This is a genomic window from Acrocarpospora macrocephala (assembly GCF_009687865.1).
In the GTDB taxonomy this organism is placed as follows: Bacteria; Actinomycetota; Actinomycetes; order Streptosporangiales; family Streptosporangiaceae; genus Acrocarpospora; species Acrocarpospora macrocephala.
The window spans coordinates 1-55,464 of record NZ_BLAE01000006.1 but is presented as its reverse complement, the minus strand read 5'-3'; the positions used below and the strand labels follow the sequence as shown (position 1 = coordinate 55,464).

General features: G+C 68.3%; 56 protein-coding genes (1 of these 56 only partly in view). 31 read left to right on the top strand and 25 right to left on the bottom strand.

Annotation, left to right across the window (positions count from 1 at the left end):
- On the bottom strand, positions 1-1,474 hold the 5' portion of the coding sequence (locus Amac_RS04625; protein WP_170322322.1) for a DUF2075 domain-containing protein. Its footprint begins 416 nt before the window's first position; the window shows 1,474 of its 1,890 coding nt (coding positions 1-1,474); it begins with the start codon at positions 1,472-1,474; the stop codon falls past the left edge of the window.
- 781 nt (positions 1,475-2,255) lie between these two features.
- Here Amac_RS04625 and Amac_RS04620 point away from each other — a divergent pair.
- From Amac_RS04620 to Amac_RS54690, 4 genes are all read left to right on the top strand, one after another.
- Positions 2,256-3,722, top strand: a complete 1,467-nt coding sequence (locus Amac_RS04620) for an MDR family MFS transporter (RefSeq protein ID WP_246268075.1) — start codon at positions 2,256-2,258, stop codon at positions 3,720-3,722.
- A gap of 7 nt (positions 3,723-3,729) precedes the next feature.
- Positions 3,730-4,014 carry a TetR-like C-terminal domain-containing protein gene (locus tag Amac_RS04615; protein WP_170322321.1) on the top strand — a complete coding sequence of 95 codons (285 nt, stop codon included), beginning with the start codon at positions 3,730-3,732 and terminating at the stop codon, positions 4,012-4,014.
- A gap of 213 nt (positions 4,015-4,227) precedes the next feature.
- Positions 4,228-5,226 carry an RNA polymerase subunit sigma-70 gene (locus Amac_RS04610; protein WP_155353052.1) on the top strand — a complete coding sequence of 333 codons (999 nt, stop codon included), beginning with the start codon at positions 4,228-4,230 and terminating at the stop codon, positions 5,224-5,226.
- A gap of 5 nt (positions 5,227-5,231) precedes the next feature.
- Complete coding sequence (locus tag Amac_RS54690) at positions 5,232-5,975, top strand: DUF6069 family protein (protein WP_155353051.1); 744 nt, start codon at positions 5,232-5,234, stop codon at positions 5,973-5,975.
- Between the two features lie 98 nt (positions 5,976-6,073).
- Here the strand turns inward: Amac_RS54690 and Amac_RS04600 are convergent, their stop codons facing one another.
- The 3 genes from Amac_RS04600 to Amac_RS04585 all read right to left on the bottom strand — a co-directional run bounded on the left by Amac_RS04600 (position 6,074) and on the right by Amac_RS04585 (position 7,843).
- Positions 6,074-6,535, bottom strand: coding sequence for a PPOX class F420-dependent oxidoreductase (locus tag Amac_RS04600; protein WP_155353050.1), 462 nt, complete (start codon positions 6,533-6,535; stop codon positions 6,074-6,076).
- Positions 6,536-6,623: 88 nt separating this feature from the next.
- Positions 6,624-7,259 carry an SRPBCC family protein gene (locus Amac_RS04595; RefSeq protein ID WP_155353049.1) on the bottom strand — a complete coding sequence of 212 codons (636 nt, stop codon included), beginning with the start codon at positions 7,257-7,259 and terminating at the stop codon, positions 6,624-6,626.
- Positions 7,260-7,453: 194 nt separating this feature from the next.
- Complete coding sequence (locus Amac_RS04585; RefSeq protein ID WP_155353048.1) at positions 7,454-7,843, bottom strand: winged helix-turn-helix transcriptional regulator; 390 nt, start codon at positions 7,841-7,843, stop codon at positions 7,454-7,456.
- A 156-nt stretch (positions 7,844-7,999) separates the two neighbouring features.
- Between Amac_RS04585 and Amac_RS04580 the strand changes: the two genes are divergently transcribed.
- Positions 8,000-8,557 (top strand): NADPH-dependent FMN reductase, encoded by a 558-nt coding sequence (locus tag Amac_RS04580; RefSeq protein ID WP_155353047.1) that lies wholly within the window; start codon positions 8,000-8,002, stop codon positions 8,555-8,557.
- Between the two features lie 155 nt (positions 8,558-8,712).
- Here the strand turns inward: Amac_RS04580 and Amac_RS04575 are convergent, their stop codons facing one another.
- A complete protein-coding gene (locus Amac_RS04575; protein ID WP_155353046.1) occupies positions 8,713-10,623 on the bottom strand; it encodes a calcium-binding protein in 1,911 nt (636 codons plus the stop codon).
- A 239-nt stretch (positions 10,624-10,862) separates the two neighbouring features.
- Here Amac_RS04575 and Amac_RS04570 point away from each other — a divergent pair, with 239 nt between their 5' ends.
- The 3 genes from Amac_RS04570 to Amac_RS04560 all read left to right on the top strand — a co-directional run bounded on the left by Amac_RS04570 (position 10,863) and on the right by Amac_RS04560 (position 13,541).
- A complete protein-coding gene (locus Amac_RS04570; protein ID WP_170322320.1) occupies positions 10,863-11,906 on the top strand; it encodes an ArsR/SmtB family transcription factor in 1,044 nt (347 codons plus the stop codon).
- A gap of 106 nt (positions 11,907-12,012) precedes the next feature.
- Positions 12,013-12,552: a maleylpyruvate isomerase N-terminal domain-containing protein gene (locus Amac_RS04565; protein WP_155353044.1), complete on the top strand. Its 540-nt coding sequence runs from the start codon at positions 12,013-12,015 to the stop codon at positions 12,550-12,552.
- Between the two features lie 20 nt (positions 12,553-12,572).
- The gene (locus Amac_RS04560) at positions 12,573-13,541 is read left to right on the top strand and encodes an alpha/beta hydrolase (RefSeq protein ID WP_155353043.1); all 969 of its coding nucleotides are present in this window, start codon (positions 12,573-12,575) and stop codon (positions 13,539-13,541) included.
- Here the strand turns inward: Amac_RS04560 and Amac_RS04555 are convergent.
- The 8 genes from Amac_RS04555 to Amac_RS04520 are packed head-to-tail and all read right to left on the bottom strand — an operon-like array spanning position 13,492 to position 20,092.
- Complete coding sequence (locus Amac_RS04555; protein WP_155353042.1) at positions 13,492-14,859, bottom strand: LLM class flavin-dependent oxidoreductase; 1,368 nt, start codon at positions 14,857-14,859, stop codon at positions 13,492-13,494. The two genes, Amac_RS04560 and Amac_RS04555, sit on opposite strands and share 50 nt — an antisense overlap.
- 6 nt (positions 14,860-14,865) lie before the next feature.
- Complete coding sequence (locus Amac_RS04550; protein ID WP_155353041.1) at positions 14,866-15,393, bottom strand: nucleoside/nucleotide kinase family protein; 528 nt, start codon at positions 15,391-15,393, stop codon at positions 14,866-14,868.
- Positions 15,390-15,785 carry a PPOX class F420-dependent oxidoreductase gene (locus Amac_RS04545; RefSeq protein WP_155353040.1) on the bottom strand — a complete coding sequence of 132 codons (396 nt, stop codon included), beginning with the start codon at positions 15,783-15,785 and terminating at the stop codon, positions 15,390-15,392. Before Amac_RS04545 ends, Amac_RS04550 begins: the two co-directional genes overlap by 4 nt.
- Complete coding sequence (locus tag Amac_RS04540) at positions 15,782-16,630, bottom strand: sulfurtransferase (RefSeq protein ID WP_155353039.1); 849 nt, start codon at positions 16,628-16,630, stop codon at positions 15,782-15,784. Before Amac_RS04540 ends, Amac_RS04545 begins: the two co-directional genes overlap by 4 nt.
- Complete coding sequence (locus Amac_RS04535) at positions 16,627-17,547, bottom strand: ABC transporter substrate-binding protein (protein WP_155353038.1); 921 nt, start codon at positions 17,545-17,547, stop codon at positions 16,627-16,629. The genes Amac_RS04540 and Amac_RS04535 overlap by 4 nt, the downstream gene beginning before the upstream one ends.
- On the bottom strand, positions 17,544-18,317 hold the full coding sequence (locus Amac_RS04530) for an ABC transporter ATP-binding protein (RefSeq protein WP_155353037.1): 774 nt from the start codon (positions 18,315-18,317) through the stop codon (positions 17,544-17,546). The genes Amac_RS04535 and Amac_RS04530 overlap by 4 nt, the downstream gene beginning before the upstream one ends.
- Positions 18,310-19,080 (bottom strand): ABC transporter permease, encoded by a 771-nt coding sequence (locus Amac_RS04525; RefSeq protein ID WP_155353036.1) that lies wholly within the window; start codon positions 19,078-19,080, stop codon positions 18,310-18,312. The genes Amac_RS04530 and Amac_RS04525 overlap by 8 nt, the downstream gene beginning before the upstream one ends.
- Positions 19,073-20,092, bottom strand: a complete 1,020-nt coding sequence (locus Amac_RS04520) for an ABC transporter substrate-binding protein (RefSeq protein WP_155353035.1) — start codon at positions 20,090-20,092, stop codon at positions 19,073-19,075. Before Amac_RS04520 ends, Amac_RS04525 begins: the two co-directional genes overlap by 8 nt.
- 178 nt (positions 20,093-20,270) lie before the next feature.
- Here Amac_RS04520 and Amac_RS04515 point away from each other — a divergent pair, with 178 nt between their 5' ends.
- Genes Amac_RS04515 through Amac_RS04495 form a run of 5 tightly spaced genes read left to right on the top strand, consistent with a single transcriptional unit; the run spans position 20,271 to position 24,543 of the window.
- Positions 20,271-21,041 carry a hypothetical protein gene (locus tag Amac_RS04515; RefSeq protein WP_155353034.1) on the top strand — a complete coding sequence of 257 codons (771 nt, stop codon included), beginning with the start codon at positions 20,271-20,273 and terminating at the stop codon, positions 21,039-21,041.
- Complete coding sequence (locus Amac_RS04510; RefSeq protein WP_155353033.1) at positions 21,038-21,727, top strand: response regulator transcription factor; 690 nt, start codon at positions 21,038-21,040, stop codon at positions 21,725-21,727. The genes Amac_RS04515 and Amac_RS04510 overlap by 4 nt, the downstream gene beginning before the upstream one ends.
- Before the next feature lie 54 nt (positions 21,728-21,781).
- Positions 21,782-22,546 (top strand): COG4705 family protein, encoded by a 765-nt coding sequence (locus tag Amac_RS04505; protein ID WP_155353032.1) that lies wholly within the window; start codon positions 21,782-21,784, stop codon positions 22,544-22,546.
- Between the two features lie 12 nt (positions 22,547-22,558).
- Complete coding sequence (locus Amac_RS04500; RefSeq protein WP_155353031.1) at positions 22,559-23,224, top strand: response regulator transcription factor; 666 nt, start codon at positions 22,559-22,561, stop codon at positions 23,222-23,224.
- On the top strand, positions 23,221-24,543 hold the full coding sequence (locus tag Amac_RS04495) for a sensor histidine kinase (RefSeq protein WP_155353030.1): 1,323 nt from the start codon (positions 23,221-23,223) through the stop codon (positions 24,541-24,543). The genes Amac_RS04500 and Amac_RS04495 overlap by 4 nt, the downstream gene beginning before the upstream one ends.
- Before the next feature lie 6 nt (positions 24,544-24,549).
- On the opposite strand, the gene Amac_RS04490 is transcribed toward Amac_RS04495, so the two are convergent.
- Positions 24,550-25,869 carry a sensor histidine kinase gene (locus Amac_RS04490; RefSeq protein WP_155353029.1) on the bottom strand — a complete coding sequence of 440 codons (1,320 nt, stop codon included), beginning with the start codon at positions 25,867-25,869 and terminating at the stop codon, positions 24,550-24,552.
- Positions 25,870-25,954: 85 nt separating this feature from the next.
- On the opposite strand from Amac_RS04490, the gene Amac_RS04485 reads away from it, so the two are divergent.
- Genes Amac_RS04485 through Amac_RS04460 form a run of 6 tightly spaced genes read left to right on the top strand, consistent with a single transcriptional unit; the run spans position 25,955 to position 32,465 of the window.
- Entirely contained in the window at positions 25,955-26,506 is a 552-nt protein-coding gene (locus Amac_RS04485; RefSeq protein ID WP_155353028.1) for a hypothetical protein, read from the top strand.
- Positions 26,494-27,156, top strand: a complete 663-nt coding sequence (locus Amac_RS04480; protein WP_155353027.1) for an ABC transporter ATP-binding protein — start codon at positions 26,494-26,496, stop codon at positions 27,154-27,156. The genes Amac_RS04485 and Amac_RS04480 overlap by 13 nt, the downstream gene beginning before the upstream one ends.
- A complete protein-coding gene (locus Amac_RS04475; RefSeq protein WP_155353026.1) occupies positions 27,153-27,815 on the top strand; it encodes an ABC transporter ATP-binding protein in 663 nt (220 codons plus the stop codon). The genes Amac_RS04480 and Amac_RS04475 overlap by 4 nt, the downstream gene beginning before the upstream one ends.
- Positions 27,803-30,349 carry an FtsX-like permease family protein gene (locus tag Amac_RS04470; protein ID WP_155353025.1) on the top strand — a complete coding sequence of 849 codons (2,547 nt, stop codon included), beginning with the start codon at positions 27,803-27,805 and terminating at the stop codon, positions 30,347-30,349. The genes Amac_RS04475 and Amac_RS04470 overlap by 13 nt, the downstream gene beginning before the upstream one ends.
- Before the next feature lie 14 nt (positions 30,350-30,363).
- Entirely contained in the window at positions 30,364-31,812 is a 1,449-nt protein-coding gene (locus tag Amac_RS04465) for a hypothetical protein (RefSeq protein ID WP_155353024.1), read from the top strand.
- A gap of 23 nt (positions 31,813-31,835) precedes the next feature.
- On the top strand, positions 31,836-32,465 hold the full coding sequence (locus Amac_RS04460) for a phosphatase PAP2 family protein (RefSeq protein WP_155353023.1): 630 nt from the start codon (positions 31,836-31,838) through the stop codon (positions 32,463-32,465).
- Here the strand turns inward: Amac_RS04460 and Amac_RS04455 are convergent.
- From Amac_RS04455 to Amac_RS04445, 3 genes are all read right to left on the bottom strand, one after another.
- Positions 32,462-32,767, bottom strand: coding sequence for an antibiotic biosynthesis monooxygenase (locus Amac_RS04455; protein ID WP_155353022.1), 306 nt, complete (start codon positions 32,765-32,767; stop codon positions 32,462-32,464). The two genes, Amac_RS04460 and Amac_RS04455, sit on opposite strands and share 4 nt — an antisense overlap.
- Before the next feature lie 83 nt (positions 32,768-32,850).
- Positions 32,851-33,264 carry a putative type II toxin-antitoxin system PemK/MazF family toxin gene (locus Amac_RS04450; RefSeq protein WP_218040883.1) on the bottom strand — a complete coding sequence of 138 codons (414 nt, stop codon included), beginning with the start codon at positions 33,262-33,264 and terminating at the stop codon, positions 32,851-32,853.
- 22 nt (positions 33,265-33,286) lie between these two features.
- Positions 33,287-33,643, bottom strand: a complete 357-nt coding sequence (locus tag Amac_RS04445) for an MmcQ/YjbR family DNA-binding protein (RefSeq protein WP_155353020.1) — start codon at positions 33,641-33,643, stop codon at positions 33,287-33,289.
- 84 nt (positions 33,644-33,727) lie between these two features.
- Between Amac_RS04445 and Amac_RS04440 the strand changes: the two genes are divergently transcribed.
- Positions 33,728-34,546, top strand: coding sequence for a Stf0 family sulfotransferase (locus Amac_RS04440; RefSeq protein WP_155353019.1), 819 nt, complete (start codon positions 33,728-33,730; stop codon positions 34,544-34,546).
- 416 nt (positions 34,547-34,962) lie between these two features.
- Entirely contained in the window at positions 34,963-35,937 is a 975-nt protein-coding gene (locus tag Amac_RS04435) for an alpha/beta hydrolase (protein WP_155353018.1), read from the top strand.
- Positions 35,938-36,051: 114 nt separating this feature from the next.
- Here Amac_RS04435 and Amac_RS04430 read toward each other — a convergent pair whose 3' ends face one another.
- From Amac_RS04430 to Amac_RS04410, 6 genes are all read right to left on the bottom strand, one after another.
- The gene (locus Amac_RS04430) at positions 36,052-36,849 is read right to left on the bottom strand and encodes a neutral zinc metallopeptidase (RefSeq protein ID WP_155353017.1); all 798 of its coding nucleotides are present in this window, start codon (positions 36,847-36,849) and stop codon (positions 36,052-36,054) included.
- Between the two features lie 74 nt (positions 36,850-36,923).
- Positions 36,924-37,055 (bottom strand): hypothetical protein, encoded by a 132-nt coding sequence (locus tag Amac_RS57165; protein ID WP_281356245.1) that lies wholly within the window; start codon positions 37,053-37,055, stop codon positions 36,924-36,926.
- Between the two features lie 35 nt (positions 37,056-37,090).
- Positions 37,091-39,265: a peptidase domain-containing ABC transporter gene (locus Amac_RS04425; RefSeq protein ID WP_155353016.1), complete on the bottom strand. Its 2,175-nt coding sequence runs from the start codon at positions 39,263-39,265 to the stop codon at positions 37,091-37,093.
- Positions 39,266-39,306: 41 nt separating this feature from the next.
- Positions 39,307-40,746, bottom strand: a complete 1,440-nt coding sequence (gene fumC / locus Amac_RS04420; RefSeq protein ID WP_155353015.1) for a class II fumarate hydratase — start codon at positions 40,744-40,746, stop codon at positions 39,307-39,309.
- Positions 40,743-42,419, bottom strand: a complete 1,677-nt coding sequence (locus tag Amac_RS04415) for an NAD-dependent malic enzyme (RefSeq protein WP_155353014.1) — start codon at positions 42,417-42,419, stop codon at positions 40,743-40,745. The genes fumC and Amac_RS04415 overlap by 4 nt, the downstream gene beginning before the upstream one ends.
- A 179-nt stretch (positions 42,420-42,598) precedes the next feature.
- Positions 42,599-43,198, bottom strand: a complete 600-nt coding sequence (locus tag Amac_RS04410) for a pyridoxamine 5'-phosphate oxidase family protein (RefSeq protein WP_155353283.1) — start codon at positions 43,196-43,198, stop codon at positions 42,599-42,601.
- Between the two features lie 137 nt (positions 43,199-43,335).
- Here Amac_RS04410 and Amac_RS04405 point away from each other — a divergent pair, with 137 nt between their 5' ends.
- Complete coding sequence (locus tag Amac_RS04405) at positions 43,336-44,067, top strand: DUF427 domain-containing protein (RefSeq protein WP_155353013.1); 732 nt, start codon at positions 43,336-43,338, stop codon at positions 44,065-44,067.
- A gap of 42 nt (positions 44,068-44,109) precedes the next feature.
- Positions 44,110-44,754 (top strand): YoaK family protein, encoded by a 645-nt coding sequence (locus tag Amac_RS04400; RefSeq protein ID WP_155353012.1) that lies wholly within the window; start codon positions 44,110-44,112, stop codon positions 44,752-44,754.
- On the opposite strand, the gene Amac_RS04395 is transcribed toward Amac_RS04400, so the two are convergent.
- Entirely contained in the window at positions 44,755-45,735 is a 981-nt protein-coding gene (locus tag Amac_RS04395) for an endonuclease/exonuclease/phosphatase family protein (protein ID WP_155353011.1), read from the bottom strand.
- Positions 45,736-45,965: 230 nt separating this feature from the next.
- Between Amac_RS04395 and Amac_RS04390 the strand changes: the two genes are divergently transcribed.
- The 3 genes from Amac_RS04390 (at position 45,966) to Amac_RS04380 (ending at position 47,906) form a co-directional block, all read left to right on the top strand.
- Positions 45,966-47,045, top strand: a complete 1,080-nt coding sequence (locus Amac_RS04390) for a DUF6745 domain-containing protein (protein ID WP_155353010.1) — start codon at positions 45,966-45,968, stop codon at positions 47,043-47,045.
- Between the two features lie 10 nt (positions 47,046-47,055).
- Positions 47,056-47,493, top strand: a complete 438-nt coding sequence (locus Amac_RS04385) for a DUF8820 family protein (protein WP_155353009.1) — start codon at positions 47,056-47,058, stop codon at positions 47,491-47,493.
- A gap of 164 nt (positions 47,494-47,657) precedes the next feature.
- Complete coding sequence (locus Amac_RS04380; RefSeq protein ID WP_155353008.1) at positions 47,658-47,906, top strand: hypothetical protein; 249 nt, start codon at positions 47,658-47,660, stop codon at positions 47,904-47,906.
- A gap of 1 nt (position 47,907) precedes the next feature.
- Here the strand turns inward: Amac_RS04380 and Amac_RS04375 are convergent, their stop codons facing one another.
- Complete coding sequence (locus Amac_RS04375) at positions 47,908-49,701, bottom strand: sigma-70 family RNA polymerase sigma factor (RefSeq protein ID WP_155353007.1); 1,794 nt, start codon at positions 49,699-49,701, stop codon at positions 47,908-47,910.
- Positions 49,702-49,914: 213 nt separating this feature from the next.
- Here Amac_RS04375 and Amac_RS55855 point away from each other — a divergent pair, with 213 nt between their 5' ends.
- The 5 genes from Amac_RS55855 to Amac_RS04345 all read left to right on the top strand — a co-directional run.
- Positions 49,915-51,318, top strand: coding sequence for a DUF1996 domain-containing protein (locus Amac_RS55855; protein ID WP_246268073.1), 1,404 nt, complete (start codon positions 49,915-49,917; stop codon positions 51,316-51,318).
- A gap of 82 nt (positions 51,319-51,400) precedes the next feature.
- Positions 51,401-51,946 (top strand): DUF305 domain-containing protein, encoded by a 546-nt coding sequence (locus Amac_RS04360; protein WP_155353006.1) that lies wholly within the window; start codon positions 51,401-51,403, stop codon positions 51,944-51,946.
- A complete protein-coding gene (locus Amac_RS04355; protein ID WP_218040880.1) occupies positions 51,943-53,325 on the top strand; it encodes a ferredoxin reductase family protein in 1,383 nt (460 codons plus the stop codon). The genes Amac_RS04360 and Amac_RS04355 overlap by 4 nt, the downstream gene beginning before the upstream one ends.
- Positions 53,326-53,556: 231 nt before the next feature.
- On the top strand, positions 53,557-54,633 hold the full coding sequence (locus tag Amac_RS04350; RefSeq protein ID WP_155353005.1) for a glycoside hydrolase family 19 protein: 1,077 nt from the start codon (positions 53,557-53,559) through the stop codon (positions 54,631-54,633).
- Positions 54,634-54,807: 174 nt separating this feature from the next.
- Positions 54,808-55,464: lytic polysaccharide monooxygenase auxiliary activity family 9 protein (locus Amac_RS04345; protein ID WP_170322319.1), on the top strand; the 657-nt coding region annotated here is incomplete at its 3' end.

Below are 55,464 nucleotides of genomic sequence, written 5' to 3'. Positions count from 1 at the left end.
GGACTAATGTGTTGTCCGCACTGGGCGGGCTCCACGGCCAGCAGAATCCTGCGGTGATCCGTGTCGAGTAATCCAGCCGAAGTTTCTCCCTGAGAAAGGCATCCATCTCTTCCGGCGTCTCCGCGTGCAGAACCTGGAATCGATCGCCGTCGCCTGGCCAGACCCGAGGTATTCCGGTCGAGTCGTTCAGCGGTAGTCCGAGCAGGTCGAGCACCCACTTGTCGTACACTTCGCTACCGCCGCACCGAAATTGCTCGGGGAGGTGGACATGAGTGAATGGCAGACCGTTCTGATTTGCATAGTTGCGGAACTCCGCGACCGTGCCGATCTCATCGGGGCGGACAACCTGGTGTTCGTCCAGCAGGAAGAGTGGCACATAGGCTGCATCTACCAATTCTTCGATTTGTGGACGCCCGGTCTCGCGATGCTTCTGGGATGGGTGGAGCTTTGACGTCCTGCGCAGTCGATGAGCCTCGTCGCAGATTAGCAGGATGTGCTGGGGCCCGTGGTCGTCGACGAAGCTGTTGAAATACTTGAACAGATGTTTCGCTTGGTCGTCGGACTTGGCCACGAAGCGTCGCAGGCTCTCAGTGAACGAGCGGGAGCCGGTGGCTACCACGGCCTCCCGCCCCTGATAGCCGTACTCAGCGAGAAGTTCGAGCGCGATGGCACTCTTGCCGCTCCCAGGACCTCCGGTCACCACGATCACATGGCGTGTTTTGGCGCGACGCGCATTCTCGACAGCGGAGGCCACCAGGTCAAAGGCAACTTGTTGATTGGGGCTCAGCCGGAAATGTTCCCGACCACGAAGAATCTCGGCGCCGTGCACCAGCAGGGGTTTGGTGGGACGTTCTGTGCTGCTCAGGAGACGGTCGGCTGCTTCGTGTCCTGGCTGCGGCGTGAACCTGGTTTGCAGGTATCCGATGAACTTTCCTCGGGTCGATTGGGTGAACAGGCGGGTGTGTTCGTCTTTGACCTGAGCCCGGAGGGTCTGCACCCTTGATTCTTCGGCGTTGTACAAATACGCGACTCCACCGAGCCGCTTTGGATCCCCTCTCAGTGGAGGGGCGACGGCGAGGAGACGGTCGCAATAGCCCTTCAGCTGTACGAGTGGATGTTTTTCTGGATTCCGTAGGCGGGGAACTAGGACGTAGTCCTCGTCGTCGCTCAGTGATGCCCCGGTCCATCGCTTGAGTTCGACAGCCACATACGTGTCCCGACCATGATGGTCCACGCCGGCGAGGATGACGTCGATGCGTTTGCCATCGGCCAAGAAGTATTCGAGAAGCATCTCGACCTGGCCGAGGCCAGCTTCAACCAGAGCCGTGGCCAGGACGGGAAGCCCTTCTCGCCATGAAGACTGTTCCGATTTAGTCGCGCGTGGAACCTGGTCGAGAAGTGGTCTGAGGGTTCCCTCGATCGGCGAATGAAGCAGGAGTTCGGCCGACATGCGTAGCCCGACCTTCACGGACATACCCCCAGCAGCACGAAATGTTCGTGTGGCGGGGGCATATCCTTCGGTCAGAGCGCCGATGGAAGCCCGTCGTAGCCGTGTTTCCCGGGTTCCGAGGTTACCGTCTCCATGCACGAATTTCATCGCCTGCGCGGGTGGCCTTGTCACAGCATGATCGCGATGCGGAGGTTTAGCCCCGTAACGTAGCGAAGCTCCTGCTGATGCCCTATGCCGGATCACAGAAGGGGGACGAGGTCGCGATCGAGGCATGAAGAAGATCGAAGGGCCGGCGGTGAGGGTCAGGTGGACGGTGCAGGCGTTTCCTCGCCCGCAGTGACGAGCCAGTCCGCGCGGACGGACTGGATGGCTGGGAAGGTGAGGGACATTCGAGTGGGCAGGGGCGCGGTCCTGCCGCCGGAGCGAGAGCGCGCTGCCCGCGTGCACGCGATCGATAGCAGCACGGTGATCCTGGCCGAGAGCCCCGAGTTGTACGCGGGCGGGCAACTGCCATGCACAACGCGGTCGTGTCGGGGTGGATCGGCTCAGCTCAGCCGGTGTGGTGTGTGAGGTGTTCACCCAGGCCATGGAGTCGGGTGTTCCCTCGGACGATCTGGAGGTCGTCGTCCGCCGTTGGTGAAAACCGGGTGACATTTCGTGTCGCTTGTCGGAATGCTGGGGGCGGGTGAGGAGTTTTTTGTCGGTGGTGCCGGTCATTCTTTGCATGGCCACAACTTCTTGTGAGACCCAAGGCTGGGACACCAGCGCTGACGACGTCATGTTCGACAACCCCGATTGAGGTGCCGTGCCCAGCCCACAGGTCGACCAGCTCGACTCACCTGCCAAGTCCGCGACCGCTGTTTCAGGTCGCACCCCGGCCGTGATCCGGCTGCTGGTGCTCGCCACGTTCGTGGTCATCCTCAATGAAACGATCATGATCAATGCGATCCCGCGGCTGATGGGCGCGCTGCACATCACCGAGCAGACCGCGCAGTGGCTCTCGACCGCCTTCATGCTGACCATGGCCGCTGTCATCCCGATCACCGGATGGTTCCTGCAGCGGGTGTCCACCCGCAGCGCGTACACCACCGCGATGGGTTTGTTCCTGCTCGGTACGGCGTTAGCCGCTGTCGCGCCGTCGTTCGAGGTGCTGCTGGGCGCCCGCATCATCCAGGCGTCCGGGACGGCGGTGATGATGCCGCTGCTGATGACCACGCTGATGCAGGTGGTGCCCGAGGCGGAGCGGGGCCGGGTGATGGGCAACGTCACCCTGGCCATCTCGGTCGCGCCCGCCATGGGCCCGGCGGTCTCCGGGGTGATCCTCCAATTCGGGTCCTGGCGGTTGCTGTTCGCCGTGGTGTTCCCCATCGCTGCCGTGATCACATGGCGCGGCCTGAAGCAGCTCAAGAACGTCGGAGAGCCTGAGTTCAGCACCATCGACTGGTTGAGCGTGGTGACCGCGGCCGCCGGCTTCGGCGGCTTGGTGTACGGGCTCAGCCGGTTCGAGGGCGGTGACGTCCGCGTCGCCGCCGCGATCGTGGCGGCCGGCCTGGTCGCCATCGCCGTCTTCGTCGTCCGCCAGTTGTCGTTGCAGAAGCGCGGCGTGCCGCTGCTGGACCTGCGTACCCTGCGCTATCGCACCTACACGGTCGCGCTGATCCTGATGGCGATGGCCTTCATGGCGATGCTCGGCTCGATGGTCTTGCTGCCGCTGTACCTGCAGAACATCCGCGAGATCAACGCCCTGGAGACCGGACTCCTCGTGATGCCGGGCGGCCTCGCGATGGGGCTGCTCGGTCCGACCGTCGGCCGCCTGTTCGACCGGTTCGGCGGCCGGGTTCTGGTCATCCCCGGCGCGATCGCGATCACGCTCGCGCTCGCCGGCTTCACCCAGGTCACGATGACCATGCCGTTCTGGCAGATCCTCGGTCTGCACGCGCTGCTGATGGTGGGTCTGGCCGCGACCTTCACCCCGGTGTTCACCCTCGGGCTCGGAGCGGTTCCATCGCCGCTCTACTCTCACGCCAGTTCGATCCTGGGCACGCTGCAACAGGTCGCCGCGGCCATCGGCACCGCGCTCGTGATCACCGTGATGAGCGCGCGAGCCGATGCCCTCAGATCCGCGGGAGTCACGGAGGTGCTCGCCAGCCTCGACGGCATGCGGCTGGCCTTCATCATCGGCGCTGTGCTGTCCGTGGCCGTGATCATCACCGCCCTGCTCCTACCGGCCCGAGCGGACAACGTCGGCGAGTTCAAGGGAGCCGGCCACTGAATCCGGCGTGACGGCGGTGCACCTGTACCGGCTGACCAGTGATCGCCCGCTGGCCCGCGACGCGCTGCCTCCCGGCCTCGAAGCGCGTGCCGTCGCGCCCCTGCTGCGCGCGGTGGGCGGTGATCTCGACGTGGCCCGCGCGGTATGGGCCTTCGCGCACGGCATGGTGTTGCTGGAACTAGACGGCCGATTCCCACCTGGCACCGACCTGACCGGCGCCTGGCTGGCGGGTGCCACCGCCTTCGCAGTCCCCACCGCAAAGTCCGACACCTCGGGCCCGAACCCGCAATAGCGGCTACTGAGCCTTCTCCAACCTGATCTTGCCAGGCGGTCGCGCACCCGCGCTCACTCCGGCGGACCCGCGCCCTCCTCGCCGTACCGCGCGTCGTGCTCCGCCACCGGATCCGTCACTGGATCAGCCATGCCAACCGACCCTAGTGATGAGTTGTCGCGCCCGTACCCGTCACACCTACGACGGGACACGACGAGGCGGAAGGATGACGTGATGAATGCGGACACGCGGCTGGAGGAGCTGGGCGTGAGCGGTCTGGGCGAGGTCGACGAGCCGGCGTTTTCGGGGCTGGCGGAGCGGCACCGGCGGGAGCTGCACGTGCACTGCTACCGGATGCTCGGGTCGTTCGAGGACGCCGAGGACACCGTGCAGGAGACGTTCCTCCGTGCCTGGCGGCGGCGGGAGACCTTCGAGGGGCGGTCGACATTCCGTGCCTGGCTGTACCGGATCGCCACCAACGCCTGCCTGGATCTGCTCGCCAAGTGCCGCCCGGAGCCTGCGACCGGCGGCGAGGTGCTGTGGCTGCAGCCCTACCCGGACCGGCTGCTCGACGAGCTGCCCGCGGGCGACGCGGACGAGCCGGAGACCGTCGCCGTCGCGCGGGAGACGATCGAGCTGGCGTACCTGGTCGCAGTCCAGCACCTCGCGCCGCGCCCGCGGGCCGTGCTGATCCTGCGGGACGTGCTCGGCTGGCCGGCGAAGGACGTCGCGGAGCTCCTCGGGGACTCCGTCAACTCCGTGAACAGCGCGCTGCAGCGGGCCCGCGCCGGCATGCGGGAGCACCTGCCCGCCGAGCGGCAGGACTGGACCGGCGGCGAGGAGGACGCCGGGACGCGCGAGCTGGTGCGCCGCTATACCGACGCCAGCGTGGCCACGGACATCGACGGGCTCGCCGCACTGCTGCGGGACGACGTCCGCTGCTCGATGCCGCCCACGCCGGGCCTGTACGTCGGCCGCGACGCGGTGGTGAACGACTGGGTCGAGAGCGGCTTCGAGGACATGAAGAACCTGCGCGCCGTCCTCACCTCCGTGAACCGGCAGCCCGCCGTCGCCTTCTACCACTGGCGGAAGCGGGAGGGCGCGTACCTGCCGCTGACGATCGACGTCCTGCGCGTCACCGGCGGGGCGATCACCGAGATCGTCACGTTCCACGACGACCAGTTTCCGCGGCTCGGGCTGCCGGAGCGCCTGCCGGCGGACGGCACGGAGTAGTCCCGGTGTGGACGCTCGCGCTGCGCGGTGGCGCGCGTGTCGCGGTGGTCGCGGCGGAGTGGTGCGACGCGTTCGGCGTCGTCACCCGCGGGCGGGTGCAGCTGGAGCTGCGCGACGGCGAGCCCGGGCCGGTCCTCGGACGCGACGCCGGGTTCTGGCTCCGCGGCACCGGCGTCCGCGCCCTGCGGAACCCCGGCCGTCGCACGGCGAGGGTACGCATCGTCACGCCCAGGGCCGTCACATGCCAGTCAACACACTCTGTACGCCAGTTACCGAATGATGGAGCGAACGACATGAACAGCATGAATGACACCGGGGTCGTCGCAGGCCCGGCATCGGGCCAGACCAGCCGCACCCACCGACTCCGCAGGCTCGCCGGCACCGGCTTCATTGCCACGCTCGCAGCGATGGTGGCCACCACCCTCGCCGCTGCGTTTGCCCAGGCCGTTGGCGTCGACTTCGAGATCCCCGATGGTGGCGAGACGATCCCGTTGCCCGGGTTCGCCGTCGTGACCGGCTTCTTCTCGGTCGTGGGCGTCGTCATTGCCGCCGCTCTTCTTCGTTGGAGCGCTCGCCCCGCCGAACGATTCGTGTGGACGGCAGTGTCGCTGACCGCGATCTCGTTGGTCCCGCCTCTCCTCTCCGGGGCAAACACCGCCACCACCACCGCCCTCCTCGGGCTACACCTCGTCCCTGCGGCGGTGATGATCCCCACCCTGGCGCGGAGCCTCCGCACCCGGACCGATTGACGATCCCGCAACGGGACAACGCACGGCGCAAGGGCCGTGCGCGAGCGCACTAACGTGGCGTTCGTACTGCCCAAATCGGATGCGGTGTGGCAGGGAGCTCAGGCGAGGCGGGCCGGGAAGCCGCCGGTGGCGACCGGGCCCCAGCGGGTGGGGGTGACGCGCAGCAGCGACTTGCCCTGGCGGGCCATGGCCGTGCGGTATTCGTCCCAGTCGGGATGCTCGCCCGAGATTGAGCGGTAGTAGTCCACCAGGGGTTCGAGCGCCTCGGGCAGGTCGAGCACTTCCGCGGTGCCGTCCACCTGCACCCAGGGGCCGTCGAAGTCGTCCGACAACACGATGACGCTGACCTGCTCGTCACGCCGGGCGTTGCGGGTCTTGGCCCGCTCGGGATAGGTCGAGATCACGATCCTGCCCTCGTCGTCGACGCCGCAGGTCACCGGCGAGGCCTGCGGCCGTCCGTCACGCCGGGCCGTGATGACGATCGCCCTGTGCCGTACGCGCAGGAAATCGAGCAACTGCTCACGGGTGACGGTGTCCGACGTCGCGATCCTTGGGCTCATGCGGCCAACTCTAGGCCGCCCGCGTGACTCGTACTGGCTTCAGTGGCCCGCCGCTGTGGCAGCGGCGGGCCACCACGACCCGCGAGGGCTAGAGTGCGCCGCTCTCGATGCGCTGCTTCAGGCCCTGCTGGATGCCCTGGTGCGCCAGCACGCCCTGAGACAGCGTGAAGTCGATGAGGTCCTGGGTCGTCTCGAAGGTCAGGTGCTCGGTCACGCGGGTGCGCGACCCGCCGAGGTTCTCAAACACGATCTTCTGGTGGGTCACGATGTTCCCCGTCGACCACGAGTCGACCTCGTAGCAGTAATTGTCGAGGTTGATGCGCTGCTGGGCGTGCGTGTTCAGCGTGATGGGGTCCGGCTCGACAGGGATCACCTCGATCGCGGTGAGGTTCTTGGTCCGTACGCCGTGCTTGGTCTTGTCGGAGTGGGTGACCACCCGCTCGAGGAACGGGTTTGCCCCGATGTGGTTCTCGAAGTTGGAATAGGCCTTGAAGACGCGGGTACGCGGCGCGTTGATGACGATGGAGATGCTCTGGGACTTGCGCGCCCGGCCGTCCGGCAGGGGGTCGGCCACCTGGTAGAACTTGTACGTGTTCCAGGCGTACTGCCACTGTTGGGCGAGCTGGGCGTCAGTGTCGGCCTGCGCCGCCGTGCCCATGACCGAGAGCACGAGGGACAGGGCGAGCAGGGGAGCGCTTAACAGGCGAAGAAGCCTCGTATTCATGGCATGAACATTTATCGCATCCTGCTCACTAGCACCTCTGTCGTGATCACCTCTGGCAGTAATTGCCAACCTTTATCCGGACATCGACCAATAATCCACACCTCGTACGGTCCCCACCACGTTGGGCTCACTGAGCCTGGCCCTCAGGTGGGCGACGTGAACATCGAGCGTGCGGACGGCGCGACATCAGCAGGTCAGCGCGAGGTCCGGTGGGGTTGTGTGCGGTTGGCGAGAATTGTGTGGCCGTGAGCTTCGACCCAGTGGGTGAGGGACTCGATCGGGTCGAGGAGGGTGTGGCCCAGGGGAGTGAGGGAGTATTCGACGCGGGGCGGGACCTCGGCGTGGGCCTGGCGGGTGACCAGGCCGTCGCGTTCGAGGTCGCGGAGGGTTTTGGTGAGCATGCGGTGGGAGATGCCGTCGATGGTGCGCAGGAGGGTGGTGAAGCGCTGTTCGCCCTGGGTGAGGGAGGCGATGACGACGAGGGTCCATTTGTCGCCGATGGTGGTGAGCAGGCCGCGGAGTACTGATTTGAGCTGGTCATCGTCGCAGGCCGAGGCGGTGTTGGCAAGGTCGGGAATTGTCATTATGGCTCCTTTCGCAATATGTACTTTGAGGTGCGTATCGCACTAAATAGTGCATGTTCTCGAGTGGGAATCAACGTCTCCGTAAAGCCGCTCAGCCGGTCGGGACGGTCGTTGGCAGGCCGTCCAAGGACATCACCGACCGTGAGGAGACAAGACGTGACGAGGATCGCCATCATCGTTGGCAGCGTACGGCCCGGGCGTTACAGCCGGGTTGTGGCCGACTGGGTGCTCGCCCAGGCGGAAGGGCGGCAGGACGCCAAGTTCGAGATCGTCGACCTCATCGATCACCCGCTGCCCCATCTCGACGAGCCGGTGCCCGCCTCTGGCGGTCGCTACGACAACGAGCACACGAAGGCATGGTCGGAGGTCATCGGCGGGTTCGACGGGTTCGTGTTCGTCACGCCCGAGTACAACCACTCGACCACGGGCGTGCTGAAGAACGCCATCGACTTCCTGTACGCGGAGTGGAACAACAAGGCGGCCGGGTTCGTCAGCTACGGCGTCGCGGGCGGGGTCCGGGCGGTGGAGCACCTGCGGCTGGTCGCCGCCGAGGTCCAATTGGCGACGACGAGGTCCCAGGTGGCCCTGTCGTTCTACACCGACTTCGAGAACTTCACCACGCTGACCCCGGGCGCGCACCAGGTCGACGCGCTGGCCACGACGTTCGACCAGGTCGTCGCCTGGTCCGACGCGCTGGCGCCCCTTCGTCAGTAGCTCCCGCGCGAGCGGCGGCCCGGCGGAAACCCGGGCCGCCGCGCTGCACGTACCGCCTTACCGCAGGCCGTTGCGGCGGGCGACCCGTGCGAGCAGGTCGACATCGTCGGAGATGATGCCGTCGGCCGGCTGAAGCCTGAGTGACAAGGTCGCAGCTAGGGCTGGCTTCTGTTGATCTCGCAGCCCAAGGTGTTGTTGAAGAAGGTGTAGTAGGAATTCGTCACGAAGGTGTCGGTGCCTGGACCGCCGTCGCAGATGTCCTCGGTGTCGAGGCCTCCGTCGAGACGATCGTCTCCCGCGTCTCCGATCAGGACGTCGGTGCCGAAGCCGCCGTACAGGGTGTCCGCGCCGTCGTATCCGGCCAGGTGGTCGGAGCCCTGGAAGCCGAACAGGATCTCGTCGCGGTCCCGCCCGGCGATCGTGTCGTCGTGCTTCGAGCCGAGGACGACTTCGAAGTCCACACCGACCGTGTCGCCCTCGCCGGGGACTCCGTCGTTCGGGGCGGCTCCGGAGAGGCTGACGTCCACCCCGGCCGGGGCGTCGAGGTAAGAGACCGCGTCGAAGCCCGCGCCGCCGTTCATGACGTCCGCGCCCGGGCCGCCCTCGATCACGTCGTCGTCTTCGATGCCGCGGAGCAGGTCGTCGCCTTCGCCGCCGTACAGCACGTCGCGGCCGGCGCCACCGAGGATGGTGTCGTCACCCCCGAACCCGCACACCACGTCGTCGCCGCCGTAGGCGTTGATCACGTCGGGCCCGGGGGAGCCGTGGATGACGTCGTCGCCAGGGCCTCCGTAGATCGTCCCGGAGCCGGTGATCGTGGCGAGCGCCGGATCGCAGTCCTGGGCCAGGTCGCGCTGGATGATGAAGCTGCCCTCCGGGTGCACGCCGTTCATCCCGGTGATGAGCGCCAGGCGCCCGTTCCTGGAGAACGCGAGGTCCGCCGTTGAGAGGGAGGAGGGATAGGGGTCGGTGCTGGATTCGCTGAGGACCAGGGGGAACCGCCTGAACTGTCCGGTCGTCTGGTCGAGCAGGACGGGCCTGCTCTGGTTCCAGGCGGCGACGAACCGGCCGTTCGGGGACGCCGTCGGCCGCTCCACCGGCCCGGCGATGTCGGTTCCCTCGACCCCTTCGATGATCACTTCGGGTTCCCCGGCGGAGAGCAGGTCCAGCTTGTAGATCTTGTCGTCCTCGCCGTTGAAGTAGAGCTTTTGCTTGTTGTCGACGCTCGCGTGGAAGTTCACACCGTAGTTGACGGCGTAGTCGACGGTGGCGATTTCCCGTACGAGGGTGGTGACCTGGTCGTAGACGTACAGCACGTCGATGACGGTCGGGAAGGCGTTTCTGGCCGCCCGGAACGCGATGAACCGGCCGCCCTCGTCGCCGCCGTAGACGGTGTATTCGCTCGCGTTGTACGGGGGGTTGTCCATGCGGATTCGGATCAGCTCACCTGTCCCCAGGACACGGATCACGACGCCATGGGCGCCGGACGGAAGCAAGTTGGCGGAGACGTTGGCGAAGGCGACGCTGTGGTTGCCCACGAAGCGGAACGAGCCAGGCGAGCGGTCACTCGTCACGCCTTGGGCGTTGACGTCGAGTCGAGTCACCGCCCCGGTCAGCAGGTTGTAGTGGTACAGCCCGCGAACGTTCGCGGATTCCGGCGGGTTGGGGTTGGGCAGCGGTCCCGTGTTCCACGACGCGAAGATCACGGCCGTGCCGTCCGGGCTGATCTGCGGATCGAGAGTCTCGACGACCTCGAACGACGTCGGGGTCAGGTCGTACCGGGTGGTCTGCCCCGTACGCCGATCCCAGGTGTGGAGAGTTTGGGGGTAGTTGGTGCTGGTGAATGCGACGATGCGCCCGTCGGCGCTCATCGTCGCCTTGCTCGTGTTCCGTCCGCTGAAGTCCGCCAGGGCGGAGGGCATGACGCTCTTCAGGGGCGGCCGGCCATGGTACGGCCCCACCCCCAGGTTCTGCTGGCCGGGCACAGGATCCAACGCGTGCGCGGGTGCCTGGACAGGTGCCAGGAACGCGACCATGACGGCTACCGTGAGTAACACACGTTTCATTTGGCTCTCCTTATTGCGCAAACAAATTCACGCCCCACGGAACGCTTCCTCAGGCCATGAAATCCCCGGCCTCATGGAGCCCCAGCGTCGCGATATTCCCAAACAATTCCGCATAACCCCAGGTGAACAGAGTGGCAATTGCGCCGCTCCGCGTGGCACATCCGTAAACCAGGCATGAATCGCATGAGAACGGCACGTGTGCCGCATGGTGGCAGGCGGCGCGTACGAGAATGAATGGTGTGCCGATCATCGTCGCCGGGCTGAAGTCGCTTCCGGTTCAGCGCGTCCACGTCGTCGTGGCGCCCTTGATCGAACTCGGGTCCGCCTTGCACGTACTGGGTCAGCCGAAGCATCACAACCGTGAGGAATGGGCACAGAACGTGCGCGCGGCCATGAGCCCGGCTCTCGCCGAGCAGAGCAGGACGTGGGCATGGGCGACTCAGGCGATCCGCGCGACTCCGTTCGTGCGCGTCACCGGGAGTCCGGACCGGACTGATTTTCCCGGGCAGGTTGAGCGGATGCGGCGGATTCCGGCGCGTGAGCTCGCGGCTCAGCTGCTGCGCCCGGTATCGGGTGCCGGAGATCCGGCTGCGGCCCGCAAGTGGGGAAGGTCTCGGGGACCGGCCGTCACCGCTCTGGTCGACGCGCTGATCGACCAGCCTGAGGAGGCGGTCGGGCGCTTCCTGGACTTTCTCGCGGCCACCTGGCAGGAGTGGTTCCGTGACGAGTGGCGTACCGTCCAGCCGGACCTCGTCGCACGATCGCGGCAGATCGAGGACGTTCTCCAGCGCTTCGGAGTGGCGGCCGCGCTGTCCTCCTTGGACCCTGCCGTGAGCGTTCGCGGTAGCAGCGTCGTCATCGCCAAGGTCCAGAGCAGTCGCCACGACGTGTCCCGCCGCGGCCTGGCGATCGCACCGAGCGCTTTCGTGCGCCCGCACGTGTACGTGGCGAACATCCCAGGTCAGCCGCTCCTGCTGATCCATGACGCCGGTGCCGATCAGGGCTCGGTGCCCTCGGCCCCGGCGATACTCTCCCGGCTCACCGTTCTCGCCCACGCGGGCCGCCTGGAGGTCTGCCGGGCGATCGCCAGCGAGCCGCGAACCGCCGGCGAGATCGCGGCTTTGTGGGGCATGGACCCGAGCCAGGTCACCCGGCATCTTCGCGCGCTGGCGTCCGCTGGTCTGGTCCGCGCCCAACGGCAGGGGCGTTTCGTCCAGTATGCCCTCGAGGTGGAGGCGGTCGAGTCGGTCGGCGTGGACCTCGTGCGGCTCCTTCTCCGCTGACACGTGGCGACGATTGCCGAACATCGTCAGTCCGCTCGCCTTCCCGACCGGCATGCTCTTTCCTCTTGGGGACGACGAGGGACGGATACGAGAGCGGAGCACGATTGTGAGCACAAGCGCATTGCCGATGGAGGAGGCCGCCCGGCGTATCCGCGTGGACCGGGGACTCCTGCTGGAGGAGCTCGCACAACGCTCGGAGGAGGACCTGGTGGCCGGATACAGCGTCGCCGGCGGCCCACTCGGCGACTTCTGCGAGTCGCTGCGCGACCTCGTGGCCCATGTGCTGATGTGGGACGAGATCAACCTGGCGGTGCTCACGGAAGCGCGTCTCGGACGTGCGCACTGGAGCCTGCGATCGGTGTGGGAGACGCGCGAGGCGGGCCAGATGCTCAACAAGTCGGGTGTCGCCGCAGGTCGTGACCTTCCCGTGGGCCTGTTGACGGATCGCTACTCCGCAGTTCAGGAAGCTCTCCTCGCGGAACTGCGGAGCTATGACGAGGACGGATGGCGTGCGCCGACCGGGCTCGGACATTCGCAGGCGCCGAGTGTCGGATCGCTGGCGCAGTACGTCATGTCGGTGCCCAACGTGGCGCCCTACTGGCACGCCGCCGTCCACCTCGGCCGACTGACCGCCGTTGAGGGGTGATCAACATTCGGACTCATGCAGTGCGCGACGCACGATTCGCGCCGGAGACCTCGGCTCTCCTCGATCTCATCGGACCCCAGGCAGGATCGATCACCTATGACGACCTTGTCGCCGACCGGGCGAGCCTGCCCGACCCCGAGGTGGCCGGCCACACGGAACCCGTCCGGGTCCGCACCGACGTGCTGCTGCCCCGCGGCGAGACGCCGATGCGCGTCCGGCTGTACCGGCACGCTGCGGAGACACCGCGGCCCCTGCTCCTCTGGCTCCACGGCGGCGGCTTCGTCGGCGGGTCACTCGCCGACGTGGACGTGGCCTGCTCGGCTCTGGCCCGGCGTACCGGCGTGAATGTGGTCTCGCTCGACTACCGGCTCGCCCCGGAACACCCGTTCCCGGCGGCCCTCCACGACACCTACGACGCCCTCCAATGGCTGGCCGCCAAGGGCGCCGCGATCGGTGGCGACGGGCGTATCGCGGCCGGCGGCCAGAGCGCCGGTGCGAACCTCGTCGCGGCCGCCTGCCTGCTCGCCCGCGATCGCGGCGGAGCTCAGGTGATGCGGCAGATCCTCTGCTACCCGGCGCTCGACTTCGGCCGGGACTGCGAGTCGCGCCGGCTGTTCGACGGCGACCTGCTGAATTCCAGCCTGGAAGAGTGGTACGACGCCCAGTACCTGGCCGACCAGCCCGTCACGCCCTACGCCGCCCCGCTGCGAGCGCAGACGTTCGAGGGGCTCCCGCCGGCCCTCATCCTCGGCGCCGGCCGCGACCCGCTGCGCGACGACGCTCGCGAGTACGCCGGACGGCTGGACAAGGCGGGAGTGGACGTCAGCTACCTGGAGTACGAGGACACGATGCACGCGTTCCTGAACTTCCCGGGGGCGCTGTCCGCCGCGAGGCAGGCGATCCAGGACATCGCCGACGACCTCGACCGGTTCTTCTCGCTCAGCGAAGTCGGTACGCCGATGCGGGATGGTCGGGGCGAGTACGGGTGACGCCGGGGCCGTAGAAGGTCTCGCGGAGGGTCTGGCCTGGGTAGTCGTTCCAGACGCGGCCGCGGCGGCGGAGTTCTGGGACGGCCAGGTCGACGAAATCGCGGAAGGTGACCGGTGGGACCGGGTCGGCGATGTTGAAGCCGTCGAGGTCGCCCTCGTCGAGCCAGCGTTCCAGTTCGTCGGCGACCGTCGCGGGGGAACCGGTGATGACAGGGCCGCCACCGCCCACGCCGACGAACTCGGCGATCGCCCGGGGGGTCCACCGGGTTGACGGGTCGAGGGTGGTGAACAACTCGACCATGCCGCGGATGCCGTCCGTGTCGACGTACTCGAGTGGGGTGTCGTGGTCGAGGCCGGACAGGTCGATGTGCATGAGGGCGCTCCAGCGGGCGAGGCTCCCCTCGATGCTGGCGTACTGCTGGTAGTCGCGGAGCTTGGCGTGTGCTTCCTCGTCGGTCGCTGCCACGATCACGGTGGCGATGGCGAAGAACTTCAGTGATCGGGGGTCGCGCCCGCCTTGCCGGGCCCGCTCCCGGATGTCGTCGACTAGCTTGCGTGCCATGTCGGGGCGGTAGGTGCTGAGAAAGACGCCCTCGGCGTGGCGGGCGGCGAAGGCGCGTCCGGCCGATGAAGTGCCGGCCTGGTAGAGCACCGGAGTCCGCTGGATGGACGGCTCGAACAGGGCGATGTCCGGCACGCGGTAGTGCTTGCCGTGGTGGCGGACGGGGTGGACCTTCGCCGGGTCGACGAAGACGCCGGTCTCGGCGTCGCGCACCACGGCGTCGTCCTCCCAGCTTCCTTCCCAGAGTTTGTACACGACCTCCATGAACTCCTCGGCGACGGCGTACCGCTCGTCGTGGGGGAGCTGGGAGTCCCGGCCGAGGTTGCGCGCGGCGCTGTCCAGGGCCGAGGTCACGATGTTCCAGCCGATGCGCCCGCCGGTCAGGTGGTCCAGGGTCGCCATCTTCCGGGCGAACGCGTACGGCTGTTCGTACGTGGTGGACACCGTGACGGCGAAGCCGAGGTGCCGGGTGGCGGCGGCCATGGCGCTGATGCCCAGCAGCGGATCGTCGGTGGGGGTCTGGATGCCGTCCCGCAGGGCCGCGTCGACGCTGCCCTGGTAGACGTCGAGCGGGCCCAGCGCGTCGGCGATGAACAGGGCGTCGAATCCACCCCGCTCCAGGATCCGCGCGGTCTCCACCCAGTAGTCCAGCTCGCGGTAGCGGTGGGCCTGGCTGTCGGGATGGCGCCAGAGCCCGATCGCCGTGTGGCCGACCGTCGACTGCCGCAGGCCGTGCAGCCTGATCCGCTTCGCCATGGTTCCTCAATCCGTGATGATCGTCAGGTCCGCGCGGGAGCGGACGTCGTCGAGCGCGTAGTAGCGCTCCTCCTGGCTCGCCCAGCGGGTCCAGTGGGGGGTGTAGAGGTCGCCGTCCCGGGCCAGTGCCCGGGACCTGCGGGTCGCGTCGGCGGCCTCCATCCAGATCAGGCCGCTCAGGTACGGCGCGGCCGGGCGCGCGCCGGAGCCGACGCCCTCGACGACGAGCGTGTCGGTGGTCGGCACGTCGTGCCATTCGGCGTACTCGCCCCGGTGCCAGTCGTATCGCCGCCACCGGGCGGGCAGTCCCGCGCCGAGGGGACGGAGCACCCATTCGACCAGCGCGTCGATCCCGGCCGTCAGGCCGTCCCAGCCGGGGTAGAGGTTGTCCATCCGCACCACGGGTGCGCCCAGTTCGTCAGCGAGAGTGGATTTGCCCGATCCGGAGCGTCCTTCCACGGCGAGCACGCGGGTGCGCCCGGCCCGCGCGGGGCGCTCCCGCAGCCACGCCGCTATCTCGTCGGCCTGCTTCATAGCTGGTGGCGGACCCGGTCGGGGGTGATCCGGATGACCACGCGGTCCCGTTCCTCGTCGGGGTCGCCCAGCACGTGGTCCCGGCCGGTGTAGCTCCTGGACAGCCTGTCGATGAGGGCGCGGGCGTCCTCGTCGGTGATCTTCGCGGTGCCCCTGATCTCGACGTACCGGGTGGGCCGGGTCCGGGAGTAGACCAGGACGGTGGCGTTGGGGTCGCGCTGGAGGTTGCGCACCTTGCGGCGGCCGCGCTTGGTCGCCATCACGAGGTCGTCGCCGTCGCGCCCCACCCACATCACCGACAGTTGGGTACGGCCGTCGGGCTCGGCGGTGGCCAGGACGGCGAACTCGGGGGCGTCGAGGAATGCCCGTACCTCGTCGGAGAGCCTGGTCACCGGGGTGCTCCGACGGCCAGGGGAAGCGCCGGATCGGCGGCCCACTCCTCCAGGGAACCGTCGTAGATCGCCACCTCGTCCCGGCCCAGCAGGGTCAGGACCAGCGCGAGACTGGCGGCGGAGATCCCTCCGCCGCAGTAGATCCAGACCGGGCCTTCCCCGAGGTCCGCGGTCGCCGCGCGCAGTTCCCCAGCCGGAAGGTATCTGCCGTCCGGGCCGGTCAGGCCGCGCGCGGGCACGTTGGCGCTGCCGGGGATGTGGCCGCGCCGGGCGTACCTGGACGGCACTTCGCCGCGGAACGTCTCGGGGGACAGCGCGCACACCACCGTCGCCGCCACGGCGCCCTCCGACCAGGAGACCAGATCGTCCTTGCCGACCCAGTATCCGTTTCGCGGGCGTGGCGTCAGCGACCCGGGTGTCGTGGTCGCGAGCCCCGCCGCGGTGGGAAGCCCGGCGTCGCGCCAGGCCCGCAGGCCACCGTCGAGCACGTGGGCGTCGACCCCTATCCAGCGGAGCAGCCACCACAACCGCGCAGCCCACAGCCCCCCGGCCGTGTCGTACGCCACCACCGTGGTCCCGTCGGCGACGCCGAGCCCGCCCAGCCGTTCGGCCAGGACGTCGGGAGCCGGCCGGGCGAAATGCCACGGCGAGCCGGGATCGCTGAGATCGTGCAGCAGGTCGGCGTGGACCGAGCCGGGAATGTGCTCCCGCGCCCACCCGTCCCGCCCCGAGGAGGACCGGTGATCCCCGTCATGGCGGGGAGCCGGAAGCACCACGGTGGCGTCCAGCACGACGAGGCCGTCTCGTTCGGCGAGCCAGGCCGGATCGACGAGAGGCCCGGTCATCGGGAGGCCGCCGAATCCGGCAGGAGATCGGTCCGGACGGCGTCCGCCCAGCCGTCGGCCGTGGCGAGCACGCCGTTGGCGGCCAGCCAGTCGGCGTACGATCGCATGAGCTCGTCCTGGATCTCACCCCATCGGCCGCCGTGCGTCCAGGTGGGCGCGATGAGTTCGAGCGAGCGGGACAGCAGCTTCCGGGGGAAGTACGGGATCACCCGGTCCAGGATCGCCAGAGCCAGGCCCGGGTCCTCGATGGCCGTGCGGTATCCGCGTTCGGTGACCGCCAGGAAGTCCCGGATCAGCTCCGCCTCGTCCCGCAGCGCGAGTCCGACGCCCAGCAGGTAGCTGTGGTACGGCGGCACGCCGATCTCGTCGACCGGCCACAGCACCCTCCGGTCCCGAGGCAGGTCGCCCATGAGAGCGTCCCACGCCCAGTATCCGCCGAACGTGGCGTCGACCTCGCCCGCCGCGATGTCGTCGACGCTGAGCTCGCGGGAACCACTGTTCACCAGGACGAGGGAGTCCGCATCGCCGCCGTCCGCGGTCACGAGGTGGCGGACCATGGCCACGCCGCGGGGGGTCGGGTTGAGCGCGAGCCGCTTCCCGGCCAGGTCGCGCGGGCGCTCGATGCCGAGCCCGGTGACGGTCTGGATGGTCTCCATGCCGCGATGGTTGATCGCCGCGACGGCCGTCAGGTCCTCGCCCGCCGCGTGCCGTACGAGCAGGCGGTTGGTCGGGAAGACGCCGAAGTGCGCCTCGCCGCGCGACAGGTGGGCCAGCGTGTCGCCGCGCAGTGGGTCATGCACGGTGATCTCGACGTCGAAACCGGCCTCGCGGTACCACCCCGCGCTACTGGCGACGTAGAAACCGGCCGCGTTGGTCCATGGATGGAAATACTCCAGCATTACGCGCAGGTGGGTCATCTCGCTTGCCTTGCATCGTGTTTGAGCAGGTGGGTCAGTCGGCGCTTCAGCCGGATGAACTCGGGGTCGTCGAGCACCTCGTCGGAGCGGGGACGGGCGAAGGGCACCTCGACCCGTTCCAGCACGGTGGCCGGTCGCCCGGTGAACACGTACACGGTTGAGGACAGCAGCAGCGCCTCCTCGACGTTGTGCGTGATGAACAGGATGGAGCGGCGGTTCTCCTCCCAGATGTCGAGGAGCCAACGGTGCATGTCGACGCGGAGGATGGCGTCCAGCGCGCTGAACGGCTCGTCCAGCAGGAGCAGTTCGTGGTCGCTGAGCAGCGCGCGCAGGAAGGCGACCCGCTGCTGCATGCCGCCGGAGAGGGTGTGCGGGTAGGCCGACGCGAAGCCGTCCAGGCCGGCCTTGGCCAGCCATTCGCGGGCGAGGGCACTGGACCCGCGGCGTGGCTCCCCGGCGATCTCCCTGGCCAGCACCACGTTGTCCTCGATGGTGCGCCAGGGGAGGAGCGCGGGCTGCTGGGGCATGTAGCCGATCAGCCCGCGGCGGCCGGCGGCGTCCTGCCCGCCGACGCGTACGGTTCCCTGGTCGGCCGCCAGCAGCCCGCCGACGATGTGGAACAGGGTGCTCTTCCCGCCGCCCGACGGTCCCACGATCGACACGAACTCCCCGTTCTCCACGCGGAGGGAGATGTCGACCAGGACCGGGAGCGTCTCCCGCCCTCGGCGGAAGGACTTGGAGACGCCGCTCACCTCGAGGGCGCTAGCCATGGGCGTCACGCCTGGGTCGGCCACGTACCAGAATCCTTTCCAGCAGCACGACCGCGCCGAAGATCAGCAGGCTGACCAGCACGACGATCGCGATCGAGACGAACATCCGGTCGGCGCGGAAGGCCGACTTCTGAATGATCATGTAACGGCCGATGCCCTGGTCGCTGCCCAGCCATTCGGAGATGATCGCGCCGAAGACGCTGTACGTCGCCGCGATCTTGAGGCCGGAGAACACGGCGGGAAGCGCGTTCGGGAACTCCAGCTTGGTGAAGAGCTGCCGCCGGTTCGCCCCGCTCATCCGGAGGTAGTTCGCCGTCACCGGGTCGGTCCTGGCCAGGCCGTCCAGCGTGGCGACGGCGACCGGGAAGAAGCAGACCAGGACGATCACGATGACCTTGGGCAGCACCCCGAAACCCAGCCAGACCACCAGCAGCGGGGCGAGCGCGATCGTGGGGATGTTCTGGCTGACCACGAGCAGCGGGTAGACCGCCGCGCGCACCACCGGCACGACGTGCAGCACCACCGCGACGAGCAGGCCGGTGGCCACGCCCGCGGCGAAGCCGAGCAGCGTCAGCCGTACGGTGGCGAGCGTGTGGCCGGCCAGCGAGAGGCGGTCGGCCCCGCCCGCCGCCACGATGTCGGCCGGGCTCGGCAGCAGCCACCTGTCGATTCCCGACAGGACGGTGAAGAGCTGCCAGGCCGTCAGGATCAGCACGACCGCGACGAGGGGCGGAACCCAGCGCCGGATCCGCGTTTCAGCCATTCGCGGGCAGGAAGTCGTTCGTGAACGCCTTGGCCGAGTCCACCTCGACGGTGAGCACCTTCTGCTGGAACAGCCAGGCCGAGAAGTCCGACCAGATCTGCGGGTTCTGCTGGCCCCAGCGCGGCGCGTCGTCCTGGTACCGCGGGCTGAGCCATTCCTGGCTCTTCTTCACTAGTTCGGCGTCCAGATCCGGTGCGGCGGCCAGCAGGATATCGGCGGACTCGGCGGCGTTGGCGGCGGCGTAGGTGTAGCCCTCGGAGGTCGCGGCGAGGAACTGCTTGACGAGTTCGGGGTCCTTGCTGATCCGCGTCTCGTTGGTGATGAGGATCGGCGTGTAGAAGTCGAGTGCCTTGTCGTAGTCCTTGACGTACTGGATGTTGACCGGCTCGCCGCGGAGCTCGGCTTCGATGCCCGTCCAGGCATAGAAGATCCACGTGAAGTCGATGCCCTTCTTGGTGGCGGCGAAGAAGTCGGCGTTGCCCACGCTGACCGTCTTGATCGTGGCCGGGTCGCCACCGTCGGCCTTGACGATCGTCTTGAGCAGGGGTTCCTCGATGGGGCCGCCGAAGGAGCCGTAGGTCTTGCCGGCGTACTGGGCGGGGCTGGTGAGCGCGCGGTCCTTGGGCGAGGCGAAGCCGGAGGTGTTGTGCTGGATGATCGCGGCGATGGAGACCAGCGGGGCGCCCTGCGAGCGCGCCTGGGTCAGTGCCTCCTGATAACCGACCGCGAAGGGGACTTTGTCGGCGGCGACCAGGGCGGAGGGGTCTGCGTCGCCCGGCTGGATGATCTCGACGTCCAGCCCGTGCTTGGCGTAGAAGCCCTTGGCCTTGGCCACGTACAGACCGGTGTGGTTGGTGTTCGGCGTCCAGTCCAGGGAGACCTGGATCTTGCGGAGCGGCGCGGCGGAACCCTCGGCGGTGGTCTGGTCGCTCGGGTCACCGCCGCAGGAGACCAGCCCGGCGACGAGGAGAGATGCGGTGGTGAGGGTCGCGAGGGCGTGGTGCAGTTTCATCGGGGGTCTCCGTGGCTAAGCAGGTATTTCATGTCGGGATTGTAGGGAAATCTCCATCAAGATACCAGATCGGGCTGGCCTGGGGCTTTGGTGGGTACGCGCGCCGCAGGCGCGACAAACTGGAGGCGTGTTGACTCCCCCCGAACGTGGTTTAGCCGAACTGTTCGCTGAGGATCCGATGACGCACCCGCTCACCTATCCGGGACGCTTACCCCCGACATCAGGCGTCTTCTCCGGGGATCGCTATGTCCCGCTTCGCGCGGTTGGTGGGGAGCCGGCGGCTGCCTGGACTCTCGGCGGAGAAGAGGATGGGGTACGGCTCGACGAGCACCTTGCCCGTCTCGGCGCCGAACCCCTCGACCAGCGCCACCGCGTGATCGCCGTGGGATCCAACGCTGCCCCCGGCCAGCTCTACCGGAAGTTCGTCAACCAGCAGGTTCGGCCAGTGATCCCCTTGACGCTGGCCAACGTGCACGGCATCGCGCCGGGCGTGTCCGCCCATATCAACAAGTACGGCTACCTGCCCGCCGTCCCCGTGACCGTGCCCGGCGTGGTCTCCCGCTTGTTCGTGCTGTGGCTGGACGACGCACAGATCGAGGTCCTGGACGCCTCCGAACCCAACTACGACCGGCGTCTCGTGCCCGACGACATCCATCCGGTGACGCTCGTTTCGGGCGTACGGCTTCGGGGTTGCCACATCTACGTCGGCAAGCACGGCTGTCTCGCCGGGGCCGATGGTGTGCCCTACCCGCTCGAGAGCCAGCGAGAGTTGATCGCCCGCCTCCTCGACTCCTCCGCCGCTCTCAAGAAATTGTGCGGCGATACTCCGGATGAGTTCATCGACAAGGTGAAAGACATCGCCGTCCGAGAAGCGGCGTACGCGTTATTCCGCAGTGAAGGGCACGCCTCGGCCCAGGCAACCGGCCCGTTATCTACGATCGAGACATGACCTCGGCGCGGCTGTTGGTGGTGGAGGACGACCCGATCATCGGGGACGAGCTCGTTCAAGCGCTCGCCGTACAGGGTTACGAGGTGGCGCTGGCTCCCGAAGGGCGGCTGGCGATGGCCGAGGCCGAGGCCGCCGCACCGGACCTCGTGCTGCTCGACCTCGGCCTGCCCGACGTCGACGGCGTGACGGTATGCCGGCGGCTGCGCGCGGTTCTGCCATCCGCCGTGATCGTGGTTCTGACCGCGCGGACGCAGGAGTTCGACGTGGTGATGGCCCTGGACGCGGGCGCCGACGACTACCTGACCAAGCCGTTCCGGCTGACCGAACTCCTGGCCCGGCTGCGGGCGCACCTGCGCCGCCAGGCTGCGCCCCCGGAGGATCGTACGGTCACCGTGGGCCGGCTGCGCCTGGATCTGCTGGGCCGCCGTGCCTACCTGGCCGGAGCCGAGATCGCCCTGCGCCCGAAGGAGTTCGACCTGCTGGTGGCACTGGCCGGGCGGGCCGGTGAGGTCGTGACGCGCGAGCAGCTGATGGACGAGGTGTGGGACGAGAACTGGTTCGGCCCCACCAAGACCCTCGACGTCCACGTCTTCGCGCTGCGCCGCAAGCTGTCCGACTACGGCGAAGACCCACGACGGATCACCACGGTCCGCGGGCGCGGCTACCGCTACGAGCCCGACGCCTGAGCCCCGGCGCACGCGGTCAGGTTGTGTCCAGGTGATCCGTGTGAGGGTCCCCGCATGGACATCACCACACGCACGCTCAACAAGGTTCCCGAAGTCACCCTCTACTTCTGGATTATCAAGGTCCTGTGCACGACGGTGGGGGAGACCGCGGCCGACTTCCTGAATGTGAACCTGGGGCTGGGCCTCACGAACACCACGCTCGTCATGGGCGCCCTGCTGATCGTCGTCATCTACGCCCAGTTCCGGGCCAGGCGGTACCTGCCCGCCGTCTACTGGCTGGCCGTGGTGCTGATCAGCATCGTCGGCACGCTGATCACCGACAGCCTGATCGACAACTTCGGCGTCTCGCTGGAGGTGACGACCGTCATGTTCGGCGTCGCGCTGGCGCTGACGTTCGCCACCTGGTACGCCAGCGAGCGGACCCTGTCCATCCACACGATCTACACGATGCGCCGGGAGGCCTTCTACTGGCTGGCGATCCTGTTCACCTTCGCGCTCGGCACCGCGGCCGGGGACCTGGCGGCCGAACAGCTCGGACTCGGTTACCTGCCTTCGGCGATCATCTTCGCCGTGCTGATCGCGATAGTCGCGGGCGCACGATTCGGCCTGCGCGCCAACGGGGTCGCCACGTTCTGGATCGCCTACATCCTCACCCGCCCGCTCGGCGCCTCCCTGGGCGACTATCTGGCCCAGCCGACGGAGGACGGCGGCCTGGGGTTGGGTACGGTTGCCACCAGCGGGCTCTTCCTGGCCACGATCCTGGTGTTCGTAAGCTACCTGGCGGTGACGCGCAGGGACGCCATCGAAGCGACGGCTTGACCGGAGGGCGGTATGACGACGCGAATCGCCATCGTCGAGGACGACCTCACCCTGCGCCTGGCGCTCGGCCGGGGGCTGCGGGAGGACGGGTTCGACGTCGTCCTGTCGACGGCGTCCGGCGGCGACCTGCTGGCCGGGCTCGGCGACAGCGCCCCGGAGGTGTTCGTCGTCGACATCGGCCTGCCCGACACCGACGGCCGGGACCTGGTGCTGGCGCTGCGGGCCCGCGGGGTCCGCGCGCCGGTCCTGCTCCTGACCGCGCGCGGCGATGTCACGGACCGGCTGTCGGGATTCCGGGCCGGCGCGGACGACTACTTGCCCAAGCCATTCCATTTCGAGGAACTGGTGCTGCGCCTGCGGGCGCTGGTCCGGCGCGGCCACCAGCCGGCCGATCCGCCGGACGGGCTGTTCCTCGATCTGGCCGCTCATGAGGTGGGCTGCGACGGTAAGAGCGCCGGCCTGACGCCCACCGAGTTCCGCCTGCTGGCGGCGCTGCTGGCCCGGCCCGGCGAAGTGGTGCGGCGGCAGGCGCTGATCGCCGCCGCCTGGCCGGCCGGCGGGATCGTCCACGACAACACCCTCGACTCCTACCTGCTGCGGCTGCGGCGCAAGCTGGCCGCGCTCGGCCGGGCGGACGCGATCGTGACGGTCCGCGGCGTGGGGTACCGGGTCGGATGATCCGCCGTCGGCTGGTGCTGAGCGCCGCCGCGCCGCTGGCCGTGGCGCTGCTCGCGCTCACCGTCGGGTTCTCCGTCGTGCTGTCGCTGCGGCTGGACCACGACGCCGACCACGCGCTGCGCGCGCGGGCCGACGCCGCGGCCGCCGTGATCACCGTCTCCCAGGGCCGGCTCCAGGTGATCGACACGCCGTACGACGAGGCGCTGGACAACGGGGTGTGGGTGTTCGACGCCCGGCGCGCGCCCGTCAGCTCGCCGGCGAGCCTGGGGCCGCTGGACCAGCGGGCGCGGGCTCTCGCCGGGGTGGCTCAGCCGACCTTCCGCGACGCCGGGAGCGACGTGCGGCTGCTCGCGGTGCCGCTGCGCGAGGAGGAGGCTCCGGGCGGCACGCTCGTCGTCGCGCTTTCGCTGGCACCTTTCCTGCAGGCCGAGCGGACGGCGCTGGTCGCGGCGGCCGTGTTCGACGTGCTGCTCCTCGGTCTCGGCGCGCTCTTCGTCCGCCGCGCCGTCACCCAGGCGCTGCACCCGGTCTCGATCATGACCGACCAGGCGGCCCGATGGTCCGAGCATGATCTCGACAAACGGTTCGGCCTGGGACCGCCGCGCGACGAGCTCAGCGGGCTGGCCGGCACGCTGGACAACCTGCTGGGCCGCCTGTCGGCCGCGCTGCGGCATGAGCAGCGGGTCACCGCCGAGATCGCGCACGAGTTGCGGACGCCGCTCAGCCAGGTGCGGCTGGAGACCGAGGTGGCGCTGCGCCGGGACCGGCCCGCGCCGGAGCTGCGGGCCGCGCTCACCGAGGTGCTGGGCGCCACCGACCGGATGACGAACGCGCTGGACACGTTGCTCGGCCTGGCCCAGCACAACATCCGCCCCTCCGATGGCACGACTCCGGCAGGCCAGGTCGCGAGGGACGCGCTGGCGTCCGTCGGTGATCGCGCGGGCGGCTTGCGGATGACCCTCGACCTCGACGGCGACGACTTTCTGGTCGGCTGCGACCACGACGTGGTCCTGCGGATGGTGCAGCCGCTGCTGGACAACGCGGTGCGGTTCGGCCGGTCCGCCGTCACGCTGCGGGTGCGGAAGGAGGCCGGCGGCGTCCTGTTCGCCGTACGGGACGACGGGCCCGGCTTCGGGGCCGATGAGCTGGAGGAAGTGCTGCGGCCAGGTGTCCAGGGGAGGGCCTCCGCCGGCCTGGCCGGGGTGGGGCTGGGCCTGTCGCTCGCCCGGCGGCTGGCCGAGGCCGCCGGCGGTAGCCTCACGCCCCGCGCGAGTCCCGGCGGCGGTCTCGTCGAGCTCCGGCTGCCCGTCGCCGGCTAGCGAGGTTCATCGCGGGCTTCGCGGCGGCGACAGCAGCAGGGCGAAGACGGGCGGGCGGGCGCGGCGCAGGATGAGGCGGCCCGCTTCGGCTTCGGCCAGGGAGCGGGCCAGGGCCAGGCCGATGCCGTGGCCGTCGCCGGCGGTGGTGCGGCGGGCGAACGGGTCCGCGTCGTCGGCCATTCCGGGGCCCTGGTCGGCGACCTCCACGGCGACCGCGTCGCCGACCTCGGTGACGTCGACCGCGACCTCCGCGGCCCCGTGGACCAGGGCGTTGTCGAGGAGGACCCGCAGAATCTGCCGTACGGCGGGAGGCGAGGCCGACACCGGCGGCAGCTCGGCGGGCATGGTGATCGTCAGCCGGCGGCCCTGGGCGGCGAGCCGGCCATGCCAGTCGGCGCGTACCTCCGCCAGCAGGGCGGCGACGTCGAGCGGCTGGTGGCCGGTCCGGGTGTCGCGGGCCAGGCCGACGAGGTCGTCGATGACGAGGTGCAGCCGTTCGCCGCGCTCGATGGCGGTGCGGATGGCCTGGTCCCGGTCGGCGGCGGGGCGGCTGAGCGCCGACTCCAGGCCGAGCAGCATCCCGGCGAGCTGCGTTCGCAGCTGGTGGGACACGTGGGTGCTGAACGAGCGCTCGCGTTCCAGCACCGCGCCGAGCCGGGTCGCGGTGGCCGCGAGCGCCCGTCCGGCGGCGTCGGCCTCGCTGATATCCGAGCGGGGCGGGCGTACGGTGAAGTCGCCGTCGCCGAGCGCCTGCGCGGCCCTGGTCAGATGTTCGAGGGGCGCGGCCAGGCGGGCCGACTGCCGGAGCCCGAAGACCGCGGCGAGCGCGATCACCACGGCCGCGAGCCCGGCCATCAGCAGCCACGCCGCCTCGATCCGGTCCTCGACCCCGTCCACGGGGGTGGCCACGCGGACGACGCCGAGCTGGTTCGCGTCACCGGGGATCGGGGCGGTCGCGGCGAGGAAACCATCCTCCGTACCCTCGTGCGGATGCCCGTCGGCGGCCTGGCGCACCAGCGCGGACGAGGCGGGGCCCGACCCGTGGAGCAGACGGCCGTCGACCGAGTAGACGCCGACGGTCAGGCCGGCGGGCACCCCGGTCGGCAGCGTGATCGCGTTCGCGCCGGCCTCGATCTGATCGTCGGGCACGGCCGCCGCGATCCAGGTGGCGTCGCGGCTCAGCGCCGAGACGGTCTCACCGCGGTACTGCCCGCTGACGGCCACCGCCAGCGGCGCCGCGAACAGCAGGACCGTCAGCGCCGCCACGAGCACGATGGCACTGAGGACCCGCCGCCGCAGCGATGTGGTTTCCGGTGACGCTCGCATCAGGACAGGATGGCAAGTCAAAGGTAAACGCCGCGCTAACCATGGCCTCATCGGGCGCTGACCAGGTGCTCCCTAGCGTGGTCCCATGCGTATCCAGCACAGCGTCTTGGCCGTGATCGTCGCTCTGAGCGGCTGCGCGTCGACAGCCCCGGCGCCGGCGACGGCCCCCACCGCGCAGTCGGCCGAGATCAATCCCGCCGGTGACATCCCCGACGACACCGTCTTCGTCACCTACCGTGCGCCGGACGGCGCGTACGAGGTGAAGGTGCCGGAAGGCTGGGCCAGGACCGATCAGAGCACGGGCGCGTCATTCACCGACAAGCTCAACAGCGTCCGCATTGAGACGAAGGCCTCGACGGCGGCCCCCACCGAGAGCTCGATCCGCGCCGAGGTGCCCGGCGCCCAGGACGCGGTGGTCGACACGGTGCGCAGAAGCGGCGGCACGGCCGTCCGGATCGTCTACCGAGCCGACAGCGCGCCCGATCCCGTCACCGGCAAGGTCGTCCGCGACGAGGTCGAGCGCTACGAGTTCTACTCAACCGGCACGGAGGCGATCCTGACGCTCAGCGGGCCCGTCGGCGCCGACAACGTCGACCCGTGGCGTACGGTATCGGAGTCCTTCGCATGGAAGCGATAGCGGTGACGGCCGACGAGCTCTACCGCTTCTACCGCGCCGGCGACGAGGAGACCCGCGCCCTGCGCGGCGTGACGCTGGAGGTCGCCGCCGGCGAGATCGTCGCGGTCACCGGCCCGTCCGGGTCGGGCAAGTCGACCCTGCTGACCCTGCTGGCCGGTCTGGACGAGCCCGACGGCGGCACGGTGTGGATCACGGGCCGGCGCATGAGCCACCGGCCACCGGCCGAGCAGGCCGCGCTGCGGGCGGGCAAGGTCGGCATGCTGGTCCAGAACGGCAACCTGATCGAGCACCTCACCGTCGCCCAGAACGTCGACCTCGCGCAGCGGCTGGCCGGGCAGGTGAGCCGGAAGCGCCGCAACGGCCTGCTCTTCGAACTCGGCCTCTCCGGACGAGCGGGGGCCTGGCCGAGCAGCCTGTCGGGCGGCGAGGCCGCGCGCGCCGGACTCGCCGTGGCGCTGGCCAACCGGCCGGCGCTGCTGCTGGCCGACGAGCCGACCGGCGAGCTCGACGCGCACAGTGAAACCCCGGTCCTGGCGCTGATCCGCGACCAGGCGCAGACCGGCACCGCCGTGGTGATCGCCTCCCACAGCCCCGCCGTACGCCGCTTCGCCGACCGCGTCGTCGAGCTCGCCGACGGGCGCGTCCGGTGAGCCCGCTGGTGAGCTGCCAGGACGTGGCCAGGACCTACGGCAGGGGGGCCAGCGCGGTCGTGGCCGTCCACGGCGTGACCTGCGCCCTGCGTCAGGGCGACCGGGTGGCGCTGATGGGTCCTTCCGGGTCGGGAAAGACGACCCTGCTGCACCTGCTGGCCGGACTGGACCGGCCGACGGCCGGCACGATCGCCTGGCCGGGCCTGGACGAGCGGCCGCGCGGCCAGGTGGGCGTCATCTTCCAGGGCCCCAGCCTGCTGCCGCCGCTGGACGTGGCCGAGAACGTCGCCCTGCCGCTGCTGATCGCCGGATGCGCCGAAGGCGAGGCCAGACGGCGGGCGCTGGCCGCACTCGCCGCGGTCGGCGTCGAGGGACTGGCCGCCCAGCTGCCCGAGGAGCTGTCCGGCGGGCAGGCGCAGCGGGTCGCGGTGGCCCGGGTGCTGGCGGGCAGCCCGCGGCTGATCATCGCCGACGAACCGACGGGGCAGCTCGACTCGGCCCGCGCCCACCAGGTGGTCGACCTGCTGACCGAGGTGGCCGGCCGGCTGGACGCCGCGCTGCTGGTGGCCACGCACGACCCGGTGGTCGCCGGACGGCTGCCGACGCACTGGGAGATGCGCGACGGCGCGCTGCGAGAGGACGTCCCATGGTCTTCCTGATGTGGTTGCGCGGCCTGCTGCTGCGCCGGACCGGCCGGATCGCCGCCGCCTCGGCGGGCCTCGCCCTGGCGGTGGCGCTGCCCGCCGCGCTCGGGATGTTCCAGTCGGCGGCGCAGCAGAGCATGACCGCGCGGGCGATCCAGCGGGTGCCGGTCGACTGGCAGGTGGAGCAGCAACCCGGCGCGCAGCTGAAGGGACCGCTGCCGGGCGTCTCCCGGCAGGTGGATTTCGCGTCGGTGGCAGGTCTGCAATCGCAGGCGAATGGGCAGACGCTGACCACGGGCGGGGCGCGGGCGCTCGGCATTCCGGCCGACTACGCGGCGACCTTCCCCGGTCAGCTGCGGCTGCTCGCGGGCACGCCGACCGGGCCCCTCCTGGCCCAGCAGACGGCCGCCAACCTGCACGCCGTCCCCGGGACCGTGGTGACCGTGCACCGGCCGCCGCTCCCCGACGCCCAGGTGACGATCACGGGCGTGGTCGAGCTGCCCACGGCCGACTCGCTGTTCCAGAAGGTGGGCGCGCCGGCCGGGGCGCAACCCTCGGCGCCGCCGGACAACGTGCTGCTGCTGCCGGCCGCCGACTGGCACCGGCTCTTCGACGCCCTGCCCGCCGATCAGGTCCGCACCCAGTTCCACCTGCGGATCGACCACCGGCTGCCGGCCGACCCCGCCGCGGCGTACACGCGGGTCGCCGGGGCGGCGCGGAACCTGGAGGTCGGCCTGGCCGGTGCGGGTCTGGTCGGCGACAACCTGGGCGCGGCCCTGGACGCGGCCCGGCAGGACGCGCGCTACGCCGAACTGCTCTTCCTCTTCCTCGGCACCCCGGGAATCGTGCTCGCCGTCCTGGTCACCGCACTCGTCGCCCGCTCCGGGCAGGTCCGCAGGGCCGCGGAACAGGCGCTGCTCCGGGCGCGCGGGGCCACCCGCACGACGTTCGTCCGGCTCGCGCTGGCCGAGACCCTCCTGATCGCCGTGATCGGCGCACCCGTCGGTCTGGCCCTGGCCGCGGTGACCGGCCTGACGGTGTACAGCTCCGCCCGCCTGACCGGCCCCGCCCTCGCGGCCACCGCGCTGACCTTGCTGGTGAGCTGCGCCGTCGTCCTCCTGCCCGCGCTGCGCCCGGTGGCCGCCGCCCGCCGTCGCGAGACGCCCGCCTGGTCCCGATACGGGCTGGACCTGTGGCTGATCGCCGGCTCGCTGCTCGTCTTCTGGATCACCAGCAAGACCGGCTACCAGCTCGTCCTGGTGCCCGAAGGCGTGCCGCAACTGTCGGTGGACTACTGGGCGTTCGCCGCGCCGGCACTGCTGTGGGCGGGGGCGAGCCTGCTGATTCTGCGCCTGGCCCGGCTGCTCCTCGGTCCGGGCCGTCCCCTCGTCGCGCGCCTGGTCAGGCCGCTGGCCGCCGGTCTTTCACCCGCGGTCGCCGCCACGCTGGCCCGCCAGCGCGGCGCCCTCGGCCGGACGGCGACGATGGCGGCGCTGGCGGTCGCATTCGCGGTCTCCACCTCGGTGTTCGACGCCACCTACCAGCAGCAGGCGCAGGTCGACGCGCAGCTCACCAACGGAGGTGACGTCACCATCGGCCAGACCACGGCCACCGAGAAGCAGCTCGCGGCCGTCCCCGGCATAGCCGCCGCCGAACCGCTCCGGCACGGCTTCGCCTACGTCGGCGCCGACCTTCAGGATCTGTACGGCGTCCGCCCGTCCACCATCGTCGGCGCCACCCGCCTCCAGGACGGCTACTTCTCCGGCGGCACCGCCCAGGAGATCATCGGGCGGCTGGCGAGCAGCCCGGACGCCCTGCTCGTCAGCCAGGAGACCGTCACCGACTTCCAACTGCGGCTCGGCGACCAGGTCAGGCTCAGGACGACCGACGGGAAGACGGTCGCCTTCCACTACGCGGGCGTCGTCACCGAGTTCCCCACCGCGCCCCGCGACAGCTTCCTGGTGGCCAACGCCTCCTACCTCGCCGCCCAGGCGGCGCCCGGGGACACGACGTACCTGATCAGCACGGACGGCACGGCCCCCCATGTCGTCGCCGACCGGCTGCTGGCCAGGTTCGGTCCTTCGGCCAAGGTCAGCGACGTCGAATCGGTCCGGCGGGTGATCGGCAGCAGCCTCACCTCGGTCGACCTGGACGGGCTGACCGCCATCGAACTGGCCTACGCGCTGGGCCTGGCCGTCGCGGCGACCGGCCTGCTCCTGGTCCTGGGGTTCACCGAACGCCGGCGCACCTATGCCCTGACCCAGGTCCTCGGCGCGTCGGCGCGGCAGCTCGCCTCCTTCATCTGGGCCGAGGTCGCCCTGGTCGGCGTGCTGGCCATCGCGGCGGGCGCCGGCGCCGGGTGGGCGCTGGCGAGAATGCTCGTCCTGGTCCTGAGCGGGGTGTTCGACCCGCCGCCCAGCTCGGCGGCAGTCCCCTGGGCCTATCTCGGACAGGTGATCGCGCTCGGCGCCGCCGCCCTCCTGGGCGCCGGCCTGCTGGCGATCCGAGCCGCCCGCCGCCCGCCGCTGACCGTTCTCCGCGATCTTTGATGAGGAGCGCACCCGTGACCGACCTCGCCGTGGCCACCCTGGACCCGCCGCGTCCCGCGCGAGAATCCCGCCGCTGGCACGTGGTCCTCGGCCTGGTGGCCCTCGGTTACACCGGCTTCCAGCTCTTGGTCACCTTACGTATCGGGCTGGGGTGGGACGAGAGCGTCTATGTCAGCCAGGTGGCACGCGGCGTGCCGCCCGCCGACTTCAGCGCGCCGCGCGCCCGGGGGGTGCCGCTGATCGTCGCCCCGGTGGCGTACTTCACCGCCTCGGTCACCGCCATCAGGGTGTACCTGAGCGTCCTGTCGGGCGCGGGGCTGTTCCTCGCGTACCTGCCGTGGCTGCGGCTGCGGAACACCTTCGCGGTTCCCCTCGCCGCCGGACTGTTCGCGACCCTGTGGACGACGCTGTTCTACGCCAACGAGGCGATGCCCAACCTGTACGTCGCCTACGGCGGGGTCGCCGCCACCGGGCTGTACTTTCTCGCGGGCCGCGCGGCCCTGGCGGGGCTGGGCGGCGCGTTCGCGCTGATCTCCCTCGTCCGCCCGACCGACGCGCTCTGGCTCGCCGCGCCGCTCGCCGTGGCCGCCCTGCTCCGCCGCGCCTGGAGCCGGGCGGCGGTGCTGGCGACCGGGCTGGCGATCGGCTGGGGCGCGTGGATCGTCGAAGCCTACGTCGCGTACGGCGGGCCGCTGGCCCGGCTCAGCGCGGCCGGCTCGATCAACCAGACCGGGCTGACGTTCAGCCTGCTGCCCCACCTGGAAGCGCTGGACGGCCCGCTGCTGTGCCGGTTCGGCACCATTTGCGGCAGCCCGCAGCCGGCTCATGTGATCTGGTTCGCCGCGCTCCCCGTCCTGGCCGCGGCCGGCGTGTGGGCGACCCGGCGCACCGACCTGCTGATGGCGCTGCTGTGCGGGCTGTGCCTGGCGGCCGGCTATCTATTCACCGTCGGCTACGCCGCGCCCCGCTTCCTGCTTCCCGCCTACGCCCTGCTGGCCCTGCCCGCCGCCGCGGCGCTGGCGCGGCTGGCCACCTGGCGGGTGGCACGGCCGTTGGGCGCGGTCGCTATCGCCGCCGCGCTCGTCGCCTTCGTGGTCGTTCAGGCGGGAACGTTCCGCCTGCGGGCGGAGGCCACCGCGTCGTCGCGGGCCAAGGACGAGGCCGTCACCTCCTGGCTGACCGCCCGCGGCCTGCGGATGCCGTGCCTGGTGTACGGCCATCACGCGGTCGAGATCGGGTATCTGATTCGCTGCGCCTCGCGCGGCGTCATGACCAACTACGGGGGCGACAAGGTGCCGCTAGTGATCGAGAAGGCCCTGCGGGCGGGGGCGCGCGTGGTCGTGCTCGTCAACCGCAAGAGCATGCCCGCCCGCTACCTGATCGGCTGGAACAAGTCCCGGATCCGGCTGCCCGACGGCCACACTTGGTACGCCTACCAGCCTGCGACGGGAACCATCAAGTGATCAACAGACGCCTGGGGGCGGCGGTGCCGCTGCTCATCCTCGCCCTGATTCTCGGCTTCGCCGCGAAGACGTCCGCGTGGACCTCCGCCGATCTGGACGTCAACCATATGATCCAGTCGGTCCGGACGCCGTGGCTCACCGTGATCGCCCAAGGGTTCAACTTCGGCTTCAACACGATCGCCGGCATGATCACGCTCGTCGGCGCGACCGCTTACCTCTTCGCGACCGGTCGCCGCACCGACGCCGCCCGTACCGCCGTCGTGATCACCGCGGGCTGGGGGCTCGGCGCGATCTATAAGATCATCGTCGCCCGGCCGCGTCCGCCTGCCGCGGACTCGCTCGTGCGGAGGCTGGCCAGCGACAGCTTCCCGAGCGGGCACGTCTGCCTGACGCTCTCGATCGTCGTCGCGGCTGCCCTGCTGGTCCGCGGCACTGCGGCGAGCCGGCTCGTCGTGGCCGTCGGAGCGGTCCTGGTGGTCGGGCAGATGCTGGCCCGGGTGTATCTCGGCGCCCACTACCTGACCGACACCATCGGCTCGCTGCTCGTGACCACGGCGGCCCTGGTGCTCGTCGTCCCCGCCACGCGTCGACGTACCACAGATGTTCTGGCAGAAGATGTGCCCGAGAGGTTAGCTGACAGTCGCTCTCGCTAGCTGGCGGCGAAGACCTCGTAGTGGTCGACGGTCAGCTCCCGGTCGACCAGGAAGCGGTCGTCCTGGGGATAGAAGACGGCGCGCTCGGGATCGGGGCCGGCGAAGGCCCTGATCGCCTCCCAGGAGTCCCAGATGGAGATCAGCAGGAACTCCGCCCGGCCGCCGTCGTCGCGGCGGGTGAAGGTGACGCCCTGGTTGCCCGGCGTCGAGGTGTAGCCCGGATGGCCCGTCTCCATCAGGTAGGCCGAATAGGCGTCGGCGTCTTCGGCTCGTGTCCAGCCGCGCCAGGTCCTCATGATCATTCTAGCCTCCTGTGTGTGGCGACACCGGTAAAAACCTTATGGCGGTGTTGCCAAAGGGTGCAACCGCCTGATCGACACAGGTGCTATTCGACGCCGGCCAGCCGAAGGGCATGTTCGAGCTGCTGGAGTTTCGCAGCCGCCAGAACCCCAGCCCGCTCGGTCAGGTAATCCCTGGTCAGGGTGATCAGCCAGGTGCAGAACAGGTGGCCGTCACGAGGAAGCGCGACACGCACGACGCCTTCGTACGGAAGCCCTTCACGAATACCGATCCCGACCTCCACGCCCACGGCCCGGATGTCAGTGCCCACGGACGGGAGATTCCGCATCACGTCGGGATCCAGCGCCTCTTCCCCCGTCAAGACCAGAAACCCGCGCTTCTCATCGGTGGTCGCGGGAGCAACGATCTGCATCGCCCGAAACTCGGACGCCTCCCCACCCGACAAGAGCACCACCGGACGCCTCTCGTCGAGGAGCGCCCACCAGACCTCACCGCGCATCAATGAAAACCAACTCCGCCTACTACCCCTGGTCCACAAGCGCGGCCAGCCGCTTGGGCGCGATCAGCCGGTAACTATCCCTGATCAACTCGTCGATCTCATCCCAGTCCTGCTCAGCGTCGAGCCGAGCTCCAACCCATCCCTTCGACCCCACATACGCAGGCACGAAGAAACGTCCTGGATCGGACCCCACCAGAGCCTCCTGCACGCCGGGCCCAGCTTTGAACATCATGGTCAGTCCGTCCTCGCTGGTCATCAGAAACAGCTTCTCCCGGACCCGAAACGAGGGCGCGGTGTGACCACCGAACGGCTTCTCCACCACCTCCGGCAGAGACAGGCATATCTCACGCAGCCGCGCCACCACATCATCGCCGATCATGTACGCCTCCCGCCGTCCATCGCGCTCACAGTATTCCAACGGTTGGTATTGGGTTGACGTTGAGGACGGCTTTACCGTGGCACCATGGCCGGGCACCTGGCGACCGGACAGATTGCCTCCTATTTCGTCTGTGCGACTCCGCGCACGGGTAGCTCGCTGCTGCTGGGGTTGCTGGAATCCACCCAGGTCGCGGGACGGCCGCAAGCGTACTTCCGTGAGCCCGACGAGCCGCTATGGGCTGATCGCTGGCGGATTCCGCGCACGTCGCAGGGCGGGTTCGACTACGGGGACTATGTTCGAGCCGCGTTGCGGGCTGGGCGGAGCGCGAATGGCGTGTTCGGGGCGAAGCTCATGTGGGGAACCCTCGAACAGGTCGTCGACAAGCTGGCGGGGATCCACCCGGATCTCGCGGGCGACCCCGTGAGGCTGTTGGATCGGGCGTTCGGCCGGACGGGTTTCGTGTTTCTGCGGCGTGAGGATGTCGTGGCGCAGGCGGTGTCGTGGCTTCGCGCGGAGCAGAGCAATGTCTGGTACGTCGGAGGGAGCGGGGAGATCGGCGCTACCGGTGGCGGGCGGACGCCGACTTTCGACGCCGGTCGGATAGGTCAGCTTGTTCAGATGATCGAGGAACACAATGCGGCATGGGAGGCGTGGTTCGCTGCGGCCGGCATCCTGCCGTACGTGGTGCGGTACGAGGAACTGGACGGCGATCTGGTTGGCGTCACCCTGGCCGTCCTGAGGTTCCTTCGGCTTGAGATGCCGGAGGGGCACACGATCGAGGCCCGTCATCAACGCCAGGCCGACGAGCTCAACGATCAGTGGATCGCCCGCTATCGGGGAGAGTCGTCCGCCGAGTGCCTTGATCAGGGCGACGAAGCAGCGTCGTACCATCGTGGGGTTTGACGGTTCCTTGCGCGAGCCTTTGTCGTCTGCGTGAAACCGCTGAGGCCATCTACCTGCGGGAACATGGCGGGCATCAGAAAGGTCTTTGCAAGTTTTCATGGACTTGCGCAAAGTTCTCTAGAGAACTTTGCGTATCCCATTGAAAGGTTTGCGAGAGAGAAGCGGTCAACGCAACCACCCTTAGGGCAGGCATCCCGGACCGCCAGAGGCGCACATTAACACAGAGTCAAATCTGTGGTCAACCCCGGCTTTGGGGCGCGGGGATCTCGATGAGCAGAAAGAGTAGCCCATCCAATTTCTCGCCACCACCAGAACACAGGCACGATCCCGCGATAAATCCACATGATGTGCAGAATGTCCACCTGTGACCATCATTTCGCTGGCACAGCGGAGCCCGTACGAGCCAGGATGATCTCATGACCCGCAGATGGCTCTGGGCAGTCGCGCTCGTGGCAGTGGCCGCCATCGTGGTGGCCGTGATTTGGTGGCCCCAGTCGGATCCGGCCTCATCCGATCCTGCCCCATCCGATCCGGGCCAGCCGTCGGCCGATGCGGCTGTGCAGGTCGCCAGCCCGGACCCACGGACTCGGGTCCTCACCGTGCAGTCGGCCGCGCTCGGCAGGCAGGCCAAGGTCACCGTACTGCTCCCGCCGGGCTGGGCACCCGGCTCAGGGCCGTGGCCGGTGTTATACCTGCTCCACGGATGCTGCCAGTCGTCGACGTCCGGGGGCTGGCTGGAAGACGACACAACCGCTCGGGTCACCGCCACAGCGCGGGCACTGATCGTGATTCCGGAAGGCGGTCCCACCAGCTGGTATTCCGACTGGCTGGACGGTCCGAAGTGGGAGACCTTTCACCTCAAGGAACTGCTCGCCATCCTCGAACGCGACTTCGGCGCGGGGGACAGAAGGGCGATCGCGGGATTGTCCATGGGTGGGCTTGGCGCGATGGGCTACGCCGCGCGCAATCCTGGCATGTTCCTGGCCGCCGCGTCCTATTCGGGGGTCCTCGACAGCCAGGCCCAGGCGGACGCGATTCTGGACATCACCAGAAACTATGGTGAGGATCCCGCCAAGCTCTGGGGCCTCGACCCTTCCACCCCCGTCTGGGACGACCACAACCCGGCCAACCTCACCGACCGCCTAAAAGGGATACGCCTCTACGTCTCCTGCGGGGACGGCACGCCGGGCCCCCTGGATCCGGACGGCGCGGGCGACGACAGTAGCGAGAGTTTCCTCCTCAGCGAGGCGAAGACGTTCGTCAAACGCGCGGAGCAGAGCGGCCTGGACGTCACCACCGACTTCTACGGCCCGGGTACGCACACCTGGCCCTACTGGAGCCGAGCGCTGGAAAGGTCACTCCCCATGCTGATGGAGGCGCTGACCGCTTGATGGTCACCCGTCGTGTGAGCTGCTTCTAGCCCAAGCCCGGCAGGTACGTCCTGAGCAAAGGCATACTCGGTGGCACGGCAGGCGAACCGACCGTGCGCACCGAAAGCTGACGTCTCAGGCAACCTTGGCGGAACTGGCCGCCCAGGTGTTGCAGGCTTCAGGCGAGACCGCCTTGAAACCCCGATCCAACCACGCCGCGATATTGCGCCCCTTCCCATGGCTGCGGATCTTGCTGCCCTCATCCCCGCTCTGCCGGTCAAGGGCGAGCATTTCCTTCCAGTCGCCCGTGTTCCGCGACAGCGAGTCCCAGACGCTCCCGATGAAGACCCCGGCCAGGCATTCGGCTTGGAGTTCGTGCCGCCGCGACTGCTCGTACAACTCGCTCTTGTTCTTGAAGGCGTGCTCCTCGTAGGCGCTCGTTATTTCCATGAGGTTCTGGATGTGGTGACCGTACTCATGGGCGGTCGTGTCGAAGAGGAACAAGTCGAAAGGGTCGTCGAGCGCGGTCTTGTTCAGCAAGACGGTGAAGCGGTTCTCCTTGTCGCAGTACATCGCGGCCGCGTCTCCCCAGGAATTGCCGCAGTATCGCCGGGGTTTGGTGATGAACGCCACCCTGGCCTTCTCGAACGGTAGGCCCCGGTCCTCGAAATGAGCCCCCCACGACCGGTTGAGGCAATCAAGGATCGCGGTCACGTAGCGCTTGGCGGAGGCGACGTTGTTGCGTTTGATGGGCTTCTCGCGGCAGTTGGACGACTCGAGTTCGCTGGTGTAATACAGGTCGTTGTCGGTGAGGGTGGAGTCCTTGATCGGGTAGCGGGCGTGTGCCGTACCGTTTGAACTGGCGTGTGCCGCCGTGCCGGATAACAGGAGCCAGGAAAGCGTGACGAGGACGATCGAGTGGATTTTCTTCATAGCCTTTAAGGCGTTCCACTCTGTTCCATGACGTTCCGTGGTGGGGTCGCCCGTAGCGGGCGACCCCCTATGATTTACGGCAGGGCTTCGATGACGGCGTCGCGCCAGTCGTAGTTCATCCAGTCGTAGTTCGCGGGAAGTCCGCCGTTGACAGCGGCCAGTTCGCTGTCGTCGAGCTGGTGGGCGGTCATCTCGAAGCTGTTCATTTTCGTTGAACCCTTTCCTGTTGGAATGTGCATACTTAAGGTCGCAGACACCACTTGGGAATCTCTTGGCGATCACTAGGTGGGGTTTCCTGTCCGGCTACAAGTCCCGCGTAGTGCCCGCCAAGCGCCTGCAGATCCGCATGGCGTCCGTGCTCGGCGATCCGCCCGTCCTCGATCACGATGATCTGGTCGGCGTCCCGTACCGTGCTGAGCCGGTGCGCGATGATGATGCGGGTCTGCGACAGCAACGACAGATGCTGTTCGATCTGGGCCTCGGTGACGGTGTCCAGATGGCTGGTCGCCTCGTCGAGCAGCAGCACCCGGGGACGCCCGAGCAGCGCGCGAGCCAGCGCCAGCCGCTGCCGCTGCCCGCCGGACAGGCCCATACCCTCCGACAGGTGCGTGTCGTAACCGAGCGGCATGGCCTGAATGTCGTCATGGACGCACGCCAGCCGAGCCGCCTCCACGACCTCCGCCAGGGACGCCCCAGGACGGGTCAGTGCGATGTTCTCGCGGATGGTGCCGCTGAACAGGTGCGGCTCCTGCGTGACGACGCCGAAATGCCGGCGCAGCGCGCCCCGGTGCAGGGTGTCGAGCGGGACTCCGTCGTAGCTGATCGTGCCCAGGGTGGGCTCGTGGAGGCCGAGCATGAGCCGGGCCAGCGTGCTCTTGCCCGACCCGGTCCGGCCCACCAGCGCGATCTTCTCGCCGGGCCGGATGCGCACCGTGATCTGCTGGAGCGTCCACGGCGCGCGCGGGTCGTGCCGGTAGGAAACATCCGCAAGCTGGATCTGTCCGCGCAGGTCACGCGGCTGGATCCGGCCCTGCGGCTCAGGTTCGGATTCCAGGATGTCGGCCAGCCGTTCGACGTGGGCGGCCGCCTCCTGCAGCGTCCTGGCGCACGCCAGCAGCGAGGTGATCGGCCCGAGCGCGGCCGCGGCGAGCGCGCACAGGGTGAGGGTCGCGCCCAGCCCCGCCCTTCCCCCGAGCACCTGCCAGCCGCCCACCCACAGCAGGATCGCCGGAGCCAGCAGCCGCATGCTCTCCAGCACGGAGGTGACCACGTTCTCCGTGATCCCCAGCCGCCCATCGGCCCTGAGCTGCTCGGCGAACAGCCGTGACCAGCGGCCGAGCGCCGCTCCCTCGGCGCCGCCGGCCTTCAGCGTCTCCACCCCCTTGATCGCCTCGATCAGCTGACCCTGCGTCTGCACCTGGGCGCTGAGCGAAGCCTGGTTCAGATCCGACCGTCGTCGCCGGGTCAGCAGGAGCAGCGCGCCCTGGACGGCGGCCAGACCGAGCAGGCAGAAACCCAGCGGCGGCGCCTTGACCAGGACGATCGTCAGGTAACCCACGGCCAGCGGCCCGTCCAGCAGCGCGCTGGTGACCGGCCCCGACAGCAGTTGCCGCAACCGGCTCACGCTCGCGCTGCGCTGCGCGAGATCCCCGGCGCCGCGATGCAGGAAATAGCGGTACGGCAAGCTGAACAGATGCCCGACCACCTGCGCGGTCAGCAACCGGTCCACCCGCAGCCGCAAGCTCAGCAGCGTGGCCGAGCGCAGGTAGCTGAGCAGCACGTGGAGCACCCCGGCCAGCGCCAACCCGACGCCGAGCATGCCGAGCAGCTCCTCGCCCCGGGTGGGCAGCACGGCGTCGATCAGCACCTGGGCGAAGCTCTGGACCAGCAGCCCGACGCCCTGCAGCAGCAGCGAAGCCAGCAGGATCTGGGCCAGCAGCCCCCGCTGCCGGAGCAGGGCGGTCGCGGCGAGAGCCCGCAGCCAACCCCTGCGTGGCCTGCGCCGACGCTCGAACTGGTCGCCGGGCGCGAAAGTTAACAGGACCCCGCTGAAGCCCGTCCCGAACTCGTCGTGAGTGAGCTTTCGCCTGCCCACGGCGGGGTCGATGAGGTGGACGCCGCGGGAGCCGTACCGCTCGATCACGACGAAATGGTTGGACTGCCAGTGGGCGATCGCCGGGAGCGGGGCACCGGCAAGTTGGGTGGGTTTTACGGAGAATGCGGTGGCGCGCAGGCCGTACTCGCGGGCGGCTCGGACGATCGACAGCGCGGACAGGCCGTCCCTGCCGACCCCGCAGCGCTCGCTGACCTCGCGTACGCTGCTGTGCCGTTTGTGGTAGCTCAACACGGTGGCCAGGCAGGCGGCACCGCATTCGGCCAGCCCACTCTGCAGCCGAATGGGTGCTCGTGTGCTCATCGCGGGATCGTCGCAGCCGGGTCTTGGCGGCCGCTTGGGGGTCAGTTGATTGTGGCCACGCCTGGTCTGGTGAGGCGTTCGGGGTTGACGACCTGGTCGTACAGGGCCGCGGTGACGCCGGATTTCAGTGCGGCGTCCCGGAGGGTGAGGTTCTCGTCGAGCGCGCGATGCGCGATCAGGGCGGCTTTGTCGTAGCCGATGACGGGGCTGAGCGCGGTCACCATCATGACCGAGCGGTCTACGTTGTCCTTCAGCTTGGACGTGTTGAGCTGGGCGCCTTCGACAAGGTATCTGCGGAAATGGTCCATCATGTCGGACAGCAGGCGGGCCGAGTGCAGGACGTTCGTGATGATGATCGGCCGGAACGCGTTGAGTTCGAAGTTGCCCTCCGCACCGGCCATGGAGACCGCGGTGTCGTTTCCGATCACTTGGATGGCGACCATCAGCATGGCTTCCGCCTGGGTCGGATTCACCTTTCCCGGCATGATCGAGGAACCCGGCTCGTTGGACGGCAGGATCAGCTCGTGCAGTCCCGTCCGGGGACCCGACCCGAGCCAGCGCATGTCGTTGGCGAACTTGAACAGCGACACCGCCAGGGCGCGCAGCGCGGTCGAGACACGGACCAGCGCGTCGCAGGAGGCTTGGGCGGCGAACTTGTTGGGCGCGCCGACGAACGGGAATCCGGTGAGATCGGCGAGGAGCGCGGTGACCTCGCGGCTGAAATCCGGTGGTGCGTTCAGCCCGGTTCCGACCGCGGTGCCGCCGATGGCCAGGCGGTAAAGCCAGGTGAGGGTGTGTTTGAGGTGGTCGGAGGCGTCATCGAGCTGGGCCGCGTAGCCTGACCACTCCTGGCCGACCGTGAGCGGAGTCGCGTCTTCCAGGTGGGTACGGCCGATCTTGACGGTGTTCTCCCATTCCGTGCTCCTGGCCGCGGTGGCGTCCCGCAGCCGGGCCAGCGCCGGGAGCACGTCACGTTCGAGCGCCATCGTCGCGGCGATGTGCATGGCGGTGACGAACGTGTCGTTGGACGACTGCCCCATGTTCACGTGATCGTTCGGATGTACGGGATGCTTGCTGCCCAGCCGCCCGCCGAGCAGCTGGATCGCCCGGTTGGAGATCACCTCGTTGACGTTCATGTTCGACTGCGTGCCGGAACCGGTCTGCCAGACGTACAGCGGGAACTCGCTGTCCAGCGCGCCGCTGATGACCTCGTCGGCGACCTGGCTGATCAGGTCGGCCTTCCACTGCGGCAGCCGCCCGGCGCGCCCGTTCACGATCGCCGCGGTCTTCTTGATGAAGCCGTACGCATGGTAGACGGGCTTGGGCATGCGATCGTCGCCGATGTTGAAATGGATCAGAGACCGCTGGGTCTGCGCGCCCCAGTAGTGGTCGGCCGGCACCTGGATCTCCCCGAGCGAGTCACTCTCGGTCCGGGTGCCGGAGGCCCGCAGCCCGATCGGCAGGTACTGGATCCGGTTCATCCTGATTCTCCCCGGATTGGCCGGTATTCCGCCTGCCACATCGCGTCCTGCACCTGCTGGACGGGGTCGTCGAGGGAGACGCGGGCCAGGTTCTCCGCGTCCGCCTGCCGGGCCACCGCGACCGCCACCGTGGCCGAGACCTCGCGGAGGTTCTCCACCTGGGGCAGTAGCGACGCGCCGGGAGCCGTCACGTCCACCAGCCCGCCGACGGCGCAGGCGGCGGCGTGCAGCATGTCCTTGCTGACCCGCCGCGCCCGCGACACGACCGTGCCCAACCCCAACCCCGGGTACAGCAGGGCGTTGTTGGCCTGGCCGATGACATAGGTGACACCGTGGTACGTGATCGGGCTTACCGGGATTCCGGTCGCGATCAGGGCCCGGCCCTCGGTCCAGTGGAGGAGGTCGTCCGGCACGGCCTCCATCCGGTCGGTCGGGTTGGAGATCGGGAAGATGATCGGCCGGTCCACGCTCGCGGCCATGGCCCGGACGATCTCCTCGGTGAAGGCGCCGTGGACGGTGGAGGTGCCCAGGAGCATGGTCGGCTTGACCCGGTTGACGACCTCCCCGAGCCCGATGCGGCCTTGCTCCCGGTTCCAGTCGGCGACCTCGGACAACGGCCGGGCGTAGGGGGCCTGGAAGTCGCGCAGGGCCGACATGTCATCGGTGAGCAGGCCCTGCTGGTCGATCGCCCAGATCCGGCGCATGGCCGTGAGGTGGTCCAGACCGTCGCGGACCATCGCGTCGCACAGCTGGTCGGCGATGCCGATGCCCGCCGTGCCGGATCCGAAGATGACGATGCGCTGCTCCCGCATCGGCACGCCGGAGACGCGGGTCGCGCCCAGCATGGCCGCCAGGACGATCGCGCCGGTGCCCTGCATGTCGTCGTTGAACGTGGGGATCCGGGGCGTGTACTCCTCCAGGATGCGGCGGCCGTTGGACGGGCCGAAGTCCTCCCAGTGGAGCATCGCGTTCGGGAAAAGGCGGGTGGCGGTCGAGACGTACGCGTCGATGAAGTCGTCGTAACGCTGCCCTCGGATCCGCGAATGCCGTTCACCCACGTAGAAGGGGTCGTTGAGCAAAGCCTCGTTGTTGGTGCCGACGTCCAGGGCGACGGGAATGACGCGGCCGGGGTCGATTCCGGCGGCGGCGGTGTAGACGGCCAGTTTGCCGACGGCGATGCCGGCCCCGCCGCCCACGCCCCAGTCTCCGATGCCCAGGATTTCCTCGGCGTCGGAGGCGACGATCAGATCCACGTCATCGGATTCCAGGCCGAAATTGCGGAAGGCCTGCTCGATGCCGTGCACGTCGTCGATGGACAGGTAGACGCCTCGGGGCCGGCGGTATTCGTGGCTGTAGTTCTTGATGGCTTGGGCGACCGTGGGGTCGTACACGATGGGGAGCATTTCCCGCAGGTGGTCGGTGAGCAGGCGGTAGAAGAGCACCTCGTTGCGGTCCTGCAAGGCGGTCAGGTAGACGTTCTTCAGCAGGTCGGTGGGTTGCGCCAGATACTGCGCGTACGCCCGGGCCGCCTGTTCTTCGAGTGTCTCGACCACCGGCGGGATCAGCCCGTCCAGACCGAGTTCCGCCCGCTCTTCGTGGCTGAAGGCCGTGTCCTTGTTGAGCAGGGGATTGTCCAGGACCGCGAGACCGCCTTCGAAGGACCGCTTGTGCATCGCTGTCTCCTGACTTCTCTTGGTGGAGAATTCACTCAGGTTCGCGCCCTCTTCCACCCTGCCTCCGGCCCCGATTCGCAGGCAACAAAGCCCCAACAAAGCTCCGTTTGCGGTCACCCCATGGTCTTGGCGCCAGGTCCGCGTGGCCCGGGCTTTGGGAGCTACGGCTACCCCTCGAATTAGCGCGAGAGGTGTGGGGGCGCGGCAATGCCGGCGGGAAGTGCGGGGTCGGCGATGGGGGCTCCCCAGGATGTGGTCAATGGCAGGACGCCGGCCCAGAGGCCGAGTTGGGCGTCGGGGCTGTCGCCGTCGTCCGGGGGGCCTGTGCGGATCTTGACGGAGGCTTCGTCGAGGGAGAGTGCCAGGATGCTTGTTCCGGCCAGTTCCTTGCGGGTGGGGCGGCGGGCGTAGTCCCATTGGCCCGGTGCGCACTGCTCTGTGACTACGCGCAGGCCGTGGAGTTTCTCGGTCTCGTCGGTGATCAGGCGGGGGATGCCGTAGATCATGGCGGAGCGGTAGTTGACGCTGTGTTCGAAGACCGAGCGTGCGAGGACCAGGCCGTCGACGTGGGTGACGGTGACGCACATCGTCTGGTCGGGAGCCGCGACCAGGCTTCGGGCGGCGACCGAACCGTGGAAATACAGCGTGTCCTCGGTCGCGCCGTAAATCGTGGGGATCACCATGATCGTGCCATCCACGCTCACCCCCAGGTGGCAGACGAAACCGGCGGCCAGCACGGCGTTCAGGTCCGCGCGGTCGGTGCGGCCTTTCTCTTTCATGCGGCGGATCCGCGTGCGGTCGGTGACGCCCAAGCCGGGCGCGTGCTGACTGCTCACCTGGAGGCCCTCGATCTTCTTGGGGGTGGTTTCCGGGCCCAGGATACGGTCCGCTGATCCGGCGTGATTACTGTGGTGAGATGGCGTACAACAAGCGGTTCAGCTGGGAGACGAGCCGGCGCTGGGTACGCGGCTACCAAGGGGAGACCGTCGTCGTGGACAGCCGGGAGCCGCTGCTGGTGTGGGAGTCGGCGTATCCCGTTCCGCGCTATGCGTTCCCCGTCGGCGATGTGCGCGGTGATCTGCTGCGGCCGGCGGCGAATCCGCCGAGCGGACCGCATGAAGGGGCGACCGAGTTCTACGACCTGGTCATGGATGGGGACGTGACGCCGAACGCGGCCTACGTCTATCCGAAGCTGCCTGGGCATATCGCGTTCGAATGGTTGTCGCTTGACCGGTGGCTTGAGGAGGATGAGGAGATTTTCGCGCATCCTCGTGACCCGCACAAACGTGTCGACGCGATCCGGAGTTCCCGGCATGTGCGGATCGAGATCGGTGGCCAGATCGTCGCCGACACCTGGGAGCCGGTGCTGGTCTTCGAAACCGGGCTGCCCACCCGCTACTACATTCCGCCCAAGGACGTGAACTTCGACCTGCTGGTGGCGACCGAGAGCCATACGCTCTGCCCGTACAAGGGGGAAGCCTCCTATTGGTCGATGCGCGAGCCTGTCGAGGGCGTGCCCAACGATGTGGCGTGGGTCTATCCCGACCCGGTTCCCGCTGTCACGCAGATCAAGGACTATCTCTCGTTCTACAACGAGGTCGTCGACATCATCGTCGATGGTGCGCGGGAGAAACGCGCCGGGGATTGACGGGGAAGGTACGGCTGGGCGTCGGCCGGGAATCTGATCAAGATGGATGTCGGCGGTCGTGATCTGCTGCCGCCTGCGATCTTGACCCTCACCGTGGTGAGCGGGCTGGTCGACGCGGTCAGCTTTCTGGGGCTCGGGCAGGTGTTCACGTCGGCCATGACCGGGAACATCGTCATGCTCGGCCTGGCGCTCGGCGGCGCGTCGGGGTTCGCTGTGGGGCCGCCGCTGGTCGCTGTCGGGGCGTACGTGGCGGGGGTGGTGGGGGGAGGGCTGCTCGGGCGGGTCGGTCGTCACTGGCTGCTGGTGGCCCTGATCGCTGAGGCGTCGCTGCTGGCTTTGGCCAGTGGGGTGGCTTTTATGCCTGTTTCGCCGTACGCGCTGATTGTGATTCTCGCGCTGGCGATGGGGATGCGAAATGTCACCACTCGTCACCTCGGGGTGGCCGATCTGACCAATACCACGGTGATGACGACCACCGTCACCTCCATGATCATCGGCTCCCCGATCGTTGGCGGACATGACCCGCATATCGGGCGCCTCGCGGCGTCGGTGGTGGCGCTTGTGTGCGGGGTGACGGTTGGAGCCTGGCTGCTTCATACCCATGGAATCGCGTGGACTCTGGTGCTCGCCACCATTCCCGTGGCCATGATGACCACGCTGGTCGGGTGTTTCACCCGACCGAAGTGACTATTCGAATTCGAAGGTGGCCACGACGGGAGCGTGGTCGCTTTCTGGGTACTTGCGATCGGTGCCGAACGCGGCCGACTCGTCGTGCAGGACCTCGTTGTGGATTTCCGAACCGCGGTAGTGGGCGAGGAGATTCCTGGTCACCAGCATGTGGTCGAGCATCTGGCCGTGGCCCTGATGATAGAGGGTGTATCGGGAAGGCGCCGGAATCGAATGTTCGATGGGGACGAGAATTCGGTTGGACAGGTCGCCGTTCCCGGTGTCCTCGACCGCACCGCGAATGGCCAGGACGGGAATCTCGTCCGGCGTCGCGTTGAAATCGCCGCCCACGACGATCCAGGCGTCCGCGTCGGCGGTCAGGATCTGGTCCACCAGACGCCGCACTTCAAGGGCCTGGCTCATCCGTTTCATCGACGAAATGAACGAGCCTTCCGCCCATGCGTCGGCGGCTCGCCAGGTGTAGGTGTCCAGCATCTGACCAGGGATATCCGTGGGAATCTTGGATTTCAGATGGACATTGATCACGTGCAGCGGCCGGCCGTCAAGGCTGATCTGCACGTGCAGGATCGGCCGCTCCACTCCGATTTCGATGGGATTCGGGTCCGGCGGGATCGCGGTAAGTCGCCGGTACGTGGGTTTGTCGACCAGATCGTTGCGAAGCTGCTGGTGGGCGATAATCGGCAGATGAGTGGCGACCACCAGATTGCGTACGTCGTAGACCGCGTTATCGGAAGGCTTCGTGCTGACGAGGGTCGAGCCCGCGAGATTGGTGTCCGTAATCAAATCCTGCAGGGCCAGCAAGGCGCGTGGTTGCCCTGGCCGCTCCTGACCGTGAACTTCCTGAAAAAGGGCGATATCAGCCTTGAGTCGCTTGATCTGCGGCTTCATCAACACGATGCGCTCGGCAAGCGAAGGGCGCGCGCCAGGCGGCGTTTCATCGAGATTCTCGACGTTGAAGGTCGATATCCGGATCGTCGTCATGAAAGATTACCTTCTGCGGCCGAGCGTGACCTGTGGCGGCTTCCAGAGGCACTAATTCGGACTATATGGCCGCATGAAAGCGGTTAGGCGGAGGTGGTTGGCTAAAGTTCCGTAATGGAGTGATCAAGACGTCGCCAGGGGTGCCCGGAGATCTGGGGGTAGACAGGCGAGGCGTCGATCTGTGACCATTCAGCCATGACTGTTGGAAAGGACGACATCACCTCCGTCCGGTGACCTCTCTCGTGCAGCGGGAAGCTGCTGAAATCCGTGAAGAATGGCTGGGCTGGGCGTTGTCGACGCTGCCCGCCGATCGTCGAACCGCAGAAGAGGCAATCTCCGGGCTGTATCAGCTGGCCGGATTCCCGCCACCCCGGTTCCATTGGGTCACCTCGCCGGTCGCCGCCATGGCGACCGTTCCGCCGGGGATACACCCGCGCTCGTGGAAAGGCCTCGACCACCTGTCGAAATGGCCCCTGCCGGCTCGATTGAACGAGCTGGTCCAGCGGCTGTGGCTGCAACTCGACGCCCAGGTCCGATGGGGTCATGGGCCGATGAACGAGCTGATCAAAGATAGGGTCCGCGCGTCACTTTCGCGATCCGCCAAGCGGTCGGTGTTCATTCCGATTGTTCTGGCGCACGATGCGGGAACCAACTGGTCCCGGTGGTACAGCACGCAGGGCGTTTCCTGGATCGCGCACTACGACGCCCTTCGCAGGGCGGCGGGCGTCGTTTTCGCCGCCGAGCAGTCCAGGCAACTCGAATTGTGGGCGACCGCGGCCCGCTCCTGCGGCTGGTGGTGGCCACAGCGCGACATCTGCGTCGTCTCCGAACGGCCGGTCACCATCCGTACGGAAGTGTGGGGCGACAACGGCGAAGTACGGCTCCACGCACCGGACGGCCCCGCGATCCGCTACGCCGACGGATTCGACGTGCACGCCTGGCACGGAGTAGAGGTGCCCTCCTGGGTGATCACAGACCCGGATGTTCAGCGAATCGACCGGGAAACCAATATCGAGATCCGGCGCTGCGCGATCGAGCGCATCGGCTGGCCGTCCTACATCGAACAGGCCCGGCTCTGGCTCATCGCCGCAGCACCGGACCCCGGAAATCCGGGCGCCGAACTCCGCCTCTACGACATGCGGAAAGACACCAGAGTCCTGCTCGCGATCAACGGTTCCGTCGAACGCGACGGAACCCGCCGCCAGTACGGCTTGACCGTGCCGGGATACCTCCCCGACCCGATCACGGCCGCCGGATGGACCTACGGCCTGTCCGCCGAGCAATACTCCCAGCTCGCCCGCCGAACCTGAGGTGATTCCCATGACCGATACCCTTGCTTCGCTGTCCCGCCGGACGGGAATGTCCGTGCTCGACCATCTCGAACAGTCCGCATCGATCCCCGTCATCGACGGGCTCCAAGCCCAGGGCGACCTCATCGTCATCCCGCTTTCCTTCGTCGAGTCGACGGTGACCATTCCGGAAGACGCGACCTGGCGGGATGTGCGCCCGCAGGGCTTGGTACTGCTTCGCGGCGGGGCCGGCGGTAACCCGCACACGCTTTTCGCCGATCCGGGTACATGCCGGTGGACGGCGAAAATGTGGGACCGCCAGTCGCTCGCCGTCGCTGTTTTCGAGACCTCGGCCGTCGCCTATCTTCTGCACCCGGAGCATGGCGCCTCCGGGTGCGCGCCGGGCACCTACGTGGTGCGGCGGCAACGCGAGCATGGAGGCCGCAGAATCCGCCTGGTCAAGGACTGATCTCAGCAGACGGGCCGAAACGTGGGCACTTAGTATGTGGCCCAAAGGGGGTCCTCATGAGTGTGGTGACGCGGATTCTTCGTGCTATCGCGACCGTGGCACTGTGGGTCTCCTGTTGCGGGGTTTCCTCTTATCTCAGTGCCAGGGTCCACGATATTCCGGCCTTGACCCAGCGCGGATATGCGGTTGGGGACCTGGTCGGCCTGGTCGTGAGCTGGACTCCGGCGATCATCCTGGGCGCGCTGGCGAGACTGGTCTCCTATCGGGCCAGGGACGGGCTCATGTATTTGATCCCGGTCTACGGGCCGTTTATCTTCGCGCCCACCATCCTCTGGCGGGTGGCCTACCTGCCCCGCCGCGACTGGCAGCCTCGCCCGGACGAAATCGACATGGCCATCCGGGAAGTGGTCTGAGTCACTGGGCCACCTGGAAAGCTTGGCCGGATTCTGTTGCGGAGCCGTCTTCGCGGAACAGGCCGCTGTTGGGTTTTCCGGTTTCGGCGGGGAGGCCGAACCAGGCGTAGCGGTGCACGTAGGGAAGGGTGGCCAGCATTTTGGTGGAGGCGGTGAGGAAGGCGGCCTGCTGGCTGTCGGAGGCGTAGGTGGTGCCGTTGCTGAAGTCGATCAAGGCGTATTCGGTTAGCCAGATCGGTTTGCCGTAGCGTTTGTACACGGCGGCCAGGTAGGACTTCAGGTGGGATACCGCGGGCTGGGTGCGGAAGTCGGAGCCGTACCAGTGCAGGGTGATGAAATCGACGCGGTAGTTCCGGGCGCGGACGCCGGTCATGAAGCGGTCGAGCCAGCTGCCGGGGGTGTCGCCGCCGAAGGCGACGCCGGGACTGCCGAGGATGCGGCCCGCTTTCATGAGTTTGGGCCAGTGCGACAGGGCTTCCTCCACCGTCATGTTCGCCTGGGCGGCCAGGTCCGGCTCATTGAAACTCAGCAGGTAGGGGCCCGCGTTCTTGGCTTGGGCCAGGGCTTCGGAGTTGACGTTCTCCGCGGCCCTGATCATCGGAATGAACTGGGTGTTCTTCGGGGTCGTGATGCCGTTGGTGTGGCTGGCCCAGGTGTAATACCAGCGGGCTTGCGATTTGGCGAGGGCCTGGCTGACGTTGGGCGCGTTCCAGACGGCCACGCCTTTCTTCAACGAGGCGGCCGTCACTGGTTTCGCCGGTATGGATGCGGCGACTCGGTCCAGCGATGGCGACGGCCGAGGGGATTTCGACACCACCGGCGCGGCCGACGTGGTGATGGGGGCCGCTTGTACGGGCGGCCGTTCCGGCGGCGCGGGCATCAATTGGGTGATCACCAGAGTGGCTATCGCGATGGTGGTGACCCCAGCGCCCGCCGCGACCGCGACTCGGCCCCCCGGGCTCAAGGCATGCGCGACCGTGGTGATCTCGATCGGTGGCGGCTGCACAAGCAGCGCGAAACCCACCGGGATCGGGATGAGCGGTAGACCGGAGAGCAGGCGGTCCAGCGGGATCAAGCCCCGGGTATGGGGCGTGCAGTTGGGGCATTCACGGATATGTCGTGAGAAACGTTTGCGCCAGAGCGGCGTTGGGATGCCGTCCCAATCCCAGGTCATCGAGCGAAGTTCGGGGCACGTCGCCGCGTTCTGCAAAGCCCGTACGACCATGTGCGCGGTCTGCACTTGTTCCTTCATGCGCTGCACCCGCACAGCGGCATGACGCGGGGACAGGTTCAACGCTCCCGCCAGGTCGGCTCGTCCGAGTTCGCCGGTTTCCTCCAGCCACCAGAGGGCGAGCAGGGCGCGGTCGTCATTGTCGAGCCACCGGGTGGCCTCAGCGACCTCGCGGCGCTGGTCGGTCAGGCCCAGGCGGAGGATCGTGACCATCGCGAAATCGGAGGCCGGGTCCGGCATTTCCGTCGCGGTGTCAAGGTCGGCCGTGCGGTGGTTCTCCGACCGCCGATCCTGCTCATGATCGCGAACCTGGCGTACGGCGATCGCCACCAGCCAGGACCGGTAGGCGGAAAGGTCACGAAGCCCAGGAAGTCCGCGTACGACCCGGATCAGGGTCTCCTGGACGACATCGTCCACATCGGTGTGCCCGTTCAGGGCGCGGCCGACGATGTTGTAGAGGAGCGGGAGCGAGTCGGCGACCAGGGTGTCGAGCGCGCGCTGGTCCCCGTTCCGGGCGGCGGCCACCAACGCTGTGTCCGGCCCGCTCCTGACTTGACTCGCCATCAGCCCCCGCTCTCATCGTCCCTGCTCCTACTACTGGAGACGCCGCCCAACCGGCCCAGATAACAAATTTTCGGGATTTGTGTTGTCCGGAGGTCTCGGCAGGGTCTCCCAGTACAAGGGGCGCAGGGCTCATCCCTCAAGCCCTCATCCCGCCAGCCCTCGCCCCCTTCCTCCTCATCCCGTACGTCCCGCTTGCAAAGGACCTCATCCGTAATGAGTGAGACCAGTACCAGAGTTTCCCGCCTCGCGCTGGGGGCTGTCCTCGGCGCCTGCCTGGTGAACGGGGTCAGCAGCCCGGCCGGCGCGGCCGAAGTGCCGCTCTCGCAGGAGCGCCTGGTCGCGGCGTCCTCGGCCGAGCGCGGCGATCTCTCGCCCTCGGCCGCCGTGGACGGCAAGACCAACACCCGCTGGTCCAGCAAGTTCAGCGACCCCCAGTGGCTTCAGGTGGACCTCGGGTCGGTACGTCCGATCAAGAAGATCGTGATCAACTGGGAGCGCGCCTACGCGAGCGCGTACACGATCCAGGTGTCCAACGGCAGCGGCGAGTGGCAGACCGTCAAGTCGGCCGCCGGGATCAACGGCGTGCAGACGCTGGATGTGTCCACCAGCGGCAGGTATGTCCGGCTGCACGCCACGAAGCGGGCGACCCAGTGGGGCGTCTCCCTGTGGGAATTCCAGGTATTCGGCACGGCTACGACGAGTCCCAGCCCGAGCCCCAGCCCGAGCGCCAAGCCGACCCCAACGCCCACCCCCACAAAGCCGACAAACACCCCGACCCCGACACCGACCAAGCCGACGACGAGCGCGACCCCCACCACCCCGGCCGGTGAACTGCCCAAGGGCCCCGTTCCGCCGGGCGCGGTGCGCGTCGCCGAGTTCGTCGCCGAATGCCCGTTCACCCACCGCTTGCCCGACGACCCGATCGTGATGCCGGGCCTGCCAGGCGGTTCCCACATGCACAGCTTCATGGGCAACGAGACCACCAACGCGAGCACCAACCTGGGCAGCCTGCTCAAGGGCTCCAGCACCTGTGACCCCAAGGTGGACCTCTCCTCGTACTGGGTGCCGACCCTCTACAACGGCGACACCCCCGTCGAACCCAGCAGCGCCACCTTCTACTACCTGGGCGAAGGCGTACGCGAGGAACTGGCCGCCCAGACCCGCTCCTTCCCGCAGGGGCTGCGCGTCGTGGCGGGCAACGCGAAGGCCACCGCCGCTGACGGCACGAGCAGCGCCCGCTGGTCCTGCCTGCACGCCGGGCATGTCGGCGCGTCCAAGAATTTCGTGAACTGTCCGGCCGGCACCAAGCTGGAGACCTACCTGGACTTCCCGCACTGCTGGAACGGCAAGGACCTCGACTCGGCCGACCACAAGAGCCACATGTCCTATCCCGCCGGTAACGCCTGCCCAGCGACGCACCCCGTCGTGGTGCCGAAGCTGCGCATGGTGCTCCGATACACGATCAACGGAGATCCGTCCGCGTTCCGGCTGTCGTCCGGACCCGGCTACACGATGCACGGTGACTTCTTCAACGCCTGGCCCGAGGCCGAGCTGGAGCGGCGTATTCGCGACTGCATCCGGCCGAAGGTCAAGTGTGGCCCGGACGGAACTGCCTGATCCGTCCGCGTGTGCGGCGAGACCCGGGCGCCGCCGGGTCTCGCCGCCGGTCATCCAGCCGATCAGCCGACAGGAGCGGGAGATGAGACGGGTAGCCATCGCGGTGATCATCGCAGTGCTGGTGGCGGGCTGCGCCAAGCCCGAACCACCGGCGGCGGCCGAACCGATCGTTTCGAGCACGTTCAACGCGACCGATGTCGCCTGGTTGCAGTTGCTTATCCCGATGACGGAGCAGGCGCTCGCGCTGCTCGGCTCAGCGCCGGAGCGTACCTCGAACGCGCAGGTCATCCGGCTCGCGGCGACGATGAACGGCGAACACAGGGCGCAGTTGACGCAGCTGCGCGGGTTACTGAGCAGGTCCGGGGTGCCCGAGACCGATATCCACGACGGTCATGACATTCCGGGCATCGTCACTCCGGCTGATCTCCTCATCGTCAGCAAGACCACGGGCTCGACCTTCGACCGCCTGTTCGCCGAGCACGTCAGCGACTACCTCCGGCAATCGGTCCTGGTCGCGAAGGGTGAACAGACCTCCGGTGCCGATCGGGAGACCAAAGCCCTCGCCGTGGCCATGGCGAAGGCCCGCGCCGGCGAACTCGCCGAACTCAACAAGAACGGCTGGCTGTGACCCGGCACGCGTCGGTCTGGGAAGCAGGTTCCGACAAGAAGCACGCGACGCCGTCGGGGAAGCGGACTCGCCGCACGGCCCCGCCACGCGCGAGGCAGGCGAATCCAGACGTCGTTCTGGTGCTGATCTACGTCGGAGCGGTCGCCGCGACCGCCCGGTGCTGGGCGAGCCTTTCGTCCGTCGTGGGGGCGGTCGACTGGCTCGCCTGGGCTGGGCGGCTCTCGGGCCTGCTGGCCGGGTACGCGTGCGCGATCCTGCTCGCCCTGATGGCCCGGATTCCGATCCTCGATCGAGGTGTCGGCACCGATCGGCTCGCCCGATGGCACGCGACAGGCGGACGCTGGACGATCACGCTGTCGCTGGCCCACATGACGTTCGTCATCGCCGCCCACAGCGTCGAGTCCGGTCTCTACGCGGGCACGATCCACCTGCTGGCGAACGGAGAGGGCGTCTGGGAAGCCACGATCGGGCTGGTCCTGCTGATCGGCGTCGCCGTGGTATCGGCTCGCGGCATCAGGCGGCTGATGCGCTACGAGATCTGGCACTATCTGCATTTCTTCACGTACATAGCGGTATTCGCGGCGTTCGCTCACCAGCTCACCGGCCCCGACTTCGCTGACGGCGGCCTTGGCAGGCTGCTCTGGCTGACCCTCTACGTTGGCGTCGCCGCAGCTCTGCTCTGGTGCCGCTTTCTCAGTCCGGTACGCCGTGCGCTTCGCCACCGGCTGCGAATCACCGAGATCCGGTGGGAGTCACCCACGGTGATATCGGTCTATCTGTCCGGGGCGTACCTCAACGAGCTGGGCGCGGAGCCCGGCCAGTTCTTCCGCTGGCGGTTTCTCGCGCCCGGAATGTGGTGGACCGCGAACCCGTACTCGCTGTCGGCGCCCGTCAACCCGCGCTACCTCCGGATCACCGTGAAAGCCGTCGGCGACCACAGTCGCGCGCTGACCCGGCTCCGCCCGGGAACCCGGGTCGTCGCCGAAGGCCCGTACGGCGCCCTGACGGCCGCACGCCGGCGCAGCGAGCGGGTGCTCCTGATCGGAGGCGGGGTGGGAATCAGCCCATTGAGAACGCTCTTCGAGACCTTGCCCGGCAAGATCACCCTCGTCTACATGGCCCGCCGCGACGAGGACCTGGTCTTACGCGACGAACTCGACGCGATCGCCGCCCGGCGCGGCGCCACCGTGCTCTACACCCTGGACGAATCACGCGTAGTCCCCCTGACCGGCCGCGCGCTCCGCGTCCTCGTCCCCGGCCTGGCCGAGCACGACGTCTACATCTGCGGCCCCACCGGCATGACGATGGCCGCCAGAAACGCCCTCCGACGTGCGGGAGTCCCCAGCCGCCGCATCCACCTCGAATGCTTCGACTTCTGAACAAGACCTTGACTCATGATCCCTTAAGCCCCACTTGAGCCGCATTTAATGTCACAAACACGTCAAGCCAGCTAACGTACGGAAATCGCAGGCCATCGCCCCTGGCAGCCACGATCTGCCAGTCCCGTCACCTGGTCGATGGTGAATGCACCGAAATTTCCGACTTGACTTGCGCCTTGACCTGCGCAAGGCGATCCCGCGCGGCTACCACCGCCGGAAAGGCGTGATTACGTGACGAGACAACGGATCATGGCGTGGTTCGCCGCCCTGCTGATGGCGGGTGCACTGGCGACGATCCTGCCATCCTCCCCAGCCGCGGCCGCGGCCTGCGCGACGCCGTGGAACGCGAGCTCGGTGTACACCGGTGGCATGATGGTCTCCCACAACGGCCACAACTGGCAGGCCAAGTGGTGGACCCAGAACGAGGCGCCCCCGGGCACCACCGGCGTCTGGGCCGACCAGGGCACCTGCGGCGGCGGCACCACCAACCCGCCCCCAGGCGGATGTAACCACCCCAACTGGCAGGCGGGCACCTGGTACACCGCGGGCAGCATCGTCCGCTACACCAACGGCCTCTACTACATCGCCGAGCACGACAACCCGGGCTACGACCCGATCATCAGCACCTGGTACTGGGACCCGTACACCTGCGGCGGTTCCACCCCGCCGCCGCCCCCGCCCCCGCCGGGTGGCTTCGTCGTGTCGGAGGCCCAGTTCAACCAGATGTTCCCGGGCCGGAACTCGTTCTACACCTACAGCGGTCTGGTGGCCGCGCTCAGCGCGTACCCCGCGTTCGCGAAGACCGGCAGCGACACGGTCCGCAAGCAGGAAGCGGCCGCGTTCCTGGCCAACGTGAGCCACGAGACCGGCGGCCTGGTGCACATCGTCGAGCAGAACACCGCGAACTACCCGCACTACTGCGACACGAGCCAGCCCTACGGCTGCCCGGCCGGCCAGGCCGCCTACTACGGGCGCGGCCCGATCCAGCTGAGCTGGAACTTCAACTACAAGGCGGCCGGTGACGCGCTCGGCCTCAACCTGCTCGGCAACCCGTGGCTGGTGCAGAACGACGCCGCCGTGGCCTGGAAGACCGCGCTCTGGTACTGGAACACCCAGAGCGGACCCGGCACGATGACCCCGCACAACGCGATGGTCAACGGCGCCGGATTCGGGCAGACCATCCGGAGCATCAACGGCAGCCTGGAGTGCGACGGCCGCAACCCCGCCCAGGTGCAGAGCCGGGTCAGCAAGTACCAGAGCTTCGTCCAGATCCTCGGAACGACGCCAGGAAGCAACCTGAGCTGCTGAACTCTCCCCTTGCGCACCCCCGAGCGCTCATGGATAGTTAATTCTTAGGAAGGTTTCCTTTCAATAAAGCTGAAGCTGGCGGCGTCACCCCGCTCGGCAAAGGCGAACCTTCGTCATCGGGCATGGCCCCCCAATGCCCGCGTACCCGGAAGACCTCCCAAGGAGGAAAGTCAGGTGTACTTACGAAACAGGGTGGCGTCCGCCGCCGCCGGTCTGCTGATCGGCACGATCCTGGTGGTGTTGCCGAATAGCGAGGCAAACGCCCACGGAACGCTGTCCAACCCCCCGAGCCGCGTCTACGTCTGCAAGAACGAAGGCCCGGAGAGCCCCAAGTCGAACGCCTGCAAGGCCGCGGTCGCCGCTGCCGGAACCCAGGCGTTCTACGACTGGAACGAGGTCTCGTTGCTGGAGGCGGGCGGCCAGCACCAGGCGCTCATCCCCAACGGCAAGCTGTGCAGCGCCGGGCGCGACAAGTACCGCGGCCTCGACCTGGCCCGCTCCGACTGGCCGGCGACCTCGTTCTCCTCAGGTCCGAGGACCATCACCTACCACGCCACCGCACCCCACGCCAACAGCAACTTCTCCTTCTACATCACCCGCTCCGGGTGGAACCCGACGATGCCGTTGAACTGGTCGGACCTGGTCCACATCCAGACGTTCAACAACCAGAACCCGACCACCTTCACCAACTGGACGATCAACATCCCGCAGCGGACCGGTCGCCACATCCTCTACTCCATCTGGCAGCGCGTGGTCGGCAGCAACGAGGCCTTCTACACCTGCTCCGATGTGGACTTCGGCGGCGGCACCAACCCGCCCCCGCCGTCCCCC

What these genes read in the sequence shown, in the direction of transcription:
- Amac_RS55855 (WP_246268073.1), top strand. Translation starts at nt 49,915, where the DNA reads ATGAGTGAGACCAGTACCAGAGTTTCCCGCCTCGCGCTGGGGGCTGTC.
- Amac_RS04435 (WP_155353018.1), top strand. Translation starts at nt 34,963, where the DNA reads ATGACCCGCAGATGGCTCTGGGCAGTCGCGCTCGTGGCAGTGGCCGCC.
- fumC (WP_155353015.1), bottom strand. Translation starts at nt 40,746, where the DNA reads ATGAACCGGATCCAGTACCTGCCGATCGGGCTGCGGGCCTCCGGCACC.
- Amac_RS04410 (WP_155353283.1), bottom strand. Translation starts at nt 43,198, where the DNA reads ATGAAAGAGAAAGGCCGCACCGACCGCGCGGACCTGAACGCCGTGCTG.
- Amac_RS04515 (WP_155353034.1), top strand. Translation starts at nt 20,271, where the DNA reads ATGACGCACCCGCTCACCTATCCGGGACGCTTACCCCCGACATCAGGC.
- Amac_RS04490 (WP_155353029.1), bottom strand. Translation starts at nt 25,869, where the DNA reads ATGCGAGCGTCACCGGAAACCACATCGCTGCGGCGGCGGGTCCTCAGT.
- Amac_RS04505 (WP_155353032.1), top strand. Translation starts at nt 21,782, where the DNA reads ATGGACATCACCACACGCACGCTCAACAAGGTTCCCGAAGTCACCCTC.
- Amac_RS04530 (WP_155353037.1), bottom strand. Translation starts at nt 18,317, where the DNA reads ATGGCTAGCGCCCTCGAGGTGAGCGGCGTCTCCAAGTCCTTCCGCCGA.
- Amac_RS04550 (WP_155353041.1), bottom strand. Translation starts at nt 15,393, where the DNA reads ATGAAGCAGGCCGACGAGATAGCGGCGTGGCTGCGGGAGCGCCCCGCG.
- Amac_RS04360 (WP_155353006.1), top strand. Translation starts at nt 51,401, where the DNA reads ATGAGACGGGTAGCCATCGCGGTGATCATCGCAGTGCTGGTGGCGGGC.
- Amac_RS04400 (WP_155353012.1), top strand. Translation starts at nt 44,110, where the DNA reads ATGGATGTCGGCGGTCGTGATCTGCTGCCGCCTGCGATCTTGACCCTC.
- Amac_RS04520 (WP_155353035.1), bottom strand. Translation starts at nt 20,092, where the DNA reads ATGAAACTGCACCACGCCCTCGCGACCCTCACCACCGCATCTCTCCTC.
- Amac_RS04440 (WP_155353019.1), top strand. Translation starts at nt 33,728, where the DNA reads ATGGCCGGGCACCTGGCGACCGGACAGATTGCCTCCTATTTCGTCTGT.
- Amac_RS04510 (WP_155353033.1), top strand. Translation starts at nt 21,038, where the DNA reads ATGACCTCGGCGCGGCTGTTGGTGGTGGAGGACGACCCGATCATCGGG.
- Amac_RS04450 (WP_218040883.1), bottom strand. Translation starts at nt 33,264, where the DNA reads ATGCGCGGTGAGGTCTGGTGGGCGCTCCTCGACGAGAGGCGTCCGGTG.
- Amac_RS04430 (WP_155353017.1), bottom strand. Translation starts at nt 36,849, where the DNA reads ATGAAGAAAATCCACTCGATCGTCCTCGTCACGCTTTCCTGGCTCCTG.
- Amac_RS04480 (WP_155353027.1), top strand. Translation starts at nt 26,494, where the DNA reads ATGGAAGCGATAGCGGTGACGGCCGACGAGCTCTACCGCTTCTACCGC.
- Amac_RS04500 (WP_155353031.1), top strand. Translation starts at nt 22,559, where the DNA reads ATGACGACGCGAATCGCCATCGTCGAGGACGACCTCACCCTGCGCCTG.
- Amac_RS04495 (WP_155353030.1), top strand. Translation starts at nt 23,221, where the DNA reads ATGATCCGCCGTCGGCTGGTGCTGAGCGCCGCCGCGCCGCTGGCCGTG.
- Amac_RS04425 (WP_155353016.1), bottom strand. Translation starts at nt 39,265, where the DNA reads ATGAGCACACGAGCACCCATTCGGCTGCAGAGTGGGCTGGCCGAATGC.
- Amac_RS04485 (WP_155353028.1), top strand. Translation starts at nt 25,955, where the DNA reads ATGCGTATCCAGCACAGCGTCTTGGCCGTGATCGTCGCTCTGAGCGGC.
- Amac_RS04395 (WP_155353011.1), bottom strand. Translation starts at nt 45,735, where the DNA reads ATGACGACGATCCGGATATCGACCTTCAACGTCGAGAATCTCGATGAA.
- Amac_RS04540 (WP_155353039.1), bottom strand. Translation starts at nt 16,630, where the DNA reads ATGACCGGGCCTCTCGTCGATCCGGCCTGGCTCGCCGAACGAGACGGC.
- Amac_RS04445 (WP_155353020.1), bottom strand. Translation starts at nt 33,643, where the DNA reads ATGATCGGCGATGATGTGGTGGCGCGGCTGCGTGAGATATGCCTGTCT.
- Amac_RS04600 (WP_155353050.1), bottom strand. Translation starts at nt 6,535, where the DNA reads ATGAGCCCAAGGATCGCGACGTCGGACACCGTCACCCGTGAGCAGTTG.
- Amac_RS04455 (WP_155353022.1), bottom strand. Translation starts at nt 32,767, where the DNA reads ATGATCATGAGGACCTGGCGCGGCTGGACACGAGCCGAAGACGCCGAC.
- Amac_RS04470 (WP_155353025.1), top strand. Translation starts at nt 27,803, where the DNA reads ATGGTCTTCCTGATGTGGTTGCGCGGCCTGCTGCTGCGCCGGACCGGC.
- Amac_RS04415 (WP_155353014.1), bottom strand. Translation starts at nt 42,419, where the DNA reads ATGCACAAGCGGTCCTTCGAAGGCGGTCTCGCGGTCCTGGACAATCCC.
- Amac_RS04375 (WP_155353007.1), bottom strand. Translation starts at nt 49,701, where the DNA reads ATGGCGAGTCAAGTCAGGAGCGGGCCGGACACAGCGTTGGTGGCCGCC.
- Amac_RS57165 (WP_281356245.1), bottom strand. Translation starts at nt 37,055, where the DNA reads ATGAACAGCTTCGAGATGACCGCCCACCAGCTCGACGACAGCGAACTG.
- Amac_RS04535 (WP_155353038.1), bottom strand. Translation starts at nt 17,547, where the DNA reads ATGACCCACCTGCGCGTAATGCTGGAGTATTTCCATCCATGGACCAAC.
- Amac_RS04610 (WP_155353052.1), top strand. Translation starts at nt 4,228, where the DNA reads ATGAATGCGGACACGCGGCTGGAGGAGCTGGGCGTGAGCGGTCTGGGC.
- Amac_RS04575 (WP_155353046.1), bottom strand. Translation starts at nt 10,623, where the DNA reads ATGAAACGTGTGTTACTCACGGTAGCCGTCATGGTCGCGTTCCTGGCA.
- Amac_RS04555 (WP_155353042.1), bottom strand. Translation starts at nt 14,859, where the DNA reads ATGGCGAAGCGGATCAGGCTGCACGGCCTGCGGCAGTCGACGGTCGGC.
- Amac_RS04525 (WP_155353036.1), bottom strand. Translation starts at nt 19,080, where the DNA reads ATGGCTGAAACGCGGATCCGGCGCTGGGTTCCGCCCCTCGTCGCGGTC.
- Amac_RS04385 (WP_155353009.1), top strand. Translation starts at nt 47,056, where the DNA reads ATGACCGATACCCTTGCTTCGCTGTCCCGCCGGACGGGAATGTCCGTG.
- Amac_RS04405 (WP_155353013.1), top strand. Translation starts at nt 43,336, where the DNA reads ATGGCGTACAACAAGCGGTTCAGCTGGGAGACGAGCCGGCGCTGGGTA.
- Amac_RS04585 (WP_155353048.1), bottom strand. Translation starts at nt 7,843, where the DNA reads ATGACAATTCCCGACCTTGCCAACACCGCCTCGGCCTGCGACGATGAC.
- Amac_RS04595 (WP_155353049.1), bottom strand. Translation starts at nt 7,259, where the DNA reads ATGAATACGAGGCTTCTTCGCCTGTTAAGCGCTCCCCTGCTCGCCCTG.